Source organism: Streptomyces cyanogenus (genome assembly GCF_017526105.1).
Classification (GTDB): Bacteria; Actinomycetota; Actinomycetes; order Streptomycetales; family Streptomycetaceae; genus Streptomyces; species Streptomyces cyanogenus.
This window is the reverse complement of the sequence record NZ_CP071839.1, coordinates 4388164-4444508: the sequence shown is the minus strand read 5'-3', so window position 1 is coordinate 4444508 and position 56345 is coordinate 4388164. Positions and strand designations below refer to the sequence as shown.

Sequence of the window (56345 nt, the reverse complement as noted above, 5' to 3'; positions counted from 1 at the left end):
GCGGAGAGGATCGGGCCGCCGATGCCGCGGTCCTTGGCGATCTTCGCGGCACGCAGGGCGTCGATGATGACACCCGCGGAGTTCGGGGAGTCCCAGACCTCGAGCTTGTACTCCAGGTTCAGCGGGACGTCACCGAAGGCGCGGCCCTCAAGGCGGACGTAGGCCCACTTGCGGTCGTCCAGCCAGGCCACGTAGTCGGACGGGCCGATGTGGACGTTCTTCTCGCCGAGGTCCCGGTCGGGGATCTGGGAGGTCACGGCCTGCGTCTTGGAGATCTTCTTGGACTCCAGGCGCTCGCGCTCGAGCATGTTCTTGAAGTCCATGTTGCCGCCGACGTTCAGCTGCATCGTGCGGTCCAGGATGACACCGCGGTCCTCGAACAGCTTCGCCATGACGCGGTGCGTGATGGTGGCGCCGACCTGGGACTTGATGTCGTCACCGACGATCGGAACACCGGCCTCGGTGAACTTGTCCGCCCACTCCTTGGTGCCGGCGATGAAGACCGGGAGGGCGTTGACGAAGGCGACCTTGGCGTCGATGGCGCACTGGGCGTAGAACTTCGCCGCGTCCTCGGAACCGACGGGCAGGTAGCAGACCAGGACGTCGACCTGCTTGTCCTTGAGGACCTGGACGACGTCGACCGGCTCCTCGGCGGACTCCTCGATGGTGGCGCGGTAGTACTTGCCGAGGCCGTCGAGGGTGTGGCCGCGCTGGACGGTGACACCGGTGCTGGGCACGTCGCAGATCTTGATGGTGTTGTTCTCGGAGGCGCCGATGGCGTCGGCGAGGTCGAGACCGACCTTCTTGGCGTCGACGTCGAACGCGGCGACGAACTCGACGTCGCGCACGTGGTAGTCACCGAACTGCACGTGCATCAGGCCGGGGACCTTGGACGCCGGGTCGGCGTCCTTGTAGTACTCGACTCCCTGCACCAGCGACGCGGCGCAGTTGCCCACGCCGACGATGGCTACGCGAACCGAACCCATTCCGGTTGCTCCCTGTGTGTACGAGTGAGGCCCTGACTGGGTCTCACGTGGCGGTGTCGTCGGGCGTATCCGTCCGGGGGGTGTCCCCGGTACGGGGCAGGCCGCCCGTCGATCCATTGGTGGTGTCCTGCTGAGCGGACCCCCCGGACGCGGAACCCTTCAGATCCCGCCCGGCCCGCTCGCTCTCGATGAGCTCGTTCAGCCAGCGCACTTCGCGCTCCACGGACTCCATCCCGTGGCGCTGGAGCTCAAGTGTGTAGTCGTCGAGGCGCTCCCGGGTGCGCGCCAGGGAGGCGCGCATCTTCTCCAGGCGCTCCTCCAGGCGACTGCGCCGGCCCTCCAGGACGCGCATGCGCACATCGCGCGAGGTCTGCCCGAAGAAGGCGAACCGTGCGGCGAAGTGTTCGTCCTCGTACGCGTCGGGGCCGGTCTGCGAGAGCAGCTCCTCGAAGTGCTCCTTGCCTTCCGCGGTCAGCCGATAAACGATCTTGGCGCGGCGTCCGGCGAGGGGAGCGGCGAGGGCGTCGTCGTGGGTGTTTCCGGGCTCCTCGACCAGCCAGCCGTTGGCGACCAGCGTCTTGAGGCAGGGGTACAGCGTTCCGTAGCTGAACGCACGGAACACACCGAGTGACGTGTTGAGTCGTTTGCGCAGCTCGTAGCCGTGCATCGGGGACTCCCGGAGCAGGCCGAGCACGGCGAACTCGAGGATGCCGGAGCGCCGGCTCATCGTCGCCTCCTCCCGGTCCCGCAGGTCGGTCCCGCTGGTCTCGCAGTGCCTGTCAGCGACTTTATCTCGCGCTGATGTATCGACTCGATACATCACGACGATAGAACGGCCTACCGCAGGCGACAAGGGGGACGATGGTGAACGGGATCACATCACCGATTCGCAGGAGGCAACTTGCCTGTTTTGGGGTGAACTTCCCGGATCGGCAGGTTTTGAGGATGCGTAGTCTGTGCGGCATGCACACCACCGGGAACCGCGTGATGCCTGGGGAGCGTCGTCGCCCCCGGTGCAGTACGGGTGAATGCAGTACCGACCACATCCGTACTTCGGGGGGACCGGAAACCAGCCGCCGTTCCAGGCGCGCACGGGTGCGCCTGCCCGAGGAGTAATCGTTCGATGAGCGAGCACCGTCGCAAACCGCCGCAGCCGCAGGGAGGCGGACGTGCCGCGGCCCGACGCGGCCCGTCCGGCTCGTCCTCCGGCCGCCGTGCGGCACCGCGAGGCGCCACCGGGTCTCCTGCCGACTCCTATGGGTCCCCTTCCTACGGGTCGGAGGCCACTGGTCCGGGAGACGAGGAGCGTCCCTACGGGAGCCGTGCCGAGGCCCGCCGTGCAGCACAGAAGGGCGGCCGACGCAGAGCCGCCGACAACACGGCCCCCGGAGGCCGGCGCGGCGGCCCGGGCGGGCCGACCGGCCCCGGACGCGGCCGGGGCCGCGCGACGACGGCACCCGGCAAGAAGCGGTTCATCGACTACCCCAGGGCCTACAAGGACGGCTGGCGACGCTGGGTACCGTCCTGGAAGCTGGTCAGCGGGCTGTTCATCGGCCTCGTCGGCAGCCTGGTGGTGATGGTCGGCGTCGGTTACGCGATGGTGTCCATCCCGAACGAGAACGACGCGGCCAAGTCGCAGAACAACGTCTACTACTGGGCCGACGGCACCCAGATGGTGGCCACGGGCACCGGCATCAACCGGCAGAACGTGACCATCGACAAGATCCCCGAGGCCATGCAGTGGGCTGTGATCTCGGCGGAGAACAAGAGCTTCTACCAGGACTCGGGTGTCGACCCGATGGGTATCGCCCGAGCCCTGGCCAACATGGCCCGAGGCGGCCAGACGCAGGGTGGCTCGACGATCACGCAGCAGTTCGTGAAGAACACCTACCTGAGCCAGGACCAGACGCTCACCCGCAAGTTCAAGGAGATGTTCATCTCCATCAAGGTGGGCACGAAGCTCGACAAGAAGCAGATCCTGCAGGGCTATCTGAACACCTCGTACTACGGTCGCGGCGCCTACGGCATCCAGGCGGCGGCCCAGACGTACTACGGCGTGGACGCGGTCGATCTCAAGCCGAGCCAGTGCGCCTTCCTGGCGGCGTTGCTGAAGGGCCCGACGTACTACGACCCGGCCGGCAACGCCGACCTCGACCCGTCGGCGGACGCGAAGAGCAACCAGAAGCGCTCCCAGGAGCGCTGGTCCTGGATTCTCGGCGAGATGCACAAGGACAAGCACCTCAGCGACGCCGACTACCAGAAAGCCATCAAGGCGTATCCCAAGCCCCAGGGCCGCAAGGCGACCAAGGGCATGACCGGCCAGATCAGCTACCTGGCCGACACGGCGAAGAAGTACGTCCTCGCCCACTCCGACATCACGGAGGCGCAGTTCGACAAGGGCGGCTACCAGATCTACACGACCTTCCAGAAGGACAAGGTCAACGAGCTGTCCAAGGCCGTCAAGAACGTCCAGAAGGAGCGTCTCGACCCGAAGCACCGGGACCGGGACAAGTACGTCCAGTTCGGTGCGGCCTCGGTGAAGCCCGCGAACGGAGCGATCGTGGCGCTGTACGGCGGCGACGGCTACGAGAACGGGCACTTCACCAACAACGCGGACACCTCCGGTGTCCCCGTGGGTTCGACCTGGAAGCCGTTCGTGCTCGCTGCCGCCATGCAGTACGGCACGTACAAGTCCGAGGGGGAGGGCGTTTCCCCGCTGAGCAAGTACAACGGCAACGACCATCTCAAGGTCTACAAGCCGGATGGTTCGTACTACCTCAACAAGGACAACACGCCCTTCTACCAGAACAACGAGGGCCCCAAGCCCTGGGGTTACATCACCCTCCGCAAGGCGATGGAGCAGTCCGTCAACACGCCGTTCGTCCAACTCGGTGTCGATGTGGGGATGACGCACGTCCGGGACGTGGCCAAGGCGGCCGGCATTCTCGACCAGAGCATGTCGCAGAACCTCAACCCGTCCTTCGCCATCGGTACGTCGACGCCCAGCGCGATCCGCATGGCCGACGCCTATGCGACGTTCGCCGCCTCGGGCAAGCAGGTCGACCCGTACTCCGTGACCGCCGTAAAGATCAACGGCGTGGACGCGCCCAGCTTCGTCAAGCCGAAGCCCGCCCCTGAGCAGGCGCTGGACGCGAACATCGCCAACAACGTCACGGATGTCCTGGAAAACGTCATCCAGAACGGTACGGGTCAGAAGGCCAGGGCCCTCGGCCGTACGGCTGCGGGCAAGACCGGTACCACCGACGAGAACAAGTCGGCCTGGTTCGTCGGCTACACCCGGCAGCTGTCGACCTCGGTCACGATGTTCCGCGAGAACCCCAAGGACCACAAGCTGCTGTCCATGAACGGCACGGCGGGTGTGGACTCCATCCACGGTGGTGACATCCCGACGCTGGTGTGGACCGAGTACATGAAGGCCGCGCTCAAGGGCAGCAACGACCTGGGCTTCCCGCCCGCCACCGAGATCGGCAAGATTCAGGACGAGGCAGGCGCCCCTTCCCCGACCCCCAGCGTCACCATCACGCCGAGCCAGACGCCGAGCGACACCCCGAGCCCGACGCCCAGCAAGACGACCACCTCGCCGTCTCCCTCACCGAGCCAGTCCTGCCAGTTCGGCGGCTGGGACCCGAACTGCAACGGGAACGGGAACGGCAACGGCAATGGCACCGGAGGCACGGACACGGGCGGCGTCGACGGAGGCGGAGGTACGTCACCGTCGCCGACAGTCACCGACACCTCCGGGACCGGCAGCACCCGAGGAAACGGCAACGGAGGCTTCTTCGGAGGCCAGACGGGCTAGCCCGGTGATCTGACCGGTTGGCGGCCATATCGCCCGCCGAGGGTGTTTCACGTGAAACATGGGCCGCCGCACCTACCAGGTGCGGCGGCCCTCGGCGTTTTCCCAGGCGCGTACGGCAGGATGTGCCCCATGCCCAGTGCAGAGATGACGCCCGCGCGCAGGCCCGAGCCCGAGCCCGAGCGGCCCGCCGAGGCAGAAGCGGTGCAGCCGACCAGGGAGGACGAGGTCGCCGCCGCCGGCAGTGAGCTGATCGGCGGCCCCCTGGGGCGGTACGCCCTGCTCGGAACCTCCTGGTGGACCCCCGTACGGGTCGTCGCGCTCGTGGCGATCGGCATGTTCGCCCTCGGGCTGGTCCAGAAGGCACCCTGCTATCACAGCGCCTGGTTCTTCGGCGCGAGCAGCCAGTACACGCATGCTTGTTACTCGGACATCCCGCACCTGTACCAGGGCCGCGGATTCGCCGACCACCTCGTGCCGTACTTCGACAAGCTCCCCGGCGACATGGACTACCTCGAATACCCGGTGCTGACCGGCGTGTTCATGGAGGTGGCCTCCTGGCTGACGCCGCACAGCGGCAGCATCCAGCACCAGGAGCAGTGGTACTGGTTCGTCAACGCCGGGATGCTGATGGTGTGCGCCGCCGTCATCGCCGTCTGCGTGGCCCGCACCCATCGTCGACGCCCCTGGGACGGCCTGCTGGTCGCCCTGGCGCCGGCCTTCGCGCTGACCGCGACCATCAACTGGGACCTGCTGGCGGTGGCGCTGACGGCCGCCGCGATGCTGATGTGGGCGCGAGGCCGGGCCGTCGCCTTCGGTGTCCTCCTGGGGCTCGCCACGGCCGCCAAGCTGTACCCGGTCGTGCTGCTCGGGCCCCTGCTGGTCCTGTGCTGGCGGGCCGGCAAGTGGCGGGAGTACTTCAAGGCCGTGGCCGGCGCGGTGGTCGCCTGGCTCGTGGTCAACCTGCCCGTGATGCTCGCGCACGACGCGACGGGCTTCCACATCCGCGAGGGCTGGGCCAAGTTCTACACCTTCAGCCAGGAGCGCGGTGTCGACTTCGGCTCCTTCTGGCTGATCTGGGCGCAGAACTCCAGCCACCCGCCCACCACGAACTTCGTCAACAACGCGGCCATCGTGCTGGTGGTGCTGTGCTTCCTCGGCATCGTCGCGCTGACGTTCACCGCCCCGCGCCGGCCGCGCTTCGCCCAGCTGGCCTTCCTGATGGTGGCCGCCTTCATCCTCACGAACAAGGTCTACTCCCCGCAGTACGTCCTGTGGCTGGTGCCGCTGGCGGTTCTCGCCCGGCCCAAGTGGCGGGACTTCCTGATCTGGCAGGCGTGCGAGGTGGCGTACTTCCTGGGCATCTGGATGTACCTCGCCTACACGACCAGCGGAGAAGCCCACAAGGGCCTGCCGACGCAGGGCTACCACTGGACGATCGTGGTGCACCTGGTGGGCACGCTGTACCTGTGCGTCGTCGTCGTACGGGACATCCTCATGCCGGAGCGGGACGTGGTGCGCCGGTCCGGCGACGACGATCCCTCGGGCGGGGTGCTCGACGGCGCGGAGGACGCGTTCGTGCTCGGTGCGGCGGCCCATCCGCCGCGGCACGCCGCGTACTTCGAGCAGCCTCAGGTGGACTGGGGCCGGCCCGAAGAACTCCCCCACGAGGAACGTTCGCTCTGAGCGAACGCACGCAAGACCGCCTCGGCGTGCGGCACGGCCGGCCGGCCGTCGCACCGCAGCCGGTGCATGCAGAAGGCCGTACCCGGGCCGGGCGCTCCGGATACGGCCTTCTCGGTGTTCTGGCGGCTCAGCGGTCCACGAGGCGGTCGAACTGGGTCGTGGTGTGCCGCAGATGGGCCACCAGCTCGTCGCCGACCTTGGGTTCGGGGGCGTCCGAGGGCACGAACAGGATCGACACCTGCATGTGCGGCGGCTCGGCGAACCAGCGCTGCTTGCCGCCCCAGACGAACGGGGAAAGGTTCCGGTTGACCGTGGCCAGCCCGGCGCGTGCGACGCCCTTGGCGCGCGGCATGACGCCGTGCAGGGCCTTCGGGGCCTCCAGGCCCACCCCGTGCGACGTCCCGCCCGCCACGACCACCAGGAAGCCGTCCGAGGCCGCCTTCTGCTGCCGGTAGCCGAACCGGTCGCCCTTCGCCACGCGCGTGACGTCCAGGACGGCACCGCGGTACTCCGTGGCGTCGTGGTCCCCCAGCCACAGCCGCGTGCCGATGCGCGCGCGGAACCGGGTCTGCGGGAACTGCTGCTGGAGCCGGGCCAGATCGTCCGCCTTGAGGTGGCTGACGAACATCGTGTGCAGCGGCAGCCGTGCCGCGCGCAGCCGGTCCATCCAGCCGATGACCTCCTCGACGGCGTCCGAGCCGTCGGTGCGGTCCAGCGGCAGGTGGATGGCGAAGCCCTCCAGCCGGACGTTCTCTATGGCCTGGTGCAGCTGCGGCAGGTCCTGCTCGCTGATGCCGTGCCGCTTCATCGAGGACATCACCTCGATCACCACACGGGCGCCCACGAGGCCGTACACGCCGTCGATGGACGATACCGAGCGGACGACCCGGTCGGGCAGCGGGACCGGCTCCTCGCCGCGCCGGTAGGGCGTCAGGACCAGCAGGTCACCGCTGAAGAAGTCCTTGATGCGTGCGGCCTCGTAGGTGGTGCCGACGGCGAGCAGGTCGGCACCGAGCCGCGTGGCCTCCTCCGACAGCCGTTCGTGCCCGAAGCCGTAGCCGTTGCCCTTGCAGACCGGGACGAGTCCCGGGAACTGCTCCTGCACGTGCTTGTGGTGCGCCCGCCAGCGCGCGGTGTCGACGTAGAGCGTGAGCGCCATGGCCGGACCCGGAACCTTTCTCGTGGCTGCGGTGGATCAGAGGTGTGTGAACTGTGAGGGCTATGGAATCAAACGCCCGCGTGGCTCAGCGGCGTGACATGTAGATGTCGAGCGCCTTGTGGAGCAGCTTGTTCAGCGGGAAGTCCCACTCGCCGAGGTACTCGGCGGCTTGGCCGCCGGTGCCGACCTTGAACTGGATCAGGCCGAAGAGGTGGTCGGTCTCGTCCAGCGAGTCGGAGATACCGCGCAGGTCGTAGACGGTGGCGCCGAGCGCGTAGGCGTCGCGCAGCATCCGCCACTGCATCGCGTTCGACGGGCGGACCTCGCGGCCGATGTTGTCGGAGGCGCCGTACGAGTACCAGACGTGCCCGCCGACGATCAGCATCGTCGCCGCGGACAGGTTCACGCCGTTGTGGCGGGCGAAGTACAGCCGCATGCGGTTGGGGTCCTCGGTGTTGAGGGCCGTCCACATGCGCTGGAAGTACGACAGCGGGCGGGGCCGGAAGTGGTCACGGACGGCCGTGATCTCGTACAGCCGCTGCCACTCGGGCAGGTCCTGGTAGCCGCCCTGGACGACCTCGACGCCGGCCTTCTCGGCCTTCTTGATGTTGCGGCGCCACAGCTGGTTGAAGTTCTTGTGGACCTCTTCCAGGGAACGGTTCGCCAGCGGGACCTGGTAGACGTAGCGGGGCTGCACGTCGCCGAAGCCGGCACCGCCGTCCTCGCCCTGCTGCCAGCCCATGCGGCGCAGCTTGTCGGCCACCTCGAAGGCGCGCGGCTCGATGAAGTCGGCCTCCAGGTCGCGCAGCCGCTTGATGTCCGGGTCCTGGATGCCCCTCTTGATGGTGTCCGCGTTCCAGCGGCGGATGATCACCGGCGGGCCCATCTTCACGGAGAAGGCACCCTGCTGCTTCAGGTGCGCCAGCATCGGCTGGATCCAGTCGTCCAGGTTCGGCGCGTACCAGTTGATGACCGGGCCCTCGGGGAGGTAGGCGAGGTAGCGCTTGATCTTGGGCAGCTGGCGGTAGAGGACCAGGCCCACGCCGACCAGCTGGCCGCTCCTGTCGAACCAGCCGAGGTTCTCCGAGCGCCACTCCGCCTTCACATCTGCCCATGCCGGGACCTGCATGTGGCTCGCCGCCGGCAGGCTCTGGATAAAGGCCAGATGCTGCTCGCGACTGATGGTCCTCAGGGTCAGGCTCATTCGGGGCGCTCCTCGGGCTGGTGTGTCCCCATGGGTACAGGGGCTCCGGCTCTCGCGCCGAAGCCTACTGCGCCTTGCGAGCGCCCCGACTGGGCGTAGGGGCCTCAACCGCGGTGAAGTCAGCCGATGAGGCCCCCGAAGAGGCCGCCGTGGGCCATGCCGATCAGGAAACCGATCCCCGCGGCACCGAGCCCCAGGATCAGGAAGAACCGCTGGCGCGTGGTCACCGAGATCCACTGTCCGTAGACGCCCGTGGCCAGTGCCACCAGGCCCGTCCACGAGGTCAGCAGGTGGAGGCTGTGGAAGAAGGACGTGATGAAGGACAGCAGGCCCAGGGCGAACGTCACCGCCATCAGGGCGTCCTGCAGCGGATGGGGCTTGCCGTCCGTGGCGAAGAGGGATCCGGCGGTGTTGGGCTGCAATGCCTGTGCCATGGGCACCTCCTGCGGAAGGCGGCGCATGGTAGCGCCGCACACACCCGATGTGTACAGATTGTCGGCCCCCGGGACCGGATTTCAACCGGAAGCGGGTGTGCGGGTAGTCTGTACCGTCTGCACTGGTGTCTGCCCCGACCCGACCGGGTCACACTGCCCGGCTCCCCTGAGGGAGTCCGATTGTCAGTGGCGGCCGATACCGTTGCGTACGCATCACAACCCTCCTGCCACGGAACGACCGTGGCCGCTGAGTCCAAAGGAGGTGGGTTCCACATGCGTCACTACGAGGTGATGGTCATCCTCGACCCCGATCTCGAGGAGCGCGCTGTCTCCCCGCTGATCGAGAACTTCCTGTCCGTCGTCCGTGACGGCGGCGGCAAGGTTGAGAAGGTCGACACCTGGGGCCGTCGTCGTCTCGCCTACGAGATCAAGAAGAAGCCCGAGGGCATCTACTCGGTCATCGACCTGCAGGCCGAGCCTGCGGTCGTCAAGGAGCTCGACCGCCAGATGAACCTGAACGAGTCGGTCCTCCGGACCAAGGTCCTCCGCCCCGAGACCCACTGAGCTTCCCCGCTCAGCTGATCTCGGGATTCGAGTAGCAGCAACAAGCAGCCAGAGCAGCAAACCCGCCGAGAGGTTCCCCCATGGCAGGCGAGACCGTCATCACGGTCATCGGCAATCTTGTCGACGACCCCGAGCTGCGCTTCACCCCGTCCGGTGCGGCGGTCGCGAAGTTCCGCGTCGCGTCCACTCCCCGCACCTTCGACCGCCAGACGAACGAGTGGAAGGACGGCGAGAGCCTGTTCCTGACCTGCTCCGTCTGGCGCCAGGCGGCGGAGAACGTCGCCGAGTCGCTCCAGCGAGGCATGCGCGTCATCGTGCAGGGCCGGCTGAAGCAGCGGTCCTACGAGGACCGCGAGGGCGTCAAGCGCACGGTCTACGAGCTGGACGTCGAGGAAGTCGGCCCCAGCCTGCGCAACGCCACGGCCAAGGTCACCAAGACCGCCGGTGGCGCTCGCGGTGGCCAGGGCGGTTACGGCGGCGGTGGCGGCCAGGGTGGCGGCGGCTGGGGCGGAAGCCCCGGTGGCGGCCAGCAGGGCGGCGGCGCTCCGGCCGACGACCCGTGGGCGACCGGCGCTCCCGCCGGTGGCAACCAGGGTGGCGGCGGCTGGGGCGGAGGCTCCGGCGGCGGTGGCGGCTACTCGGACGAACCCCCCTTCTAAGCCTTCGGATCAGGCCTCCGGGCTGGTCCGGGTCGAAGGCGGGTCGTACCCCAACTTCTTGATCACACAGGAGACACACCATGGCGAAGCCGCCTGTGCGCAAGCCGAAGAAGAAGGTCTGCGCTTTCTGCAAGGACAAGGTCACGTACGTGGACTACAAGGACACGAACATGCTGCGGAAGTTCATTTCCGACCGCGGCAAGATCCGTGCCCGCCGCGTGACCGGCAACTGCACGCAGCACCAGCGTGACGTCGCCACGGCCGTCAAGAACAGCCGTGAGATGGCGCTGCTGCCCTACACGTCCACCGCGCGCTAAGGGAAGGGTGACCGACTAATGAAGATCATCCTCACCCACGAGGTCTCCGGCCTCGGTGCCGCGGGCGACGTCGTCGACGTCAAGGACGGTTACGCTCGCAACTACCTGATCCCGCGGAAGTTCGCTATCCGCTGGACCAAGGGTGGCGAGAAGGACGTCGAGCAGATCCGTCGTGCTCGCAAGATCCACGAGATCCAGACCATCGAGCAGGCCAACCAGGTCAAGGCCCAGCTCGAGGGCGTGAAGGTCCGTCTGGCCGTCCGCTCCGGCGACTCCGGCCGTCTCTTCGGTTCCGTCACCCCGGCCGACATCGCGTCCGCGATCAAGGCTTCCGGTGGCCCCGAGGTCGACAAGCGCCGCATCGAGCTGGCCGCTCCGATCAAGACCCTGGGCGCCCACGAGACGTCCGTGCGTCTGCACCCCGAGGTTGCCGCCAAGGTCAACATCGAGGTCGTCGCGGCCTGATCGCCGCGTGATCGCTGTGCTCGCTTGAGCCGGTGACAGGGGCCGCACCCTTCAGGGGTGCGGCCCCTTCCCATGACCCCGGCGGCATGTTTCACGTGAAACGGTCAGCGGGTCGCACCCGTCACGATCCAGTGCCCCGAGCCGGCCCGCCCCCAGAGGGTCAGCATGCGGATCGCCATCATCAGCGTCATCGCTGCCCACAGCGCGGTGAGCCCGCCGCCCAGGACGGGGACGAGCAGGGCCACCGGAGCGAACACCGCCAGGGTGGCGACCATGGCCCAGGCAAGATAGGGACCGTCCCCCGCGCCCATCAGGACGCCGTCCAGGACGAACACGACCCCGCAGACGGGCTGCGAGAGCGCCACGAGCAGCAGGGCCGGGAGCGCGGTGTCCTTCACTCCGGAGTCGCTGGTGAACAGCGGCAGGAAGACCGGCCGTGCGGCCACCACGAGCAGACCCAGTACGGCACCGGTCGCGATGCCCCACTGGATCATGCGCCGGCAAGCCTGTCGTGCCCCCTGGGCATCGTCCGCGCCGAGATAGCGGCCGATGATGGCCTGCCCCGCGATGGCTATCGCGTCGAGTGCGAAGGACAGCAGGCTCCACAAGGACAGGACGATCTGGTGGGCGGCGATGTCGGCGTCACCGAGGCGTGCCGCGACCGCTGTGGCGATCATGAGGATCGCCCGCAGGCAGAGCGTGCGCACCAGGAGGGGAACACCGGCATGCGCCGAGGCCCGGATACCGGTGGCATCGGGCCGGAGGGAGGCACCGTGCCGACGGGCTCCGCGGACGACGACGGTCAGATAGACGACCGCCATGCCGCACTGGGCGATGACCGTGCCCCAGGCCGAACCGGCGATGCCGAGCCCGGCACCGTAGACCAGCCCGGCGTTGAGCGCGGCATTGGCGACGAAACCGGCGACGGCGACGTAGAGCGGGGTCCTAGTGTCCTGCAGGCCACGCAGTACTCCGGTCGCGGCCAGGACGATGAGCATGGCGGGGATGCCCAGGGCGGAGACGCGCAGATACGTGGTGGCGTAGGGGGCCGCGGTGGTGGAGGCGCCGAAGAGATCTACGATGCCGGGGGCCAAGGGCAGGACGACGGCGATGACGGCGAGGCCGAGCAGTAGCGCCAGCCAGATGCCGTCCATGCCCTGGCGGATGGCCGCCGGGAGATCACCGGCGCCGACACGGCGGGCGACGGCGGCCGTGGTGGCGTACGCGAGGAAGACGAAGACACTCACGGAGGTGGTCAGCAGCGCCGAGGCGACACCGAGACCGGCGAGCTGAGCGGTCCCGAGATGGCCGACGATCGCACTGTCCGCCATGACGAAGAGAGGCTCGGCGACCAGGGCGCCGAAGGCCGGGACGGCCAGCGCGACGATTTCTCGGTCGTGCTGCCGCCGGGTGGTCTTCGGGATCTCTGGAGCCTGTGTCATGAGCATCAATGTAATCGTCCACAGGTAAGAGATGCAATCGGCTACTGATCCTTACCAGTCATCTCGGCGCGTGTCCTTTCGGGTGCCATTCCAAGCGATCTTGGCCCGACTGGGGAAGTTTTTTCTCTGCACAGCCGGTGGATCGTAAAGGAGCAGGTCAGAGGCTTGTTGACGGCTGGACCGAGGGCTTGTTCACAGGGCTTTCCACCGGGTCGTGCACAGGTTTCGCCGAGTTCTCCACAGCATCCGGGCGGTCGTCCACATGGCCTGTGGATAACCAGATTGGCTGACGGTGCCGACGGGCCTACGGTTGTCCGGCGCCCACTCCTTCCTCCGGCCCGGCAAGCGTGCTTCTTCCGGCCGGGGAATCGTCACAAATCCGACGCGCCAGAAGCGGAGTTGGGCCTCTCAGTTGTCAGTGTCGTGCCGTACAAAAGAGGACACGGCGAGGTCCGCCGTGCGGACGGGAGGAGGTGGCTCGGTGAGCATTTCCGAGCCCTTGGACGATCCGTGGGCCGACAGCGGGCCCAGCGATCGTCTGCCGGCCTCCCGTCGGCGCGGTGACGGCGGCCGGGGTCGTGACGAGCAGCACGACCGGGGCCGGGACAACGGGGCCTGGGACGGCGGAGGGTCGTCCTTCGAGCGGGTCCCGCCGCAGGACCTGGACGCCGAGCAGTCGGTCCTGGGCGGCATGCTGCTGTCCAAGGACGCCATCGCCGACGTCGTCGAGATCCTCAAGGGCCACGACTTCTACAAGCCCGCGCACGAGACGATCTACCAGGCCATCCTGGACGTCTACGCCAAGGGCGAGCCGGCCGACCCGATCACCATCGCCGCAGAACTCACCAAGCGCGGCGAGATCAACAAGGTCGGCGGCGCCGCGTATCTGCACAGCCTCGTCCAGACCGTGCCGACGGCGGCCAACGCCGAGTACTACGCGGAGATCGTCCACGAGCGGGCCGTCCTGCGCCGCCTGGTCGAAGCCGGTACCCGCATCACGCAGATGGGATACGCGGCCGACGGAGACGTGGACGAGATCGTCAACCGCGCCCAGGCCGAGATCTACGCCGTCACCGAGCAGCGCACCAGTGAGGACTACCTCCCGCTGGGCGACATCATGGAAGGTGCGCTCGACGAGATCGAGGCGATCGGCTCGCGCAGCGGCGAGATGACCGGCGTGCCCACCGGGTTCACCGACTTCGACTCGCTGACGAACGGCCTCCACCCGGGTCAGATGATCGTCATCGCGGCTCGTCCCGCCATGGGTAAGTCGACCCTCGCCCTGGACTTCGCGCGGGCCGCCTCCATCAAGAACAACCTCCCGAGCGTCATCTTCTCGCTCGAAATGGGCCGCAACGAGATCGCGATGCGTCTGCTGTCCGCCGAGGCCCGGGTCGCGCTGCACCACATGCGGTCCGGCACGATGACGGACGAGGACTGGACGCGGCTCGCCCGCCGGATGCCCGACGTGTCGGCCGCGCCGCTCTACATCGACGACTCCCCGAACCTGTCGATGATGGAGATCCGGGCCAAGTGCCGGCGCCTCAAGCAGCGCAACGACCTGAAGCTGGTCGTCATCGACTACCTCCAGCTGATGCAGTCCGGCGGCTCCAAGCGCGCCGAGAGCCGTCAGCAGGAGGTCTCGGACATGTCCCGAAACCTCAAGCTGCTCGCGAAGGAGCTGGAGATCCCGGTCATCGCGCTCTCCCAGCTCAACCGTGGCCCCGAGCAGCGCACCGACAAGAAGCCGATGGTCTCCGACCTGCGTGAGTCCGGCTCCATCGAGCAGGACGCCGACATGGTCATCCTGCTGCACCGCGAGGACGCCTATGAGAAGGAGTCCCCGCGCGCGGGCGAGGCCGACCTGATCGTCGCCAAGCACCGAAACGGTCCGACGGCCACCATCACGGTCGCGTTCCAGGGCCACTACTCCCGTTTCGTGGACATGGCCCAGACCTGACCCGCCGGGCACGGCCGAGCTGCCCGGCATATGGATTCGACGCCTGCCTCCGTACCAGATGGACTGGGCCCATGACGACAACTCAGGAAGCGCTGCTCCCCGGCACCCGTCGTGCCCTCCTGCACCGGATCGCCGTCGCACAGACCGAAGGACGGGCTCCGTCACTGGTCGCCGCCGTCGTACGGGACGGGCAGACCGTGTGGCACGGGGCGCGGACCTCGGTGGCCGGGCACGGACCGGACGAGAACGTGCAGTACCGGATCGGGTCCATCACCAAGACCTTCACCGCCGTCCTGGTGATGCGGCTTCGTGACGAGGGCGTGCTCGATCTCGGCGATCCGCTGGAGAAGCACCTGCCGGGCACCGGCGCGGGGGAGGCGACGATCGCGGAACTGCTCGCGCACACCGCGGGGTTGGCGGCAGAATCACCCGCGCCCTGGTGGGAACGGACGCCCGGATCCCTGAGGCCCGAGCTGAGCGACGTACTCGGAGAACAGCCCCTGCTGCATCCCGTCGGCCGGCGGCACCACTACTCCAATCCCGGCTACACCGTGCTCGGTGCCCTGGTGGAGGAGCTGCGCGGCGCCGCCTGGGAGGAGGTGCTGCGCCAGGAGATCCTGGAGCCGCTCGGCCTGCACCGGACGACCGTGCAGCCGGTCTCCCCGCACGCGGGAGGCTGGGCCGTGCATCCGTGGGCCGATGCGATGCTGCCCGAGCCGCTGGAGGACCTGGGCCGGATGGCGCCGGCCGGCCAGCTCTGGTCGACCACCGGGGACCTCGCGCGGTTCGCCGCGTTTCTGGCCCGAGGGGACGACCGGGTCCTGAGTGCCGAGTCGGTACGGGAGATGCGCACCCCGGCGGCGCCCGCCGAGACCGCCGACGTGCTGGACGGGGTCACCTATGGCCTGGGCATGCAGATCCAGCGCCGTGACGGCCGGCTGCTCGTCGGGCACTCCGGTTCACTGCCCGGCTTTCTGGCGAACCTGACCATCAGCGTGGAGGACGACGTGGCGGCGGTGGTGCTTGCCAACTGCACCAGCGGGCCGCTGCTGGGTGCCGTCGGAGCCGACCTCGTCCGCATCGTCGCGGAGGCGGAGCCACGCATCCCGGAGCCCTGGCGTCCACTGCGCGAGGTCGATCCGACGGTGCTGGAGCTGGTGGGGCAGTGGTACTGGGGCACGTACGGCTACGGCCTGCGCGCGACCACCGACGGCCTTCTCGCCCTGGCACCGCTGACCGGCGGCGGCCGTCGGGCCCGTTTCCGGGCGAACGGTGACGGCACCTGGACGGGCCTGGAGGGTTATTACGCCGGTGAGCTGCTGCGGCCCGTCCGGCGCCCGGACGGGTCAGTGAGCCACCTCGATCTCGGTTCGTTCGTTTTCACCCGGCAGCCGTACGACCCCGAGGCCCCGGTGCCCGGCGGCGTGGACCCGGAGGGATGGCGGGGCATCGGCTAGTCCACGGCTGCCCAGGGGTGCGTTTCACGTGAAACACACCCCTGCCCGGCGCTCCGGGTGCGCGGCGCCTCCGGTATGTCGTGGGTGCGGTAGACCGGAGGCCCGGGGTGCGGTCAGAGGCGCAGCTTGAAGCCTTCGTGGGAGGCGGTGAAGCCCAGCCGCTCATAGAAGCGGTGAGCGTCGGTGCGCGTCTTGTCGGACGTCAGCTGCACCATCCGGCAGTCGAGCGCCCGTGCCGTGTCGATCGTCCACTCGATCAGCCGGCTGCCCAGTCCGCTGCCGCGCTCGTCGGCGTGGATCCGCACGGCCTCGATGAGTGCGCGGGTGGCCCCCTTCTGGGAGAGCCCCGGGATGATCGTGAGCTGGAGGGTCCCGATCACGCGGCCTCCGCGCACGGCGACGACGACATGCTGGTTCGGGTCGGCGGCGAGGCGCTTGAATGCCGTCTCGTAGGGCGTCAGGTCGTCGGGGGACTCGCGCTGGGCACCAAGCGGATCGTCGGCGAGCATGGCGACGATCGCCGGCAGGTCGTCGGCGGTCGCGGCCCGAATTTCAAGATCGTCCATGCGTCGCACCCTATGCGGGCACGTTCAGGGACTCCACCACTCGGACCAGCGGGGCAAGTTCAGGGTTCTGGGCGGCGTCGTCCAGGGCCTCGCGCAGCGCGGCGTCGTTGGTGGGCCGTGCCTCTTCCAGCAGTCGCAGGCCCGCAGGCGTGACGTTGGTGTAGATGCCGCGCCGGTCGGTGGGGCACAGGTAGCGCTCCAGCAGGCCGCGGTCCTCCAGCCGGGTCACCAGGCGGGTGGTGGCGCTCTGGCTGAGCACGACCGCGTCGGCGACCTGCTTCATCTGCAGATGCCCGCCCTCGCCGTCGTGCTGCCTGCTGAGCACGTCCAGCAGCGAGTACTCGCGCACGCTCAGGTCGTGCTTGGCCTGCAGTGCGCGCTCGATGTGTGCCTCGATCCTTCCGTGCAGCGCAGAAAGGGCGCACCAGCCCTGGGCGAGAGCGGTGAGCGCGGGGTCTGTCGCTGTCATGGGGTCTCCTCCGTCCCGAGGGGCTGCATCACAAGGGTAGAGCACCACCGCAATAGTCGGCGCTTGCCATTAACCCGCGTCTGCAACTATTGTGAACGAACGCAAAGCGCTCCTGCAATCGTCTGGGAAGGGTGTACCCCCCTATGCCTCTCGCGCTTCTGGCCCTCGCGATCGGGGCCTTCGGAATCGGAACGACCGAGTTCGTGATCATGGGCTTGCTGCCCGAGGTCGCGGGTGACTTCGGGGTCTCCATCCCCACGGCGGGCCTGCTCGTGACCGGCTACGCGCTCGGCGTGGTCATCGGTGCCCCGCTGATGACCGTGCTCGGCACCAAGGTCCCGCGCAAGCGGATGCTGATGCTGCTGATGGGCCTCTTCATCATCGGGAACCTGGTCTCCGCAGTGGCCCCGGCCTTCGCGGTCATGCTGATCGGACGAGTGATCGCCTCGCTCGCTCACGGTGCCTTCTTCGGCATCGGCTCCGTCGTCGCGGCCGAGCTGGTCGCGCCCGAGAAGAAGGCCGGCGCCATCGCCATGATGTTCACCGGACTGACCGTCGCCAATGTCGTCGGCGTCCCGCTGGGCACGTTCGTCGGCCAGAGCGCCGGCTGGCGTGTCACCTTCGGCATCGTCGCAGCCCTCGGCGTCATCGGTCTCGCCGGTATCGCCAAGCTCGTGCCCGAGCTGCCGCGGCCGGAGGGCGTACACCTGCGGCACGAGCTGGCCGCCTTCAAGAACGCCCAGGTCCTGCTCGCCATGGCGATGACCGTTCTCGGCTTCGGCGGTGTCTTCGCGGCCATCACCTACATCGCGCCGATGATGACCCACATCGCCGGATTCGCCGACGGCTCGGTCACCTGGCTGCTGGTCCTGTTCGGCCTCGGTATGGTCGGCGGCAACCTCATCGGCGGCAAGTTCGCCGACCGCGCCCTGATGCCGATGCTGTACGTGTCCCTGGGCGCCCTGGCCGTCGTCCTGGCCCTCTTCACGCTCACTGCCCACAACAAGATCGCCGCCGCGGTGACCATCGCCCTGATCGGCGCCCTGGGCTTCGCCACCGTGCCGCCGCTGCAGAAGCGCGTCCTCGACCAGGCGCACGGCGCTCCGACCCTCGCCTCGGCCGTGAACATCGGCGCCTTCAACCTGGGCAACGCCCTGTCCGCCTGGCTCGGCGGCCTCGTGATCGCGGCCGGCTTCGGCTACACGTCCCCCAACTGGGTCGGCGCCGCCCTCGCCGCCGCCGCCCTGGTCCTCGCCTTCCTCTCGGCCGCCCTGGAGCGTCGCGACGGTGCGCACCGCGTCGTGGCCGCCTCCGGGACGCCGGCAGGGCAGCGGACGCCCGTCCACCACTGAGCGGGCGCCTCACCACCGGTACTGCACAGACGTCCGTGTCCGGGGCCTCCCGGTACGGAAAGCACCCACCACAGCACCACCTGAGGAGACAGCTCCATGAGCCCCACCGCCGTCACCCCGCTCACCACCGAGGACGCCGAACTTCTCGTCGCCACGGCCCGCCGGGCGGCCGAGGACGCCGGAGTCACCGTCAGCGTCACCGTCCTGGACGCCGGCGGCCACCTGCTCGCTTTCCGCCGGGACGACCGGGCCGTGCTGATCTCCGGCGAGACCAGCACCCGCAAGGCCTACACGGCCCTTCAGCTGAACGCCCCGACCGCCGATCTCGTCGACGCCGTCCAGCCCGGCGGTCTCTTCCACACGCTGCCCACGGCCCTCGACCGGCCCCTGCTGTTCATCGCGGGCGGTGTCCCGGTCCACCGAGACGGCCGGCTGATCGGTGCGATCGGTGTCGGTGGCGGTATGCCGGAGCAGGACCACGGCTTCGCCACCGCGGCCGTGCAGGCGCTCGCCTGAGCCCCAGCCCGGACCTCACGACGCCGGCCCCGCCGCTCGCAGCGGCGGGGCCGGCGTGCGTCACGGGAGGGTTCAGCCCGCGGCGACCGTGAGCGGTGCGAACCGCCGGGTCCAGTCACCCGGCAGGTCCGTGATGCCGTAGGTCATCACCGAGTTGAAGGCGACGGAGGCCAGCCCCCGCTTCTTCGCCCAGGTCAGCAGTTCTTCATGGCGCACGTCGATGTCGGTGCGCAGGGGCCGGTCCGTGTGGGCCGCCAGCGAGGTGATGAGTGCCTTGGCGGTCTCCGTGTCCCGGGCGATCAGCGGCCCGACGACATGGGTGTCCATGTTGGGCCACGCGGCCGTGTAACCGATGAGCCGGCCGTTCTCCTCGGCCACCCGCAGCTGATCGGCGAAGGCGGGCAGCCGGGTGATGAGGGGTGTCCGGTCGGTGCCGAACACTTCCTCGTCGAGGCGCAGGATCGAGGGCAGGTCCTCCGCGGTGGCGGCGCGCGTGACGACCGAGGACTTCGGCCCGCCCGGTGTGAAGCGGCCCATGAGCATCTCAGCCTGCCCCGTCACCTTGAAGCCCAGCTCCTCGTAGAGAGGCCGGCCGTACGGCGTGGCGTGCAGGGTCAGCGGGGTGGTCGCCATGGCCGACAGGACATGCCGCATCAGGCGGCGTCCGACGCCACGGCGGGCGTGGCGTTCGGCCACCAGCACCATGCCGATGGCGCCGAGATCCGGCCGCTGCCATGCGCCGTACTCCGTGACCACACATGCGGCGACGAGACCGCCCTCGGGGTCATCGATACCGAAGCCTTTCCCGGCCGAGAGGAGGAGGCCCCACTTGTGTTCCTCGCGTGGCCACCCCCGGTCTTCGGACAGGTCTGCGCACGCGGTGAGATCGCGAAGCGTCAGGCGGCGGATGGGCAGAGCGGCGAGGGAAGGAGTTGGCACGCAGGTCAGGCTGTCCGACCGGCACCCCCGCCGTCCACCCGTTTCGGTACAGACACAGGTGCTTTTGGCCATCTCCTGGCCAGGTGGACAACCCCTGGACAGCTGTGGGTGTTTCACGTGAAACATCGGCAGCCGACTAGCCTCGGGGCCATGGCGAGACTTCATCTCTTCGATCTCGACGGCACGTTGCTCCACGGCACCACCGCACCGGTGGAGATTTCCCGCCAGTTGGGGCTGGAGGCCGAGACGGTGGCCCTGGACCGTGCGATCGCGGAGGGACGGATCGGCCCGCCGGAATACGCGGCCCAGGTGTACGACCTGTGGGCGGATCTGACCGAGGCGCATGTGCGAGCCGCGTTCGAGGCGGCTCCCTGGCTGGCCCGGAGCGCGAGGTCTGGGCGCAGATCCGAAGCGCGGGCGAATACTGCGCGGTGGTATCCCTCTCGCCCTCCTTCTTCGTGGAACTCCTCCTCGACTGGGGTGCCCACGCGGCGCACGGTTCCCGTTTCCCGGCCGTGCCGTTCACCCAGCCTGTCGACCCGTCCGGGGTACTCAGCGCCGCGGCCAAGGTGACCATCGCGGACCGGCTCTGCACGGAGTTCGGCGTGTCCCGGGCCGACTGCGTCGCGTACGGCGACTCGTCGTCGGACAGGGAGCTGTTTGCCGTCGTACCGGTTTCCGTGGCGGTCAATGCCGATGCCCACCTGACCGGCCTCGCGACCCACTCCTATACGGGGCGGGACCTGTGGGACGCCTACGCATTGGTCGGCCCGGCCCGATAGCGCCGCCGGCGTGATCCGCACCGGCATCGACAGGCTTCGAGACATCGGGACCCGGTCGAGCCGCATACGGCACGACTCGATGGAGGACCTCCTCGTCGGCGTCGGTAGATCGCGCCTACCCCAGGTCGGGAGCGTGCATGGCGCGTACCCCCTCGATGTTCCCGTCCAGATAGTGACGAAGGGACAGCGGGACGAGATGCACGGAGGCGATGCCGACACGGGTGAACGGCACGCGGACGATCTCGTACTCACCGGCCGGCTCGTCCACTTCGGGACCGTGACGCAGGGACGGGTCCATGGACTCCAGCCGGCAGACGAAGAAGTGCTGAACCTTCACCCCGGTGGCGCCGCCGTCGTCACCGATGTGCTCCACCGTGTCCACGAAGCATGGCACCACATCTGTGATCTTGGCGCCGAGTTCTTCGTACACCTCCCGGTGCAGGGCGTCCACGACGGTCGAGTCCCCGGGTTCGACTCCGCCACCGGGGGTGACCCAGTAGGGATCGACGCCGGGCTTGGTGCGCTTGATCAGAATCAGGTCGTCACCGTCCAGGAGAACAGCACGGGCGGTGCGCTTGACCACGGGTCGGACGGTCATGGGAGAAATGTGGCCCGGCTGGTTCCACGTGAAACATCGCAAAGCGCCATGACATGAACGCAGGGCGTGCATGCCGCGGGGGTTCCAGCCCAAGCCGTGGCGGCGCGCAGAAGCCACTCGTGGGCCCGTGCGACAGGAGGCAGGGCGAGCATGCCGGTCCCGCACGACCGGGGGCGCACAGGTAACGGGGCAGTGCCGCCAGTCCGGCACCGGCGGTCGCACAGGAGAGCCCCGTCGAGCGCTTGGACGGCTTGGCGCAAGCAACGATCGCGGAGGCGTTTACCCGGCGGACTCGTCCAGGGCGCGCAGTACGTCGGCCACCAGGTCCTCGGGGTCCTCCGCGCCGACGGACATGCGGATGAAGCCCTCCGGGACGGCGTCCCCGCCCCAGCGGCGGCGGCGCTCGGCGGTGGACCGTACCCCGCCGAAGCTCGTCGCGTCCTCCACCAGGTGCAGGGCCGCGAGAAAACGCTCGGCACGCGCGCGCGTGGGCAGCGTGAAGGAGACGACGCAGCCGTAGCGGCGCATCTGCTGCGAGGCGATCTTGTGCGAGGGGTCGTCGGCCAGGCCCGGGTAACGCAGGTCGGAGACCTCGGGACGCTGTCGCAGTGCCTGCGCGACGGCGAGGGCGGTGGCGTTCTGCCGGTCGACGCGCAGGTGGAGGGTGGCGATGGACCGGTGCGCGAGCCAGGCCTCCATGGGCCCGGAGATCGCGCCGACGATCTTGCGCCAGCGGCGTACGGCGGCCATGGTCTCGGCGTCGCGGCCGGTGACGTAGCCCAGCAGGACATCGCCGTGCCCGGTGAGCTGCTTGGTGCCGCTGGCCACGGAGAAGTCGGCGCCCAGCTCCAGCGGACGCTGCCCGAGCGGGGTGGCGAGGGTGTTGTCGACGGCCACCAGGGCGCCCCGCGCGTGGGCGGCCTCCGCAAGCCGCCGGATGTCGCACACGTCGAGCCCGGGGTTCGACGGGGACTCGATCCACAGCAGCCGCGCTCCGTCGAGCACCTCCAGCTGCGCGTCACCGCCGGTCGGCGCGGTGCGCACCTCGATGCCGTACGCCTCCAGCTGGGCGCCGACCAGCGGCAGCACCTGGTAGCCGTCGGACGGCAGCACGACCGCGTCCCCCGCGCGCAGCTGCGAGAACAGCACGGCGGAGATCGCCGCCATGCCGGAGGCGAAGACCAGCGTCTCGGCGTCCTCCCGCCCGGGCGCCTCCAGCTCGCTGACGGCCCGCTCCAGCAGCGTCCAGGTCGGGTTGTCGTCGCGGCCGTACGAGTACGGGCCCGTCACCTCGCCGGGCAGGTGGAAGTGGGCGGCGAACACCGGCCCGGGCAGGGTCGGCTCGTGCTTGACCGGCTCGGGCAGCCCCGCCCTCACCACGCGCGTGCCGTCGCCGGGGCGGCTCTCGTCCTTCGTGGCGTCGCTCATGCGGCCCGTCCTTCCAGTTCTTCCCGTACGGCGGCGAGCAGACCGGTGCTCGCCGCCTCCACCATCTCAAGACACTCCTCGAAGCCGTCCCTGTCCCCGTAGTACGGGTCCGGTACGTCGAGGTCGTCGCCGGCGGCGGGGTCGAAGGAGCGGAGCAGCCGGATCTTGCGCGCGTCCTCCTCGGTGGGCGCCAGGCGGCGCAGCGCTCGGAGGTGGCCGGTGTCGAGGGCGATCACGAGGTCGAGGCGGGCGAACCACGACGGCAGGAACTGGCGGGCCGTGTGCTCGCTGTCGTAGCCGTGCTCCTCCAGGACCGAGACGGTGCGCGGATCGGCCGGATCGCCCTCGTGCCAGCCGCCCGTGCCGGCGCTGTCGGCCGCCACCAGGTCCTCCAGTCCGGCCTCCGCCACGCGCGCGCGGAAGACGGACTCGGCCATCGGGGAGCGGCAGATGTTGCCGGTGCACACGAAACAGACGCGGTAGGTCACGACGTGCTCAGTCCTCGTCGGGCAGGACGACGTGCAGCGCCCAGGAGACGACGGAGATGATCAGACCGCCGAGCACGGCCGTCCAGAATCCCTCCACATGGAAACTCAGATTGAGCTGACTGCACACCCAGGAGGTCAGTAGCAGCATCAGGGCGTTCACGACCAGGGTGATCAGACCCAGCGTCAGGATGAACAGCGGGAAGGTGAGCACCTTCACGATCGGCTTGACCAGCCAGTTGACCAAGCCGAAGATCAACGCGACGACGATCAGCGTGCCGGCCTTCTTGGCGGTGCTGTCACCGGTCAGGGTGATCTTGTCGAGCAGCCATACCGCGACCGCCAGGGCGCCCGCGTTGGCGATCGTCTTGACTAGGAAATTCTTCATGTGTCTGATCGTGGCAGACCCCGCGGGACAACGAGCAGTGAGGCGAGGACGGCAGCGGCGATGAAGGCTTTCCGGCTGGACGAACTGGAGGCGGAACGCGCCGCCAACGAGGGTGCCTACCTGCAGTTCCTGCGCGAGCGGAACATGTCGGTCGGCCTGTACGCGCTGAATGCGGGCGAGCACGACCCGCAGAAGCCGCACGGCCAGGACGAGGTGTACTTCGTGGTCAGCGGCCGGGCCTCGATCACGGTCGGTCTGGAGACGACCCAGGTGGCACGGGGAAGCGTCGTGTACGTGCCCGCGGGAGTCGCCCACAAGTTCCACCACATCAGCGAGGACCTCAGGGTGCTCGTGGTGTTCTCTCCGCCCGAGGCGTGAGACCGCGGCTCAGGGTTCCCTAGGGGACAGGTCAGGGGACGGCAAGGGATGCGAGGCCCCCGCGACGGCCCTCCGCGGCCCTAGCATCGAATGCGGAACATCGACACGTACGAGACGCAAAGGACGAGGCGATGCGAGAGATCTTCGCGGGGCTGCCGTGGTGGGTGAAGTGGGTCGCGGTGCCGATCATCGCCCTGGTCGTGTTCGGCGGCCTGATAGCGAGCGTGGTCCACTTCGTCATCGGCCTGCTGTTCAAGGCGCTGGTCTTCGTCGCCCTGGTGGGCGGACTCATCTACGTCGTGCGCAGGTTCATGGGGAGCTCGGCGTCCCGCAGCGACTGGTGAGGCGCCCGGTGGCAGGTCACCCATGACGGGATGACCGGTTCCCTCGGGGGAGGGAAGTTTCCCCGGGAGCCGTCTGTGCGCGGTGGCGGACGGTTAGAGTCCGGAACTCCCCACGGGGTCCGGCCCCGTGGGTGGCGCAGACCCCCTCCGTGCTTGTCCGCACGGGCTGCCCCCCTCGCGCTTCGGGAGTGACCCTTGGCCACGGTTGACACCGCACCGGCAGAACCCCACGCACCCCCCGCCCCACCGCGCTCCTGCGCGTCCCCGGTCCAGCGGGCCGTCCCCGTGGCCGTTCCCGGCCAGCCTCACGCCGCGGACGTCTCCGGTGCCCCGCAGCCCGCGGACCGATCCGGACCACCGCCCCGCGTCACCCGCCCGGGGCCGCCGGCGACCTCCGAGCCACCCGGCACGCTCATCGGATCCGTCCAGCGCGCCATGCGCCTGCTGGAGACGGTCGCCGCTCACGCCTACGGCGCCCCCGCCAAACAACTCGCCCGCGAGACCGGCCTCGCGCTGCCCACGACGTACCACCTGCTGCGCACCCTGGTGCACGAGGGTTATCTGCGCCGGGAGAAGGGGCTGTTCTTCCTCGGTGACGCGGCGGAGCGGCTGGGCTGCAGCGGAGCGCAGCAGAAACGTCGCAGCACGGTGGCGGACACGCTCGCGCACTGGCGCGATTCCATCGGTGTACCGATGTACTACGCGATGTACCGGGACGGCGAGATCGAGGTCATGTGCGTCTCCGCCTCCCGTCAGGCGCCCGCGGTGGAAGAGTGGGCGGACTTCCGCGAGACCGGCCACGCACACGCCATCGGCCAGTGCCTGCTCTCCCAGTTGGACGAGGACGCGCGGCGCGACCATCTCGCCCGGTATCCCGTGCAGCCGGTCACGCCGTACACCGTGCGGGACAACGACGCGCTGCTACGGCGGCTGGCCCGGACGCGGCGCATGGAACCGGTGGTCGAGCGTCAGGAGTACGCGGTCGGGACGGTCTGTGCGGCGGTCCCGTTCACGGCCGGGGCCACCGCGGCCACCCTGGCCATCTCGCTCCCCGCACACCAGGCCGACCGGCTGTTGCCCGCGGCCCATCGGCTCCAGGCGGAGATCGGGCGGCATCTGGGAGCGCTCGCCCTCTCTATCAGTATCTGAAAACTCACTCCTTGTGATCTCTTGTGCACGTTCAGCAAGATTTGACCACGGTCAGAGGGATCAATCCCGGCCAGTCGATGTCATATGACGGGGTAGGCGATGCGCGAGTCCGTACAGGCAGAAGTCATGATGAGCTTTCTCGTGTCGGAGGAGCTCTCCTTCCGCATCCCAGTGGAGTTGCGCTACGAGACCAGTGATCCCTATGCCGTGCGGCTGACCTTTCACCTGCCCGGTGATGCCCCGGTGACCTGGGCCTTCGGCCGGGAGCTGCTGATCGACGGGGTCGGCCGCCCGTGCGGGGAGGGGGACGTGCACATCGCCCCCACCGATGCCGAGGTGCTGGGCGAGGTGCTGATCCGGCTTCAGGTCGGCGGCGACCAGGCCCTGTTCCGCTCCTCGGCGCCACCGCTCGTGGCCTTCCTCGACCGCACGGACAAGCTCGTCCCTCTCGGTCAGGAGGGTGCGCTGGCCGACTTCGACGCGCATCTCGACGAGGCGCTGGACCGCATTCTGGCCGAGGAGCAGAGCGCCGGCTGAAGCGTCATCGGCACGGGACGGCGGGCGCTCCCGCCGTGCCGCACGGAACTGTGCAGGAACGCTTCTGCAGGGGACTCCCCGACGGAACCGAGGGGTACCGCCCGCGGTTGCCCGCGCCGCCCCAGGCCCTCCGTCCTCACCGCTTCCGGCGTCGGCCCCGGCCGCCCCGTGCCGGCGCGGGCTGGGCCCCTGCGGGTCCCGCGGCGTCCGGGCCGGACCGGTCCGCCGACACGACGAGGGCGGCCAGGGCGGTGGTGACCGGGACGGAGGCGACCAGACCGATCGAGCCCACCAGCGTGCGCACGATCTCCTCGGCCACCAGCTCGCTGTTGGCCACGGTCCCGACGCTGCTCTGAGCGATCGAGAACAGCAGCAGCAACGGCAGTGCCGCACCGGCGTAGGCGAGGACGAGGGTGTTGACCACGGAGGCGATGTGGTCGCGGCCGATGCGTATGCCCGCCCGGTACAGGCCGCGCCAGCCCATCGACGGATTCGCCTCGTGCAGCTCCCAGACGGCCGAGGTCTGAGTCACGGTCACGTCGTCCAGGACGCCGAGCGAACCGATGATGACGCCGGCCAGCAGCAGACCGCTCATGTCGATCGACGGATACAGGCCGTGGATCAGGCCGGTGTTGTCGTCGGTGTTGCCGGTCAGCGCCGCCCAGCCGATGAAGAGCGAGCCCAGCACACCGATCAGCGACAGCGAGATCAGCGTGCCGAGCACGGCCACCGACGTACGCGCCGACAGGCCGTGGCACATGTACAGGGCGATCAGCATGATGGCGCTCGACCCCACCACGGCCACCACCAGCGGGTTCGCCCCCTCCAGGATCGCCGGCAGGATGAACAGCGTCAGCACCAGGAAGCTCACGGCCAGGGCGACCAGCGCCATGACACCCCGCAGCCGGCCCACCACGACGACGGCCACCGCGAAGATGCCCGCGAGCAGAGCCATGGGGAACTTGCGGTCCACATCGGTCACCGAATACTGCAGCTCCCTGGGGGCCGAGGGCTCGTAGGCGACCACGACCTTCTCGCCCTGGTGCAGCTGCCGTGTCTGGTCCGGCTGCACGATCTCGGTGAACGTACGGCCCTTGTCCTTGCCGGTGTCGACGCGGACGGTCGCCTTCTTGCAGGTGCCGTCGGCCTGTTGCTGCGCCGACGTGCCCTCGGCGGTGGAGGGGTCGCCGGTCGGGGCGCCACCGGAGGCGTTCACCGACTTGCAGCCGACCTCGACGACCCGGGTGACCGTGGCCTGCTGGGCCTGCCGGTCGAAACCGACACCCGTGCGCTTGTGGGAGGGGGCCGTCCCCGGCCAGAGCACCACGAGACCGACCAGGACCGCCGCCGTGAAGGGCACCAGGATCGCCGCGATGACCTTGCGCAGGTGCTTGGACACGGGGGCGGCGGGTCCGTGGCTGTGACTGTGGCCGTGCGCGTGGCCGTTGCCGTGCGCGTGACCCTGGCCGTTCGAGTGACTGGTGCCGTTCGGGTGGCCGTGCGCAGGAGCGGCAACACGGCTGCCTTCACGGACTCCGCTGCCGTGTGCGACGCCCTCGTCCGTGCCGTCTCGGCGGTGCGGCTCGGGCGGCTGATAGGGGTACTGCTCCATCCTGGTCACCGCCCGATCATCGCAAGAACGGTGGGGGCCCACTGTTCACCGCGCCACACATGACGCTAGCGTGGAGGCACCTTTGCACACGCGGGAGCTCGGAGCACCGGGCTGAGAGGGCGCTGACCTCCGTACACGCGATGTTTCACGTGGAACAACCGATGTTCCACAGGAAGCGTCGACAGACGGACACCGCTGCGTCGACCGCCGAACCTGTTACCGGGTAATGCCGGCGTAGGGAGTAGGTCTCATGACCAACAAGGACGCACGCACGCCTGCCTCCGTTCAGAGCGAGACGTCGCAGGAGGCCGGGAAGTCCATCGGCTGGCACAAGGCGTATGTCGAGGGCTCGCGCTCCGACCTGCGCGTGCCGGTTCGTCAGGTGCACCTCACCAACGGGCAGTCGGTCACGTTGTACGACACATCAGGCCCGTACACCGATCCGCTCGTCGACACGGACGTCCGCCGGGGCCTGCCGCCGCTGCGGGAGAACTGGATCATCGCCCGCGGGGACACCGAGGAGTACGCGGGCCGTCCGGTCCGTCCCGAGGACGACGGGATCAAGCACACCTCGCCGCGTGGCGGGCTGCGCAACCTGGACGCGGTGTTCCCGGGACGCCCGCGCCAGCCGCGCCGCGGTCGCGACGGCCAGGCGGTGACGCAGCTCGCGTACGCGCGCCGCGGCGAGATCACGCCCGAGATGGAGTACGTGGCCATCCGGGAGAACGTCTCCCCCGAGGTGGTCCGCGAGGAGATCGCGGCGGGCCGGGCCGTGCTGCCGGCCAACGTCAACCACCCGGAGATCGAGCCGATGATCATCGGCAAGCGGTTCCTGGTGAAGGTGAACGCCAACATCGGCAACTCCGCGGTGACGTCCTCCATCGAGGAGGAGGTCGAGAAGATGACCTGGGCGACCCGCTGGGGCGCCGACACGGTCATGGACCTGTCCACCGGCCGCAACATCCACACCACCCGCGAGTGGGTCCTGCGCAACTCCCCCGTCCCCATCGGCACGGTGCCGCTCTACCAGGCCCTGGAGAAGGTCGACGGCAAGGCCGAGGAACTGACCTGGGAGATCTACAAGGACACCGTCATCGAGCAGGCCGAGCAGGGCGTGGACTACATGACCGTCCACGCGGGCGTCCGGCTGGCGTACGTCCCGCTCACCGCCAACCGCAAGACCGGCATCGTCTCCCGCGGCGGCTCGATCATGGCCGCGTGGTGCCTGGCGCACCACAAGGAATCGTTCCTGTACGAGAACTTCGAGGAGCTGTGCGAGATCCTCGCCGCCTACGACGTCACGTACTCGCTGGGCGACGGCCTGCGGCCGGGGTCGATCGCGGACGCCAACGACGAGGCACAGTTCGCGGAGTTGCGGACGCTCGGGGAACTCAACCGGATCGCCAAGCGTTTCAACGTACAGACCATGATCGAGGGCCCGGGACACGTCCCGATGCACAAGATCAAGGAGAACATCGACCTTCAGCAGGAGATCTGTGATGAAGCTCCGTTCTATACGCTCGGCCCGCTGACCACGGACGTCGCGCCGGCGTACGACCACATCACCTCCGGCATCGGTGCCGCGATGATCGCCTGGTGGGGCACGGCGATGCTCTGCTACGTCACGCCCAAGGAGCACCTGGGCCTGCCCAACCGGGACGACGTCAAGACCGGCGTCATCACCTACAAGATCGCCGCACACGCGGCGGACCTCGCCAAGGGCCACCCCGGTGCGCAGGAGTGGGACGACGCACTGTCCGACGCCCGCTTCGAGTTCCGGTGGGAGGACCAGTTCAACCTCGCCCTGGACCCTGACACGGCACGGGAGTTCCACGACGAGACGCTGCCGGCCGAGCCCGCCAAGACGGCTCACTTCTGCTCCATGTGCGGCCCGAAGTTCTGCAGCATGAAGATCTCGCAGGACATCCGGCGTGAGCACGGTGGCAGTCGTACCGAGATCGAGGAGGGCATGGCCCAGAAGTCGAAGGAGTTCGCCGAGGCGGGGAACCGGGTGTACCTGCCGATCGCGGACTGAGACCGGGTGCCAGGAGGCCGCGTCTCCGCGCCGCCGTCAGGCGGGGCGCGAGGCGCGGACTCCGCGTCGGCACGGGTCAGGGACCAGGACGATTGCCCGGTGGTGCGCTTGGCCTCGATGGCGCACCGTGTTCCTGACCGTGTTCCCGCGTGTGGAGCAGCGACAAGCCGGGTCACTCGGGCTGGTGCTCGGGGCCGCCGAAGTCCGGGCTCGTGTAGTCCGGGCTGGTGAAGCTGGGGCGGCCGGAGCCGGTGCCGTCGTCGGGGCTGCTGAAGCCGGGGCGGTCGTAGCCCAGGCGCGGTATGCGGCCGGTCGGTGCCGGCGGAGCCGGGTGGCGCACGGTGGTCGTGCCGGGCTCGGCGAGTGCCTCCTGGAGAAAGGGCAGGATGCCGCGCTCCAGCAGGGCGTCCCGCCACGCCTCCCGGGCCCTGGCCAGCTCCTCGTGGGCCGCGTCCCGGGCCTGGTCGTCCGCCGGGTTGCTGTTGCGCAGGGCGGTGAGCAGCAGTCCCACGGCGGCGACGAGGATCGCCGCCGCGGTGATGGCGCCGAACACCCAGCCGGTGGTGAGCAGGGTCCGGGCGAGGGTGTGCCCGGGGTCCAGCATCTTCAGGATGTAGCCGACGAGCAGGAAGATCACCGCGGCGGTTCCGGAGAGGACCGGAGCCAGGACGGCGATGACCGCGATGGCGCCCGCGCCGGTGCTCTCTGCGGCTTCGCCGAGGGTGGTGGCCAGACCCGTGCCCGAACCGTCGTCCGCCACATCGGAGTTGTCGGCGGTGGGCGGGACGGACAGCGCGGGGTGGCGCAGTTCGTCGCGGAGATTGACGTAGTGCTGGTACTCGGCCGCCGCGGCTGCCGTGATCAGGGCGGAGGCGCTGAGGGCCATGGTGCGCAGTTGTTCGAGGTTGAGGCGCTGGCCGACGGCGGTCAGTTCCGGTCGGTGCGGTGCGGAGCGCAGCGCCTCATCGAGGAGCCGCTCGAATTCCTGGCGGTCCTCGCTCTGCAGGTGCTGCGGAACGCTGTTCATGTGCATCCCCCGATGCTCCGTAGGGCTTGGGGCTCGCACGCCGGCGAGCCGTCGGGCAGAAACGGAGGGGAGCCTGCTACGGATAAGCCGATGGTAGAGCCGTGACGGCGCGCGTTGACAGGGGATTGCCGGAAATTGCGTCCTTGCCTGCGCGTACGCGGGCAGGGAACGCCCGCCCGTCGAACGGTCAGATATCCAGGGGAAGTTGCTGGACCAGCAGCTTTCCGGCCATGGTGACGCCGCCGTCCATGGCGATGGCCAGCCCGTCGGCGTAGATGTGCGGTCCCTCGACGACCGGGCCGGTGCTCTCCTCGCCGTCCTCGGAGCCGACCTCGCCGAGGAGGTAGGGAATGGGGCTGTGCCCGTGAACGACCCGGGTGCCGCCGTACGTATCGAGGAGGGAGCGCACGGCATCGGCGCCGCCCTCGTCCCGGAAGGAGAAGCGCTTGGTGAACTTGCGGAACAGGTCCCAGACCTCGTCGGCGTCGTTGCGGGTCAGCGTCTCGCGGACGGTGTCGTTGACCGCCTCGATGGAGTCGCCGTAGTCGAGGTAGGCGGTGGTGTCGGAGTGGAGCAGTAGATAGCCGTCGACCTCCTCCACGGCGTCGAGGCGGGCCATCCACTGCAGGTGGTGGTCCTGGAGGCGGTCCATGTCGGTCTTCTGGCCGCCGTTGAGCAGCCAGGCCGCCTGGAAGGTGGCGGTGCCCGCACCGGAGTTCACGGGGGTGTCGCCGAACCGTTTGGCGCCGAGCAGCAGCAGCTCGTGGTTGCCCATCAGGGCCTTGCAGTAGCCGCCGGCCGCCGCGGCCTCGGCGGACAGCCGCATGACCAGGTCGATGACGCCGATGCCGTCCGGGCCGCGGTCGGTGAAGTCGCCGAGGAACCACAGCCGGGCGGTGCCGGCGCACCACTGGCCCGAGGCGTCGATCAGCCCCTGCTCCTGCAGGGCGGCCACCAGCTCGTCCAGGTAGCCGTGGACGTCACCGACGACGTAGAGGGGCCCGGGTCCGGGCGCGGGCTGCGGCGCCGGGGCGGCGGCGGGGGCGGGCTCGACGGGGACCTGCAGGGTGTCGCCGCGGTTGATGACGGGCAGGTCGCGCTGGGTGGGTGTGTAGCCCTCGGGGTACGCCTCGTCGGAGGGCGGGACGACGTCGCCGGGGTGGATGCCGCGGACGTACGGACCGGTCTCATGGACGTACGCGGGCACCCGGAAGTCGCGCAGCGTCGCCGTCCGCTCCGCCTCGGGTCCCTGACCGGCCCCCTGAGTCATCAGACCCCTCCACCATCGCGCCGCATCTGCACCGCTTCGGACTGCCTGGTCGCAGCGGTCCGCGGTGTCGTGGGCCCATCATAGGAATGCGCGTCGCGCCGTGTGATGACCCAGGGGTGGTGAATCGGAACAAGACTCCGGTTCACCGCGGCTTTCGCCCCGTTTGGGCAGATGTTCGACCGGCTGTCGGCCGATCGGGGCGCCGACCGCCCGATGTCACGTCCTGCCGGCCTCTGTCGACGGGTTGCCTCCCGGTGTCCTCGCCGCGCCGGCCGGGCTTCGAGCCGGCAGGCGCGGCAGCCCGCGCTAGGCGTCGTCCGGTGTGCGCGGGGGGCTGACCGTCGTGCGCGGAGACCGCCGCTGGGAGGAGGTGCGCACGATCAGCTCCGTCGGTATCACCTGCTCGACCGTGTGGTCGGACTCGACGCCCTCGATGGCGTCGATGAGGAGCTGGACGACGGCGGTGCCGATGCGGCGCGGCTTCAGGGAGAGCGTGCTGATGGGCGGCTCGGTGCTGGCGTACACGGTGGACTCGCTGCAGCAGACCAGCAGCAGGTCGTCGGGGACGCGCAGGCCGTAGCGGCGGGCTGCGGCGAGCAGGTCGGTGCCGTTGGGGTCGAACAGGCCGTAGACCGCGTCGGGCCGGTCGGGGCGGGCGAGCAGCCGGTCGGCGGCGACGGCGCCGGCGCACGGGTCGTGCGCCGGGTAGGCCTCGTAGACCGGGTCCTGCCCGACGCGTTCGCACCAGCGCAGGTAGGCGGTGGTCGACAGGTGGGTGTAGGTGTCCGTCGTGGTGCCCGTGAGCAGGCCGATGCGGCGGGCGCCGGCGTCGGCGAGGTGGTCGAGGATGCCGAGGACGGCGGCCTCGTGGTCGTTGTCGACCCAGGCGGTGACGGGCAGGGAGCCGGCCGGGCGGCCGTCGGAGACGACCGGCAGGCCCTGCCGGACGAGTTCGCTGACCACCGGGTCCTGGTCGGAGGGGTCGATGACGACCGTGCCGTCCAGGGCGACGTTGGACCAGACGTCATGGCGGGAGGTCGCGGGCAGGATGACGAGGGCGTAGCCGCGGGCGAGCGCGGCCGAGGTGGCGGCCCGGGCCATCTCGGCGAAGTACGCGAACTCCGTGAAGGTGAAAGGTTCATCCCCGTACGTCGTCACGGTCAGGCCGATCAGTCCCGACTTGCCGGTACGGAGGGTGCGGGCGGCGGCCGAGGGCCGGTACCCCAGTCGGTCGGCGACCTCGCGGACATGGCGCCGGGTGGCATCCGGGAGCCGGCCCTTGCCGTTGAGGGCGTCGGACACGGTCGTGATGGAGACCCCGGCGGCGGCAACGTCTCTGATGCCCGCCCGGCCCGGCCGGCTGCCTCGACGTGAGGTTTCCGCGCGGCTCACCTGGTGCTTCCCTGCTGCTGTCATGGCGAGCCGATAGTAGGGCTCATGAGGTGGGGTAGTGCGGACGCATATGCACGCATTGACAGGCACGTTTCTGCATGGTCATTGGACGTCAACTGCCTTGGAAATCAAGGTAGTTGAACGATCCAATGGTAAGACGTTACCTGTCGACGCGGATGGGCCTGCCAAGTGCCCGATGTCTCGATGAGGTCTCAACTCACCCTCACGAGGGACGCGCGCCACGGCGCAAGCCACGGGCGCATAGATATATGTACGGCGCGCCCCCCGAAACGTACGCCTTCGTGCGGCGATGCCCCTGATGCCGGTGGTGGGCGTGGGATTCACCACTCCCCGGGACGGTGCCCGCGCTTCCGGGTGTCCCGCACCTGTACGCAGCGGGGCCGAATCCTCTTAAGGTGAGGAGTATTGGAAGCCGGTGGTGTCGACGGGCCGCCGGTGGTCGCGAGGAGGACTGCGGTGAGCGAGACGAGCCCCAAGCTGCGCGCCGAGCTGGAGGGTATCCCCACCTACAAGCCGGGCAAGCCGGCCGCGACCGGCGGCCCGGTCGCCTACAAGCTGTCCTCCAACGAGAACCCGTACCCGCCGCTGCCCGGTGTGCTGGAGAGCGTGACCGCGGCGGCCTGCGACTTCAACCGCTACCCGGACATGGCCTGCACCGGGCTGATGAACGAGCTGTCCGACCGCTTCGGTGTGCCGCTCTCCCACCTGGCGACCGGCACCGGTTCGGTGGGTGTCGCCCAGCAGCTCATCCAGGCCACCAGCGGTCCCGGCGACGAGGTGATCTACGCCTGGCGGTCGTTCGAGGCGTACCCGATCATCACGCAGATCAGCGGCGCCCGCTCGGTGCAGGTGCCGCTGACGCCGGGTGACGTGCACGATCTGGACGCGATGGCGGACGCGATCACCGACCGGACGCGGCTGATCTTCGTCTGCAACCCCAACAACCCGACCGGCACGGTGGTGCGGCGGGCCGAGCTGGAGCGGTTCCTCGACCGGGTGCCCGGTGATGTGCTGGTGGTGCTGGACGAGGCCTACCGGGAGTTCATCCGCGACCCCGAGGTGCCCGACGGTGTCGAGCTGTACCGTCAGCGCCCCAACGTCTGCGTCCTGCGGACCTTCTCCAAGGCGTACGGGCTGGCCGGGCTGCGCGTCGGTTTCGCGATCGCGCACGAGCCGGTGGCGGCGGCGTTGCGCAAGACGGCGGTGCCGTTCGGGGTGAGCCAGCTGGCGCAGGAGGCGGCGATCGCCTCTCTGCGGGCCGAGGACGCGTTGCTGGGCCGGGTCGGCTCGCTGGTGTGCGAGCGCACGCGCGTGGTCGACGCGCTGCGGGCCCAGGGCTGGACGGTGCCGGAGACGCAGGCCAACTTCGTGTGGCTGCGGCTGGGGGAGCGTACGGTCCCGTTCGTACAGGCCTGTGAGGAGCACGGTGTGGTGATCCGGCCGTTCCCGGGGGAGGGTGTGCGGGTCACGGTCGGCGAGGCCGAGGCGAACGACATCTTCCTGAAGGTGGCCGAGGGATTCCGCAAGGAGATCTAGCTCGGCAGCAGCTCTACTCCTCGATCAGCTCCACTCGGACGGGGTCGCCGTCCCGTACGGTCGACAGGAGGCCGGCGTCCCCGTCCACGCTGCCGAGGATGTTGCACGGGCTCGCGAGGCGGCACTCCACGCCTTGCGAGATCGGCGTGGGGCCGTAGGGGAGGGCGAGTGCGTCGCCGTCCGTCCAGAAGGCCACCGTGCCTGGTTCCACGACCTGCCGGGCGTCCGTTTCACGTGAAACAGAGACGCCTGTGTCGAAATACACCTCCTCCCCCCAGGTGCGCGCGGTCGCAGCGAGGGGCAGTGCCCTGGCGAGGGCCTGGGTGGTCGGGGTGTCTGCGTCGAGGGTCGCGGTGAGGTGCCCCGCGGGCCAGGAGATGCGTATCTGCATGGCGCGCAATTCAACAAGATGTTGAAGTCGCTGCCAAGGTCTTGACGGGAAGGCGAAGGGGGACCCCCCTTCCGCGGCCGAAAATCAGTGCGTCATAATGGCTTGTGAATGTGAACGCGTTCACAAGCTCGGTCCCGTTTGCTCCGTATGTGTGCAGCAAAAGGGGCAAACCGCCGCTGTACCACGGCGTAGTAAGGAGAGTGACGACGTGGACCTGGCTTTGGCGCCGGAGACACTGGCGCGCTGGCAGTTCGGCATCACCACCGTCTACCACTTCTTGTTCGTTCCACTGACGATCTCCCTGGCCGCCCTCACGGCCGGGCTGCAGACGGCCTGGGTGCGCACGGAGAAGGAGAAGTACCTCAGGGCGACGAAGTTCTGGGGCAAGCTCTTCCTGATCAACATCGCGATGGGCGTGGTCACCGGCATCGTGCAGGAGTTCCAGTTCGGCATGAACTGGTCGGACTACTCGCGCTTCGTCGGTGACATCTTCGGTGCCCCGCTCGCGTTCGAGGCGTTGATCGCGTTCTTCTTCGAGTCCACCTTCATCGGTCTGTGGATCTTCGGCTGGGACAAGCTGCCCAAGAAGATCCACCTGGCCTGCATCTGGATGGTCTCGATCGGCACGATCCTGTCGGCGTACTTCATCCTCGCGGCCAACTCCTGGATGCAGCACCCGGTCGGCTACAAGATCGACAAGGTGAAGGGGCGGGCCGAGCTGACCGACTTCTGGGCCGTACTGACCCAGAACACCGCCCTCAGCCAGGCCTTCCACACCCTCTCCGCGGCCTTCCTGACCGGTGGCGCCTTCATGGTGGGCATCTCCGCCTACCACCTGGCCCGCAGGAAGCACATACGCGAGATGAAGACCTCGCTGCGGCTCGGCCTGATCACCGTGGTCATCGCCGGTCTGCTCACCGCGGTCAGCGGCGACACCCTCGGCAAGGTGATGTTCAAGCAGCAGCCGATGAAGATGGCCGCCGCCGAGGCGCTGTGGGACGGCCAGAAGCCGGCGCCGTTCTCGATCTTCGCCTACGGCGATGTGGACAAGGGCCACAACACCGTGGCCATCGAGATCCCGGGCGTACTGTCCTTCCTCGCCAACGACGACTTCACCTCGTACGTGCCCGGCATCAACGACGTCGACAAGGCCGAGCAGCAGAAGTTCGGGCCCGGCGACTACCGGCCCAACATCCCGGTCGCCTTCTGGGGCTTCCGCTGGATGATCGGCTTCGGCATGGCCTCCTTCGCCATCGGCCTGGCCGGGCTCTGGCTGACCCGCAGGAAGTTCATGCTGCCGCAGCACCTGCGGGTCGGTGACGACGAGGTGCCACACCTGGTGCTGTTCAAGAACAAGGCGCTCAGCCCGAAGCTCACCCCCTGGTACTGGCGCATCGCGACGTGGACCCTGGCCTTCCCGCTGATCGCCAACTCCTGGGGCTGGATCTTCACCGAGATGGGCCGGCAGCCGTGGGTCGTCTACGGCGTCCTGCGGACCCGGGACGCGGTCTCCCCCGGTGTCTCCCAGGGCGAGGTCCTCACCTCGATGACCGTGTTCACCGCGCTGTACGCGATCCTCGCCGTGGTCGAGGTCAAGCTGCTCGCGAAGTACGTCAAGGCCGGCCCGCCCGAGCTGACCGAGGCCGACCTCAATCCGCCCACGAAGATCGGCGGCGACACCAGTGACGCCGACAAGCCGATGGCCTTCTCGTACTAGGCCGAGGGAACAGCCATGGAACTTCACGACGTCTGGTTCGTCCTGATCGCCGTCCTGTGGACCGGCTACTTCTTCCTGGAGGGCTTCGACTTCGGAGTCGGCATCCTCACCAGACTGCTGGCCCGGAACCGGCCTGAGCGCCGGGTGCTGATCAACACGATCGGTCCGGTCTGGGACGGCAACGAGGTGTGGCTGCTCACCGCGGGCGGTGCGACCTTCGCCGCGTTCCCGGAGTGGTACGCGACCCTCTTCTCCGGCTTCTACCTGCCGTTCCTCCTCATCCTGGTCTGCCTGATCGTCCGGGGTGTCGCCTTCGAGTACCGGGCCAAGCGTCCGGAGGAGACCTGGCAGCGCAACTGGGAGACGGCGATCTTCTGGACCTCGCTGATCCCGGCGTTCCTGTGGGGCATGGCCTTCGGGAACATCGTGCGGGGCGTGAAGATCGACCGGCACTTCGAGTACGTCGGCAGCCTCGGGGACCTGCTCAACCCCTACGCGCTGCTCGGTGGTCTGGTGACACTCACCCTGTTCACCTTCCACGGGGCGGTGTTCACCGCGCTCAAGACCGTCGGGGACATCCGGGTACGGGCACGGAAACTGGCCCGGTGGGTCGGCCTGGTCGCGGCCGTCGTGGCGCTCGCCTTCCTGCTGTGGACGCAGGCCGACAGCGGTGACGCCGCGAGCCTGGCCGCCCTGATCGTGGCCGTCGTCGCCCTGGTGGCCGCCCTCGTGGCCAACCAACTCGGGCGTGAGGGCTGGGCGTTCACACTGTCCGGCGCCACCATCGTGGCCGCCGTGGCGATGCTCTTCCTGTCGCTCTTCCCGAACGTCATGCCGTCCACGCTGAACGGGGACTGGAGTCTGACGGTCACCAACGCTTCGTCGAGCCCGTACACCCTGAAGATCATGACGTGGTTGGCGGTGATCGCCACACCGATCGTCCTGCTCTACCAGGGCTGGACCTACTGGGTCTTCCGCAAGCGGATCGGCACGCAGCACATCGCCGCCGACGCCGCCGGCACCGCGCACTGAGTCCGCCGAGGGGGTGTTTCACGTGAAACACCCCCTGTGGACGGAAGGGCATGTTTCACGTGAAACCAATCGATCCACGCCTTCTGCGGTACGCCCGCGCCACTCGGCTCTTCCTCGTGGCGGTGGTCGGGCTGGGCGCCGTCGGTGCCGGGCTGGTCATCGCTCAGGCGATGCTCGTCGCGGAGATCGTCGTCGGAGCGTTCCAGCACGGGCAGTCGGCCGCTGAACTGCGCACTCCCCTGCTGATGTTGGCTGCCGTGGCTGTGGGGCGAGCGGTCGTCGCGTGGCTCACCGAGCTTGCGGCCCACCGTGCGAGTGCGGCCGTGAAGTCCGAACTGCGCGGGCGGCTGCTCGACCGGGCGGCGGCGCTCGGTCCGGGGTGGCTGAGTGGTCAGCGGACCGGCTCGCTGGTCACCCTGGCCACGCGCGGGGTCGACGCCCTGGACGACTACTTCGCGCGCTACCTGCCGCAGCTGGGGCTCGCCGTGGTCGTGCCGGTCGCGGTGCTGGCGCGGATCGTCACCGAGGACTGGGTGTCGGCAGCGATCATCATTGGGACCCTGCCGCTGATTCCGGTCTTCATGATGCTGATCGGCTGGGCGACCCAGTCCCGGATGGACCGGCAGTGGCGGCTGCTGTCTCGGTTGTCGGGTCACTTCCTGGACGTCGTCGAGGGACTGCCCACGCTGAAGGTGTTCGGCCGGGCCAAGGCGCAGGCCGCGTCCATCCGGCGGATCACCGGAGAGTACCGCCAGGCCACGCTGCGGACCCTGCGGATCGCCTTCCTCTCCTCCTTCGCGCTGGAGCTGCTGGCCACGCTGTCCGTGGCGCTGGTCGCCGTGACGATCGGGATGCGGCTCGTGCACGGCGAGATGGACCTGTACATCGGGCTGGTCATCCTGGTGCTGGCGCCCGAGGCCTATCTGCCGCTGCGGCAGGTGGGGGCGCAGTACCACGCGGCGGCGGAGGGGCTGGCCGCCGCGGAGGAGATCTTCTCCGTGCTGGAGACGCCGGTGCCGGTGTCGGGCACCGAGGCGGTGCCTGCGGGTGCCGTGGCCTTCGAGGGTGTCACCGTTCGCTATCCGGGGCGGGCTTCGGATGCGGTGACCGGTGTGTCGTTCACCGTGGAGCCCGGGGAGACAGTGGCGCTGGTCGGGCCGAGCGGGGCGGGCAAGTCCACGCTGCTGAACGTGCTGCTGGGATTCGTACGGCCCACCGAGGGGCGGGTGCGGATCGGGGGCGCGGACCTCGCCGGGCTCGACCTGGCGCAGTGGCGGTCTCGGATCGCGTGGGTGCCGCAGCGACCGCATCTGTACGCCGGGACCGTCGCGGAGAACGTGCGGCTGGCCCGGCCGGAGGCCGACGACGGTGCCGTGTGCCGGGCTCTGCGGGACGCGGGGGCGTGGGAGTTCGTGGCGGGGTTGCCGGAGGGTGTCGACACCGTGCTCGGGGAGGACGGGGCGGGGCTGTCGGCGGGGCAGCGGCAGAGGCTCGCTCTGGCTCGGGCGTTTCTCGCGGACCGGCCTGTGCTGGTGCTGGATGAGCCGACGGCTGCGTTGGACGGGAGGACCGAGGGGGAGGTCGTGGATGCGGTGCGCAGGCTTGCTGTGGGGCGCACCGTGTTGATCGTCGTGCACCGGCCGGCGTTGCTGGCGGTGGCCGACAGGGTGGTACGGCTGAGAGGTGCCGAGCTTGGGCGGCGCCGGGTCTCCGGCGGACCTGCCAGTGAGCTCCGCCCCCTGGATCCCGGCCTTCGCGCACCCGCCACCCGGCTCGGTGAGCTGGAGAATGAACCGACGGCATCCGGGCTCGGTGGGCCGGAGCGGGCCGGGCTCGGGGGGCTCGGCGGTGTGGTGGGCCATGCGCGGGGTGGGGGACTGGAGCGTGTGCCGGGGCAGGGGGAGGCCCGGCGGGGGCGGCGTGTGCCGGCGCGGGTCCGGGGGGACGGGCGGCGGTGGGCGGGGCGGCTGGCCGGGGCCTTGGCGCTGGGAAGTCTGGCGGTCGGGAGTGCTGTCGGGCTGATGGCGACCTCCGGGTGGCTCATCTCGCGGGCCTCGCAGCAGCCGCCGGTGCTTTATCTGATGGTGGCGGTGACCGCGACCCGGGCCTTCGGGATCGGGCGGGCCGTGTTCCGGTATGCCGAGCGGCTGGTGTCGCACGACGCCGTCCTGCGGATGCTGGCCGACACCCGGGTGGCGGTGTACCGGCGCCTGGAACGCCTGGCTCCCGCGGGGCTGCGCGGTGCCCGGCGCGGTGATCTGCTCACCCGGCTGGTCGCGGACGTGGACGCCTTCCAGGACTACTGGCTGCGCTGGCTGCTGCCCGCCGGAGTCGCCCTCACCGTCTCCGCCGCCTCCGTCGGCTTCACGGCCTGGCTGCTGCCCGAGGCCGGCGCCGCCCTCGCGGGGGGCCTGCTGGCGGCGGGCGCAGGCGTCCCCCTGCTGACCGCGACCGTGGCCCGGCGGACCGAGCGGCGGCTGGCGCCCGCCCGGGGCGTGCTCGCGACCCGGGTGGCCGATCTGCTCACCGGCACGGCCGAGTTGACCGTCGCCGGTGCGCTGCCGGGCCGTACGGACGCGGCCCGGCGGGCCGACGGCGCCCTCACCGGGATCGCCGCGCGGGGCGCGGCCGTCACCGGGCTCGGTGACGGGCTGACCGCGCTGGTCTCCGGGCTGACCGTCACGGCCACCGCGGCGTTCGGCGCCCAGGCGGTGGCGGCCGGGCGGCTGGGCGGCGTGGCGATGGCCGTGGTGGTCCTGACCCCGCTGGCCGCCTTCGAGGCCGTACTCGGGCTGCCGCTCGCCGTGCGGTACCGGCAGCGGGTGCGGCGCAGCGCGGAGCGCGTGTACGAGGTTCTGGACGCACCCGATCCCGTACGCGAACCGGAGTCGCCCCGGCAGGCGCCCGCCTCACCGTTCCCGGTGGTCGTCAAGGGTGTGGTCGCCCGGTACGAGGGGCAGCGCCGGGAGGCGCTGGCCGGGCTGGACCTGACGCTGGAGCAGGGGCGCCGGGTCGCGGTGGTGGGGGCGTCCGGTGCCGGCAAGACGACCCTCGCTCAGGTGCTGCTGCGGTTCCTCGACCCGGAGGCGGGTTCGTACACGCTCGCCGGTGTGGACGCGTGCGCGCTGGCCGGTGACGACGTACGGCGGTTCGTCGGGCTGTGCGCGCAGGACGCGCATCTCTTCGACAGTTCGGTGCGCGAGAACCTGCTGCTGGCCAGGAAGGACGCGACCGAGGCCGATCTGCGGGAAGCGCTGGCCCGGGCCCGGCTGCTCGACTGGGTGGACTCGCTGCCCGACGGCCTGGACACGCTCGTGGGCGAGCACGGGGCGCGGCTGTCCGGCGGCCAGCGGCAGCGGCTGGCGCTGGCCCGCGCGCTGCTGGCCGGTTTCCCGGTGCTGGTGCTGGACGAGCCCGCCGAGCACCTGGACCTGCCGACGGCCGACGCGCTGACCGCCGATTTGCTGGCCGCCACCGAGGGCCGTACGACGGTGCTGATCACCCACCGGATGGCCGGGCTGGACGCGGTGGACGAGGTGATCGTGCTCGACGCCGGCCGGGTCGTGCAGCGGGGACCGTACGCGGCACTGATCGCCGAGGACGGTCCGCTGCGGGAGATGGCACACCGGGAGGCCGAGGCGGAGCCGCTGCCGGCGGCGGGCTGAGGCACCGCGCGCCGCTCCCCGCTACCGCACCCGGTTCGCCAGCAGTTGCTCGATCACCACCGCGACACCGTCGTCGTTGTTGGCGACCGTGCGGCCCGACGCGGCGGCGATGGCGTCCGGGTGGGCGTTGCCCATCGCGTAGGACTGGCCGGCCCAGGTCAGCATCTCGATGTCGTTGGGCATGTCCCCGAAGGCCACGACCTCCTCGGGCGAGATGCCGCGCTCGGCGCAGCACAGGGCGAGGGTGCTGGCCTTGGAGACGCCGAGGCCGCTCAGTTCCAGCAGGGCGCTGGGGCTGGAGCGGGTGACGTTGGCGTGGTCGGCGACGGCGGGCCGGGCGATGGCGAGGAAGGCGTCGGGGTCGAGCGAGGGGTGGTAGGCGAGGATCTTGAGCACGGGCTGGTCGGCGTCGGGGCCGTCGGGCGCGAGCAGTTCCTCGGCCGGCAGGAGGTTGTCCGGTATCTCCATGTGCAGCTTGGGATAGTCCGGCTCCTGGTGGAAGCCGTACGTCTGCTCGACCGCGAACACCGTGCCGGGTGCCGCGTCGCGCAGCAGCCGTACGGCCTTCAGCGCGTTCTCCCGGCACAGTTCGCGGACCTTCACGAACCGGTGGGCGCCGGGGCCGCCGTGCAGGTCGACCACGGCGGCGCCGTTGCCGCAGATCGCCAGGCCGTGGCCGTGGACGTGGTCGCTGACCACGTCCATCCAGCGGGCCGGGCGGCCGGTGACGAAGAAGACCTCGACTCCGGCCTCCTCGGCGGCGGCCAGGGCGGCGACGGTCCGTGGGGAGACCGACTTGTCGTCGCGCAGCAGAGTGCCGTCGAGGTCGGTGGCGATCAGCCGCGCGGGGGTGGCGGCGGCTGGGGTCCCGGGCTGTCTGGTCGCTGAGATCACCCGGTCATTCTCGCGCATATGCGCGCACGGCCGTGCGGGACTGCGCGCAGATGAGACACAGATGACGTCCGAGGCGGTCAACCCGCCTCGGGACGACCGGTCCGACCCGACCGAGCCGGTCGGCCGTTCAGTCCAGCTGGGCGAGGGCCTCCATGGCGATCCGCTCGAAGACCTTCTCGTCCGCGGCGAAGTCGGAGTCCGGGATGGGCCAGTGGATCACGATCTCGGTGAAGCCCAGCTCCTGGTGGCGGCCGGCGAAGTCCACGAAGGCGTCCAGGGACGCGAGCGGCCGGTTCCGGTCCGGGGTGAAGCCGGTGAGCAGGACCTTGTCCAGTCCGGCGACGTCCCGCCCGGCGGTCTCGCACGCCTCGGCCAGCTTGTCGATCTGCCCGCGCAGGGCCGCGACGGACTGCTCCGGCGTGCCGTTCTCGTACAGCTTCGGGTCGCCGGTGGTCACCCACGCCTGGCCGTACCGTGCGGCGAGCCTCAGGCCGCGCGGGCCGGTGGCCGCCACGGCGAACGGCAGCCGGGGGCGCTGCACACAGCCCGGGATGTTGCGGGCCTCGTGCGCCGAGTAGAACCGGCCCTCGTACGACACCGCGTCCTCGGTGAGCAGCCGGTCCAGCAGGGACACGAACTCGGCGAACCGGTCGGCGCGCTCGCGCGGGGTCCACGGCTCCTGGCCGAGGGCGGTGGCGTCGAACCCGGTGCCGCCCGCGCCGACGCCGAGGGTGATCCGGCCGCCGGAGACGTCGTCCAGGGAGATCAGCTCCTTGGCGAGGGTCACCGGGTGGCGGAAGTTCGGCGACGTGACCAGCGTGCCGAGGCGCAGCCGGTCGGTGGCCGCCGCGGCCGCCGTCAGCGTCGGGATCGCGCCGAACCAGGGGCCGTCACGGAAGCTGCGCCAGGACAGGTGGTCGTAGGTGTACGCCGTGTGGAAGCCGAGCTGCTCGGCGCGCACCCAGGCCGCGCGGGCGCCCTCGTGCCAACGGCGGTACGGCAGGATCACGGTGCTCAGACGCAGACTCATGCGTCCGAGCGTAAGCGGCGGCGCCGGCAACCGACGAACCGGTCACCGTACGCAGCCGTACGGCCACGCGCGGGCCGGGGAGCAGGGCCGCACGCCTCAGCGGGCGCCGGGAAAACGCAGGTAGCGCGGGGGCACGGCCGCCGTCAGCCAGACTCCGTTGGCGCTGACGTGGAAGACGTGACCGTCGTGGTGCATGGCACCGGCGTCGACGGCCAGCACCACGGGCCGGCCCCGGCGGGCGCCGACGCGGGTGGCGGTCTCCCGGTCGGCGGAGAGGTGGACGGCGTGCCGGGTCATGGGCCGCAGACCCTGTGCGCGGATGGCGTCCAGGTGCGCGGCGACCGTGCCGTGGTAGAGGTACGCCGGTGGGGTCGCCGGCGGCAGACCGAGGTCCACCTCGATGCTGTGGCCCTGGCTGGCGCGGATCCTGCGGCCCTCGATCGCGAAGCGCTGTTTGTCGTTCGCGACGACGACGTGATCCAGCTCCTCGCGGCTGAACCGGAACCCGTGGGCCGCGGCCGCGGCGATCAGCGCGTCGATCTCCACCCAGCCGCCCGCGTCCGGGCTGAGCCCGATGCGTTCGGGCTGGTGGCGCAGGTGTCTGGAGAGGTATTTCGACACCCTCACGGTGCGGCGGTCGTCCATGGCTCCAGCGTGCGGCAGAGACGCGGATCACGCAGGTTGTTTTTCTCCGGAGGTTTGATCCACAGCCAAGTGCGGTTATCCACAGGGGAATTGGCGAAGTTGTGGACAACCTGCGGGCGCGGGCCACCGGGAAGCACTCCTCACAGCCTCGGCTCCACCCGGGCGATCCGCCGCAACAGCCCCGGCGCGACACGGGACAGCAGACGGGCTGCCCTGGCCTCCGGGGTCACCGGGACCACCGCCTTGTTGCCGATCACCGCGTCCAGCACGGCGGTCGCCACCTTCTCCGGTGGGTAGTTGCGCAGTCCGTACAGGCGGGCGGAGCGCTGCCGGCGGCGCTCTTGCTCCGCCTCGTCCACGCCGGTGAAGCGGGCCGTGGAGGTGATGTCGGTGTTGACGAAGCCCGGGCAGACCGCGGTGACGCCGATGCCCTGGGAGGCCAGTTCGGCGCGCAGGCACTCGGAGAGCATCAGCACGGCCGCCTTGGAGGTGCTGTAGGCGGGCAGCGCGCGCGAGGGCTGGTAGGCCGCCGCCGACGCGATGTTGACGATGTGGCCGCCCTGGCCGCGCTCGGCCATGCGCGCCCCGAAGAGCCGGCAGCCGTGGATGACCCCCCACAGGTTGACGTCCAGCACCTTGCGCCAGTCGTCGGCCGTCGTGGCGAAGAAGGAGCCCGACAGACCGATGCCCGCGTTGTTGACCAGCACGTCGAGCACGCCGTGCTCGTGGTGGACCTTCTCCGCGAGTTTCTCCATGGCCTGCTCGTCGGAGACGTCGGCCGGTTCGGACCAGGCGCCGGCCGCGCCGGCCAGCCGGGCCAGTTCCGCGGTGCGCGCCGCGGCCTCGGCGTCGCGGTCGACGGCGATCACGCGCGCGCCGGCCTCCGCGAAGGCGAACGCGGTGGCCCGGCCGATTCCACTGCCCGCGCCGGTGACCAGCACCAGCTGTCCGGCGAACCGGTCGGCATGACGGCCGGTGGCGGCCGGAGCGGGACGCCCGCCGGCCACCGATGTCACGAACTCCTCGATCCAGGCGGCGACCTGGTCGGGACGGGTGCGCGGGACCCAGTGCCTGGCCGGGAGCGTGCGGCGGGTCAGCTGCGGCACCCACCGGTCCAGGTCGTCGTAGAGCCGCTCGGAGAGGAACGCGTCCCCCTGGGGCGTGATGAGCTGCACGGGCGCGTGTGCGTACGCGTCGGGGCGCGGTCTGCGCAGCCGGGCGCGGACGTTGTCCCGGTACAGCCAGGCGCCGTGGGCCGCGTCGGAGGGGAGGGAACCGGTCGGGTAGTCGCCGCCGGGGACCCGCTCGACCCGCTCCAGCATCTTCGGCCAGCGCTTGCCGAGCGGGCCGCGCCAGGCCAGCTCCGGCAGGACCGGAGTGTGCAGCAGGTAGACGTACCAGGACTTGGCGCCCTGGCCGAGGAGCTGGCCCACCCGGCGGGGCGTCGGGCGCTTCACGCGCGCGCCGATCCAGTGCCCGAAGTGGTCGAGGGACGGTCCCGAGATCGAGGTGAAGGAGGCGATACGGCCCTCCGTGCGGGCCACCGTGACGAACTCCCAGGCCTGCACAGAGCCCCAGTCGTGCCCGACGAGGTGCACCGGCCGGTCCGGGCTGACCGCGTCCACGACGGCCAGGAAGTCGTCCGTGAGCTTCGCGAGCGTGAAGCCGCCGCGCAGCGGCCGGGGCGCCGTGGAGCGGCCGTGGCCCCGGACGTCGTACAGGACCACGTGGAAACGGTCCGCGAGCCGCGCGGCGACCTCCGACCAGACCTCCTTGCTGTCCGGGTAGCCGTGCACCAGCACCACCGTCGGCTGTTCCGGGTCGCCCAGCTCGGCCACGCACAGCTCGACCCCGCCGGTCCGCACCCGGCGCTCACGCGCGTCTCGCAGTGTCACTTCTCCTCCGCCCAGCGCCGCGTGTGCGGCAGATCGTCGTCCAGCCAGAACGCGCTCTCCTCGGGGTCCCGGGAGTCGGTGACCACCAGGATCTCCTCGAACTTGGCGCCCGTGCCGCGGAAGCCGAGGTGCGGCTCGACCGCCCACAGGCCCGGCTGCGGCGGATGGTCCGAGAAACGGTACGGCGACCACAGCGGCGACCAGCCCTCGCGGTGGCCGCGCAGCGCGTCGGCGGCGAGCCCCTTGAGGGCCTGCGTGCCGAACCCGAACAGGTGCGGGGAGAAGCGGCGCTGCTTCACCCGGTCCACCTTGTGGGCGATCACCCCGAAGGGGTAGGCGCGGTGCCGGTTGGCGTAGCCCTGGCGGACCATGAGCCGGTCCACCTCCCGGTAGATCTCCCGCAGCGGGCGCCGCTCGCGCACCTCGCGCAGGATCAGCTCGCGGTGGGCCTCCAGGTCGGCCGTCAGCCGGTCCTGCACGGGGTTCACGCCCAGCGAGCCCGAGTAGCCGATGTCCGCCGTGTACCCCTCGTAGACCGGGGCCATGTCGAGGATGAACGGCATTCCCGGCGCCAGTGCGCGGTCGGTCGGGAAGAACTGCAGCGGGAGGCGGAAGCCCACGAACGCCGTGCGGTCCCCGAACCAGGCGAAGGGGAGGTGGAACCAGTCCCGCACCCCGCGCTCGCGCAGCCACGCGCGCTGCATCCGCGCCGCCTCGCGCTCGGTCACGCCCGGTTCGAGGCGGGCCGCGACCGCCTCCGCGCACTCGTAGGCAAGGCGCTGCACCCGCCGGAACCCCCGCAGCTCCGCGGAGAGTTCGCTGCCCACTGCCGTCGTCATACTGCTCCGTCCGTCGAGCAGGCTACTGGTCCGTAACGTGACACAGGCGAATCTGGCAGTTGTTAGAGGCGGCGTCAATAGGCGGGATCAAGGGCTGTGGACGACGGCGGCCCGGCGCCCCCGGCCCCACCCCTGGGTGGGCGTCCCCTAAGGCCCCGTAATACCTGGGGCGGATGGGCAAACGGCTCTGAGGTCTGACGACGGACGTGGTCCGGATCACTACCGTCGAGGACGTGACTGTGATCGCGACCGAAAGCCTGAGCAAGCGGTTCCCCCGGGTGACCGCGCTCGACCGGCTGTCCGTGGACATCGGACCCGGTGTGACCGGACTCGTCGGGGCCAACGGCGCCGGCAAGTCCACCCTGATCAAGATCCTGCTGGGGCTGTCCCCCGCCACGGAGGGCCGCGCCGAGGTACTCGGCCTTGACGTCGCCGGCAAGGGCGCCGCCATCCGCGAGCGCGTGGGATACATGCCGGAGCACGACTGCCTGCCGCCGGACGTCTCGGCCACCGAGTTCGTCGTCCACATGGCACGCATGTCCGGCCTGCCGCCCGCCGCCGCCCGCGAGCGCACCGCCGACACCCTGCGCCACGTCGGTCTGTACGAGGAGCGTTACCGCCCCATCGGCGGCTACTCGACCGGCATGAAGCAGCGGGTGAAGCTCGCCCAGGCGCTGGTGCACGACCCGCAGCTGGTCTTCCTGGACGAGCCGACCAACGGCCTCGACCCGGTCGGCCGCGACGAGATGCTCGGCCTGATCCGCCGCATCCACACCGACTTCGGCATCTCCGTGCTGGTCACCTCGCACCTGCTGGGCGAACTGGAGCGCACCTGCGACCACGTCGTCGTCATCGACGGCGGCAAGCTGCTGCGCTCCAGCTCCACCACCGACTTCACCCAGACCACGACCACCCTCGCGATCGAGGTCACCGACAGCGACACCCACCCGGACGGCACCCGCGCGGTCCGCGAGGCGCTCCACGCGCGCGGGGTCGACACGCACGCGGAGGCCGGCGGCCTGCCCGGCGCCGGACACATCCTGCTGCTGACCGCCACGGGCGACGAGACCTACGACCTCGTCCGCGACGTGGTCGCCGACCTCGGCCTCGGCCTGGTCCGCATGGAACAGCGCCGGCACCACATCTCCGAGGTGTTCACCAGCAGCGACGAACAGCGGAAGGAGGCCGTCGGTCATGGCGGTTGAGCAGCCCACGTACGCGGCGGCGCCCGCCGGCGACCAGACCCGCATCCACGACATCGGTTACCGCGGCTACGACGGCCCGCGCCTCGGCCGCGCCTACGCCCGCCGCTCGCTGTACTCGCAGTCCCTGCGCGGCGCCTACGGCCTCGGCCGCTCGGTGAAGTCCAAGGTGCTGCCCATGCTGCTGTTCGCGGTGATGTGCGTGCCCGCCGCCATCATGGTCGCGGTCGCCGTCGCCACCAAGGCGCACGAACTGCCGGTGCCCTACACCCGGTACGCGATCATCATGCAGGCCGTGATCAGCCTGTACGTCGCCTCGCAGGCACCCCAGGCGGTCTCCCGCGACCTGCGCTTCAAGACCGTGCCGCTGTACTTCTCGCGGCCCATCGAGACCGCCGACTACGTCCGCGCCAAGTTCGCGGCGCTCGCCTCGGCGCTCTTCGTCCTCACCGGCGCCCCGCTGCTCGTGATGTACGCGGGCGCGCTGCTGTCCAAGATGGGCTTTGCCCACCAGACCAAGGAATTCGCCCAGGGACTGGTCGCCGTGGCCCTGCTCTCGCTGCTCTTCGCCGGAATCGGCCTGGTCATCGCCGCGTTCACCCCGCGCCGCGGCTTCGGCATCGCCGCCGTGATCGCCGTACTGACCATCTCCTACGGCGCGGTGTCCACCCTCCAGGCCATCGCCTACACCCAGGACAGCACCGGCGCCATCCCGTGGATCGGCCTGTTCTCGCCGATCACGCTGATCGACGGCGTGCAGTCCGCCTTCCTCGGCGGCAACTCCACCTTCCCCGGCGGGGCCGGCCCGTCCGGCGGCGAGGGCGCGGTCTACGTCCTGTTCGTCCTCGGCCTGATCGCCGCCTGCTACGGCCTCCTGATCCGCCGCTACCGGAAGGTGGGACTGTGACCACGACCAGCCCGTCCCCCGCCACCACCCTTCCAAGGAATGGGCTGCGCCCATGAGCACTCTCACTCTCGACCACGTCTCCCGCTGGTTCGGCAACGTGGTCGCCGTCAACGACATCAGCATGACCATCGGCCCCGGCGTCACCGGCCTGCTCGGCCCCAACGGCGCCGGAAAGTCCACCCTCATCAACATGATGGGCGGCTTCCTCGCCCCCTCCACCGGCACGGTCACCCTCGACGGCCGGCCGGCGTGGCGCAACGAGACCATCTACCGGCACATCGGCATCGTCCCCGAGCGGGAGGCGATGTACGACTTCCTCACCGGCCGCGAGTTCGTCGTCGCCAACGCCGAGCTGCACGGCCTCGGCGACAAGGCCGCCCAGCGCGCCCTCGCCACGGTCGAGATGGAGTACGCACAGGACCGGAAGATCTCCACGTACTCCAAGGGCATGCGGCAGCGCGTGAAGATGGCGAGCGCCCTCGTGCACGACCCGTCGCTGCTGCTGCTCGACGAGCCGTTCAACGGCATGGACCCGCGCCAGCGCATGCAACTGATGGACCTGCTGCGCAGGATGGGCGACGAGGGCCGCACGGTGCTGTTCTCCTCGCACATCCTGGAGGAGGTCGAGCAACTCGCCCGGCACATCGAGGTCGTCGTCGCCGGACGGCACGCCGCCAGTGGCGACTTCCGCCGGATCCGCCGCCTGATGACCGACCGCCCGCACCGCTACCTGGTGCGGTCCAGCGACGACCGGGCCCTCGCGGCCGCGCTGATCGCCGACCCCTCCACGGCCGGTATCGAGGTCGACCACGCCGAGGGCGCGCTGCGCATCCAGGCCGTCGACTTCGGCCGCTTCACCGCCCTGCTGCCGAAGGTCGCCCGCGACCACGGCATCCGGCTCCACACGGTCTCGCCGTCCGACGAGTCCCTGGAGTCCGTCTTCTCGTATCTGGTCGCGGCGTAGGAGGCCGAAGATGTACGACCCCACTGTCGCCCGGCTGACCTACCGGGCCCTGCTCGGCCGCCGTCGGGCCCTCATCCTCGGCGCGCTGCCGCTGCTGCTCATCGTGATCTCCGTGGCCGTGCGCGGCCTGACCGGAGCCGACGACCAGACGGCCGCCGACGTCCTCGGCGGCTTCGCCCTCGCCACCATGGTGCCGATCATCGGGGTCATCGCGGGCACGGGCGCCATCGGCCCGGAGATCGACGACGGCTCCGTGGTCTACCTGCTGTCCAAGCCGCTCAAGCGGCCCACGATCATCTTCACCAAGCTGATCGTCGCCATCGCCGTGACCATGGTCTTCTCCGCGGTGCCGACCCTGATCGCGGGCCTGATCCTGAACGGCAACGGCCAGCAGATCGCGGTCGCCTACACGGTCGCCGCGCTGGTCTCCTCCATCGCCTACTCGGCGCTCTTCCTGCTGCTCGGCACGGTCTCCCGGCACGCGGTGGTGTTCGGGCTCGTCTACGCCCTGGTCTGGGAGGCGCTGTTCGGCTCCCTGGTGCCGGGCGCGCGCACGCTGAGCGTCCAGCAGTGGTCGCTGGCCGTCGCCCACAAGATGGCCGGCGGTGACCTGGTGACCTCCGAGGTGGGCCTGCCGACGGCCACCGTGCTGCTGGTGGCGGTCACCGTGCTGGCCACCTGGTACGCCGGGCAGAAGCTGCGCTCGCTGACGCTGGCGGGCGAGGAGTAGTCCCCCGGACCGCGGCGACCTGACGGGGACTTCACCCCGCCCCGGGCACTGGGCAGAACGGACGTACGGCTGGGAGGCCGCGGATGGCTGAGGAGACGCCGCAGCAGGACGGACAGGGGCGGACCGGCGAGGACGCATGGGGCGACGTCGTCCTGGACGAGGCGTTCGTCCGGGCGGCCCCGGCCTCCGAGCCGTCCGCCCGGGCCCGGATGCTCGCCGCACGCCGGCGGGCCGAGGCGCCCGAGCCGCAGCCCTGGCGTTCCGAGGAGCCGCCGGCCGGCTGGTTCTTCGGCAGGGCACGGCGCCGCAGGTGGCGGCGCCGGTAGCGGCCGTTTGTTCGCTTTTATTCGGTGGCGCCCAACTCGACGGCGAGGCAGAGTGGTTGTGCACCATCCGCCGGGATCGTCCCGGCGTCACCGACTGGGAGCGGAGGTGGGCGATGTCCATGCACGGCAGTGCGCCCAGCTCCCGACAGGGCAGCCCGAGGCCGGCTCCGGAGTGATTCCCTACCGCTCCGTGGAGCCACGGAAGCTGCCCGGGGCGGTCGCTTCGAGCACGCGATGTCGCTCTCGCGTGGACCGCCCACCCGGAGGATTGGCCGAGTGGTAAGGCACCGGCTTGCGCTGTGCACCGGCTTGTTCCGGCACAAGCGAGTCGTGGTCGGGCCTGGAGAGCCCGCGCACGTTCGATCCGTGCATCCTCCGCCGTACGTTGCTGCCCCGCGGCGCTACGCACCGCGTGCGTCGGCGATCCTGTCCAGTTCCCGCATCGCCTCCGCGTGGGCGCTCAGGGTGCGGTGGACCGTGCCCGTCGTGACGAGGATCGCGCCGGCGAGGGAGACCGGGACGGACAGGCCGAGAAGGGCCAGCACCTCCGGCCAGTCGCGTTCGTTCGCGCAGTAGTCGCCCTTGTACACGCCCTCGTTGGCGGTGCCGCGGTCGGTGAAGAGACGGGACTCGCACTGGGCGGGGTACTGGTCGTCCGGCTTGCGATCCGCCTCGTACGGGGTGAGCAGCAGGACGGCGCACCAGGCCCACAGCAGCCCCGCCACGGCCAGCAGACCGATGCCCCAGGCCCGTATCCGGCTCGCGCGGTCGCGGAAGTCGAGGTCGTAGTCACGTGATCGCATGGCCGCCGAATGTAGCAACCGCGCGGGGACGGCCACCGCGGACGGCCGGGGCGCTCAGCCCAGCAACCGCTCCAGCACCACCGCGATGCCGTCCTCCTCGTGGGACGCCGTGACCTCGTCGGCCACCGCCTTCAGTTCCTCGTGGGCGTTGGCCATGGCCACGCCGCGGGAGGCCCAGGCGAACATCGGGATGTCGTTGGGCATGTCGCCGAAGGCGATCGTGTCGGCGGCCTTCAGGCCCAGCCGGCGGGCCGCCAGGGACAGGCCCGTGGCCTTGGACAGGCCGAGCGGCAGCAGCTCGACGATGCCGGCGCCCGCCATGGCGACCGTGACGAAGCCGCCTGCCGTCCGCCGGGCCGCGTCCGCCAGCTCGTCGTCGCTCAGCGTCGGATGCTGGATGTAGATCTTGTTGAGGGGTGCCGTCCACAGGTCGGAGGCGTCCGTGAACGGGGTCGCGGGCAGCTTGCCGGTGACCGCGTACCCCGGGCCCACCAGCACCTCGCCGTCCAGGCCGTCCCGGCTGGCCGCCAGGTACAGCGGCCCCACCTCGGCCTCGATCTTGGCCAGGGCTACGCCCGCCAGCTGCCGGTCCAGGGTGACCGAGGTGAGCAGGCGGTGCGCGCCGGCGTCGTAGACCTGGGCGCCCTGGCCGCAGACGGCCAGGCCCTCGTAGCCGAGGTCGTCCAGGATGTGCCGGGTCCACGGGACGGCGCGGCCGGTGACGACGATGTGCGAGGCGCCCGCCGCGGTGGCCGCGGCGAGCGCGTCACGGGTGCGCCGGGAGATCGACTCGTCGGAGCGCAGCAGCGTTCCGTCGAGGTCGGTGGCGATGAGTCCGTAGGGGAAACTCACCGGGACACCGGCTCCAGGACCTCCCTGCCGCCCAGGTACGGGCGCAGCACCTCGGGGACCCGGACGGAGCCGTCGGCCTGCTGGTGGTTCTCCAGGATCGCCACGATCGTGCGGGGTACGGCGCACAGCGTGCCGTTGAGGGTGGCGAGCGGCTTGACCTGCTTGCCGTCACGGACCCGGATGGACAGCCGTCGGGACTGGAACTCGGTGCAGTCCGAGGTCGAGGTCAGCTCGCGGTACTTGCCCTGGGTCGGGATCCACGCCTCGCAGTCGAACTTGCGGGCGGCCGAGGAACCGAGGTCGGCGGAGGCGACGTCGATGACGCGGAACGGCAGCTCCAGCGAGGTCAGCCACTGCTTCTCCCACTCCAGCAGGCGCTGGTGCTCGGCCTGGGAGTCCTCGGGCGCGACGTACGAGAACATCTCGACCTTGTCGAACTGGTGCACGCGGAAGATGCCCCGGGTGTCCTTGCCGTGCGAGCCGGCCTCGCGGCGGAAGCACGGGGAGAAGCCCGCGTACCGCAGCGGCAGCCGGTCGGCGTCGATGATCTCGTCCATGTGGTAGGCCGCCAGCGGGACCTCGGAGGTGCCGACCAGGTACAGGTCGTCCTTGTCGAGGTGGTAGACGTCCTGGGCGGCCTGGCCGAGGAAGCCGGTGCCGGCCATGGACTGCGGGCGGACCAGCGCCGGGGTGAGCATCGGCGTGAAGCCGGCGGCGGTGGCCTGGGCGATCGCCGCGTTCACCAGGGCCAGCTCCAGCAGGGCGCCGACGCCCGTGAGGAAGTAGAAACGGGAGCCGGAGACCTTGGCACCGCGCTCGACGTCGATGGCACCGAGCAGCTGGCCCAGCTCCAGGTGGTCCTTGGGCTCGAAGCCCTCGGCACCGAAGTCGCGGATCGTGCCGTGCGTCTCCAGCGTGACGAAGTCCTCCTCGCCGCCGACGGGTACGTCGGGGTGGACGAGGTTGCCGAGCCGGAGCAGCAGCTCCTGGGTCTCGGCGTCGGCCGCGTCGCGCTCGGCGTCGGCGGCCTTGACGTCGGCCTTCAGCTGCTCGGCGCGCTTGAGCAGCCCGGCCTTCTCGTCGCCGGTGGCCTTGGGGATCTGCTTGCCGAGCTGCTTCTGCTCGGCGCGCAGCTCGTCGAAGCGGACGCCGGAGGACCTGCGCCGCTCGTCGGCAGACAGGAGGGCGTCGACGAGCGCGACGTCCTCTCCACGGGCGCGCTGGGACGCGCGCACACGGTCGGGGTCCTCACGAAGCAGGCGAAGGTCAATCACGAGGCCAAGGCTACCGGTGCATGGTCGCGGCTCACGAATCACTATTCCGGGGAGTTCGGATTCGCGGCTTACGGTCCGTTATGCGTTAATTGCCGAGAGTGTCGTCCCGTCAAGCCGTACGTCCCCGGTGTGCGTCAAGGGAAAAGTGTCTCACTCCCTGGGACGGAGCACGTCCGAGGCGCCCGGTTGACCCGATTTCCTTGTGCGGAACGGGATTTGGCGACCCGGTTGTCCACAGGAATCCACACCCTGCGAAGAGTTATCCACAGGCTGTGTGGAAGGTCTGTGGATTTCGGAATTGATCACTCCGGAAAGCGCGACGGCGCTGAGGAATTGCCGGGCCAAACCCCTTCGACACCCACGTTCGGGTGGAAAACGGTCGCCCCAAAAGATGAACCAAAGGAAACGGGTGGACGAAGGGCGACCCAGGGATGGGTGGACCCGGTCGCGGCTTCCAGGCCGATTTGTCGACCCTGTGACCCTGCCCTGTCGACTTGTCCCCAGGTCGAGAAGGCCACCTGTGGATAACTCCTGTGGATAACGTTCGTATGCAGGTACGACCGGGTGCGCGCGAGGGGCTAGAACCGGCCGTCCTGGCAGCGCGCCACCCAGTCCGCCGCCGCCATGAACTCCTCGTCCGACGTCCCGGGCGGCGTCGGCCCGGCCTCGCCCGGTGCGATGTCGGCACGGGGATAGGAACCGAGATAGCGCACCTGGAGGCAGATCCGCCGCAGTCCCGTCAGCGCCTCCGCCATCCGCCGGTCGGCGATATGGCCCTCGGCGTCGATGCAGAAGCAGTAGTTGCCGATGCCGGCACCGGTCGGCCGGGACTGGAGCAGCATCAGGTTGATGCCCCGCGAGGCGAATTCGCCGAGCAGGTCGCGCAGTGCGCCGGGGTGGTCGTCGCGCTGCCACAGCACCACCGAGGTCTTGTCGGCACCGGTGGGCGCGGCCGGCCGGGCCGGCCGGCCGACCAGCACGAACCGGGTCTGTGCGTTCTCCGCGTCGTGGATCCCGGTCTCCAGCGCCTCCAAGCCGTACCGGGCGGCGGCGAACTCGCCGGCGAAGGCGGCGTCGTAGCGGCCCTCCTGGACCAGGCGGGCGGCGTCCGCGTTGGAGGCGGCCGACTCCCAGAGGGCCTCCGGGAGGTTGGCGCGCAGCCAGTTGCGCACCTGGGGCTGGGCCGCCGGGTGGGCGGAGACCGTCTTGATGTCCGTGAGCTTCGTACCGGGGCGGACCAGCAGTGCGAAGGTGATCGACAGCAGCACCTCGCGGTAGATCATCAGCGGTTCGCCGGCGACCAGCTCGTCCAGGGTGGTGGTGATGCCGCCCTCGACGGAGTTCTCGATCGGCACGAACGCGGCCTCGGCCTCGCCGGCCCGCACCGCGTCCAGCGCGGACTGCACCGACACGTACGGGATCAGCTCACGGGTGGCCGCCTCCGGAAGCGTGCGCAGAGCGACCTCGGTGAAGGTGCCCTCCGGGCCGAGATAGGCATAGCTGGCTGGCATGTCCCTCACCCTAATGGCCGTGGGGAGGCCCGTCGCACGTGTCTCGTGAATGCCACCCGACCGGGTGGTTTGAACCCGGTTCACCCCTCCAGCAGCCGCTGTCCCACGTACTCGCCCTTCGCCGCCCCGCCCGGCACCGCGAACAGGCCGCTGGCCTCGTGCCGGATGTACTTCGACAGCGCGTCGCCCCGGTCGAGCTTGCGCTGCACCGGTACGAAGCCGCGCAGCGGGTCCGCCTGCCAGCAGATGAAGAGGAGACCGGCGTCGGGCGTGCCGTCCGCGTCGATGCCGTCGTGGTAGGAGAACGGGCGCCGCAGCATGGCCGCGCCGCCGTTCTCGTCGGGCCGGGTGATCCGGGCGTGGGCGTTCAGCGGGACGACGTAGTCGCCGTTCGCGTCGGTCTTCTCCAGGTCCATCGGGGTGGTCTCGTCGCCGCCGGACAGCGGCGCACCGTCGGCCTTGCGGCGCCCGATGACCTGCTCCTGCGCGGCGAGCGACAGCTTCTCCCAGTCGTCCAGGAGCATGCGGATCCGTCGTACGACGGCGTACGAGCCGTTCGCCATCCAGGCGGGCTCGCCCGAGACGGGCACGAAGATCCGCCGGTCGAAGTCGGCGTCGGCGGGCTTCGGATTGCGGGTGCCGTCGAGCTGGCCCATGAGGTTGCGGGCCGTCATGGGGTGGGCGGTGGCGCCCG

52 protein-coding genes, 1 tRNA gene and 1 pseudogene (2 of these 54 only partly in view) are annotated in these 56345 nt (G+C 70.0%); 26 read left to right on the top strand and 28 right to left on the bottom strand.

Annotation, left to right across the window (positions count from 1 at the left end; all coding sequences use genetic code 11):
* Together S1361_RS20030 and S1361_RS20025 are read right to left on the bottom strand one after the other, a co-directional pair.
* Positions 1 to 986, bottom strand: partial view of an inositol-3-phosphate synthase gene (locus tag S1361_RS20030; RefSeq protein WP_181792762.1) — the 5' portion only. The gene continues 97 nt to the left of window position 1, outside the view; the window shows 986 of its 1083 coding nt (coding positions 1-986); the start codon lies at positions 984 to 986; its stop codon lies off the left edge, out of view.
* Between the two features lie 43 nt (positions 987 to 1029).
* Positions 1030 to 1713 (bottom strand): PadR family transcriptional regulator, encoded by a 684-nt coding sequence (locus S1361_RS20025; protein ID WP_208033184.1) that lies wholly within the window; start codon positions 1711 to 1713, stop codon positions 1030 to 1032.
* A 396-nt stretch (positions 1714 to 2109) separates the two neighbouring features.
* Here S1361_RS20025 and S1361_RS20020 point away from each other — a divergent pair, with 396 nt between their 5' ends.
* Together S1361_RS20020 and S1361_RS20015 are read left to right on the top strand one after the other, a co-directional pair.
* Complete coding sequence (locus S1361_RS20020; protein WP_208033183.1) at positions 2110 to 4806, top strand: transglycosylase domain-containing protein; 2697 nt, start codon at positions 2110 to 2112, stop codon at positions 4804 to 4806.
* Between the two features lie 129 nt (positions 4807 to 4935).
* A complete protein-coding gene (locus S1361_RS20015) occupies positions 4936 to 6489 on the top strand; it encodes a glycosyltransferase family 87 protein (RefSeq protein ID WP_208033182.1) in 1554 nt (517 codons plus the stop codon).
* 127 nt (positions 6490 to 6616) lie between these two features.
* Here the strand turns inward: S1361_RS20015 and S1361_RS20010 are convergent, their stop codons facing one another.
* The 3 genes from S1361_RS20010 to S1361_RS20000 all read right to left on the bottom strand — a co-directional run bounded on the left by S1361_RS20010 (position 6617) and on the right by S1361_RS20000 (position 9286).
* Entirely contained in the window at positions 6617 to 7648 is a 1032-nt protein-coding gene (locus S1361_RS20010; RefSeq protein WP_058081152.1) for an alanine racemase, read from the bottom strand.
* Between the two features lie 85 nt (positions 7649 to 7733).
* Positions 7734 to 8852, bottom strand: coding sequence for a lipid II:glycine glycyltransferase FemX (locus tag S1361_RS20005; RefSeq protein WP_208033181.1), 1119 nt, complete (start codon positions 8850 to 8852; stop codon positions 7734 to 7736).
* A 119-nt stretch (positions 8853 to 8971) separates the two neighbouring features.
* Positions 8972 to 9286 carry a hypothetical protein gene (locus tag S1361_RS20000; RefSeq protein WP_208033180.1) on the bottom strand — a complete coding sequence of 105 codons (315 nt, stop codon included), beginning with the start codon at positions 9284 to 9286 and terminating at the stop codon, positions 8972 to 8974.
* Between the two features lie 273 nt (positions 9287 to 9559).
* Here S1361_RS20000 and rpsF point away from each other — a divergent pair, with 273 nt between their 5' ends.
* The 4 genes from rpsF to rplI all read left to right on the top strand — a co-directional run bounded on the left by rpsF (position 9560) and on the right by rplI (position 11291).
* Positions 9560 to 9850 carry a 30S ribosomal protein S6 gene (gene rpsF / locus S1361_RS19995; protein WP_014673750.1) on the top strand — a complete coding sequence of 97 codons (291 nt, stop codon included), beginning with the start codon at positions 9560 to 9562 and terminating at the stop codon, positions 9848 to 9850.
* An 80-nt stretch (positions 9851 to 9930) separates the two neighbouring features.
* Entirely contained in the window at positions 9931 to 10509 is a 579-nt protein-coding gene (locus tag S1361_RS19990) for a single-stranded DNA-binding protein (RefSeq protein WP_208033179.1), read from the top strand.
* Positions 10510 to 10589: 80 nt separating this feature from the next.
* Positions 10590 to 10826, top strand: coding sequence for a 30S ribosomal protein S18 (gene rpsR / locus S1361_RS19985; protein WP_003949403.1), 237 nt, complete (start codon positions 10590 to 10592; stop codon positions 10824 to 10826).
* A gap of 18 nt (positions 10827 to 10844) precedes the next feature.
* Complete coding sequence (gene rplI, locus S1361_RS19980; protein ID WP_059250016.1) at positions 10845 to 11291, top strand: 50S ribosomal protein L9; 447 nt, start codon at positions 10845 to 10847, stop codon at positions 11289 to 11291.
* 104 nt (positions 11292 to 11395) lie between these two features.
* On the opposite strand, the gene S1361_RS19975 is transcribed toward rplI, so the two are convergent.
* Positions 11396 to 12733 (bottom strand): MATE family efflux transporter, encoded by a 1338-nt coding sequence (locus S1361_RS19975; protein WP_208033178.1) that lies wholly within the window; start codon positions 12731 to 12733, stop codon positions 11396 to 11398.
* Positions 12734 to 13214: 481 nt separating this feature from the next.
* Here S1361_RS19975 and dnaB point away from each other — a divergent pair, with 481 nt between their 5' ends.
* Positions 13215 to 14693 (top strand): replicative DNA helicase, encoded by a 1479-nt coding sequence (gene dnaB / locus S1361_RS19970; protein ID WP_208033177.1) that lies wholly within the window; start codon positions 13215 to 13217, stop codon positions 14691 to 14693.
* A 71-nt stretch (positions 14694 to 14764) separates the two neighbouring features.
* Complete coding sequence (locus S1361_RS19965) at positions 14765 to 16150, top strand: serine hydrolase domain-containing protein (protein WP_208033176.1); 1386 nt, start codon at positions 14765 to 14767, stop codon at positions 16148 to 16150.
* A gap of 113 nt (positions 16151 to 16263) precedes the next feature.
* Here S1361_RS19965 and S1361_RS19960 read toward each other — a convergent pair whose 3' ends face one another.
* Positions 16264 to 16716 (bottom strand): GNAT family N-acetyltransferase, encoded by a 453-nt coding sequence (locus S1361_RS19960; RefSeq protein ID WP_208033175.1) that lies wholly within the window; start codon positions 16714 to 16716, stop codon positions 16264 to 16266.
* 10 nt (positions 16717 to 16726) lie between these two features.
* Entirely contained in the window at positions 16727 to 17185 is a 459-nt protein-coding gene (locus tag S1361_RS19955; protein ID WP_208033174.1) for a MarR family winged helix-turn-helix transcriptional regulator, read from the bottom strand.
* 143 nt (positions 17186 to 17328) lie between these two features.
* Between S1361_RS19955 and S1361_RS19950 the strand changes: the two genes are divergently transcribed.
* Together S1361_RS19950 and S1361_RS19945 are read left to right on the top strand one after the other, a co-directional pair.
* Positions 17329 to 18537 carry an MFS transporter gene (locus tag S1361_RS19950; RefSeq protein ID WP_208033173.1) on the top strand — a complete coding sequence of 403 codons (1209 nt, stop codon included), beginning with the start codon at positions 17329 to 17331 and terminating at the stop codon, positions 18535 to 18537.
* Positions 18538 to 18633: 96 nt separating this feature from the next.
* Complete coding sequence (locus tag S1361_RS19945) at positions 18634 to 19053, top strand: GlcG/HbpS family heme-binding protein (protein ID WP_208033172.1); 420 nt, start codon at positions 18634 to 18636, stop codon at positions 19051 to 19053.
* A 72-nt stretch (positions 19054 to 19125) separates the two neighbouring features.
* On the opposite strand, the gene S1361_RS19940 is transcribed toward S1361_RS19945, so the two are convergent.
* The gene (locus tag S1361_RS19940; protein ID WP_208033171.1) at positions 19126 to 19992 is read right to left on the bottom strand and encodes a GNAT family N-acetyltransferase; all 867 of its coding nucleotides are present in this window, start codon (positions 19990 to 19992) and stop codon (positions 19126 to 19128) included.
* A gap of 150 nt (positions 19993 to 20142) precedes the next feature.
* Here S1361_RS19940 and S1361_RS19935 point away from each other — a divergent pair.
* Positions 20143 to 20774 (top strand): annotated as a pseudogene (locus tag S1361_RS19935) (HAD family hydrolase).
* Positions 20775 to 20889: 115 nt separating this feature from the next.
* On the opposite strand, the gene S1361_RS19930 reads toward S1361_RS19935, so the two are convergent.
* From S1361_RS19930 to S1361_RS19915, 4 genes are all read right to left on the bottom strand, one after another.
* Positions 20890 to 21372, bottom strand: a complete 483-nt coding sequence (locus tag S1361_RS19930; RefSeq protein ID WP_208033170.1) for an NUDIX hydrolase — start codon at positions 21370 to 21372, stop codon at positions 20890 to 20892.
* Positions 21373 to 21651: 279 nt separating this feature from the next.
* Positions 21652 to 22800, bottom strand: coding sequence for a cystathionine gamma-lyase (locus S1361_RS19925; RefSeq protein WP_208033169.1), 1149 nt, complete (start codon positions 22798 to 22800; stop codon positions 21652 to 21654).
* On the bottom strand, positions 22797 to 23288 hold the full coding sequence (locus S1361_RS19920) for a low molecular weight protein-tyrosine-phosphatase (RefSeq protein ID WP_208033168.1): 492 nt from the start codon (positions 23286 to 23288) through the stop codon (positions 22797 to 22799). Before S1361_RS19920 ends, S1361_RS19925 begins: the two co-directional genes overlap by 4 nt.
* A gap of 7 nt (positions 23289 to 23295) precedes the next feature.
* Positions 23296 to 23673 (bottom strand): phage holin family protein, encoded by a 378-nt coding sequence (locus tag S1361_RS19915; RefSeq protein WP_208033167.1) that lies wholly within the window; start codon positions 23671 to 23673, stop codon positions 23296 to 23298.
* Positions 23674 to 23733: 60 nt separating this feature from the next.
* Here S1361_RS19915 and S1361_RS19910 point away from each other — a divergent pair, with 60 nt between their 5' ends.
* From S1361_RS19910 to S1361_RS19895, 4 genes are all read left to right on the top strand, one after another.
* Positions 23734 to 24051, top strand: a complete 318-nt coding sequence (locus S1361_RS19910; RefSeq protein ID WP_208033166.1) for a cupin domain-containing protein — start codon at positions 23734 to 23736, stop codon at positions 24049 to 24051.
* A 131-nt stretch (positions 24052 to 24182) separates the two neighbouring features.
* A complete protein-coding gene (locus tag S1361_RS19905) occupies positions 24183 to 24395 on the top strand; it encodes a DUF5326 family protein (protein ID WP_208033165.1) in 213 nt (70 codons plus the stop codon).
* A 414-nt stretch (positions 24396 to 24809) separates the two neighbouring features.
* Positions 24810 to 25544 carry an IclR family transcriptional regulator gene (locus S1361_RS19900; protein WP_425088039.1) on the top strand — a complete coding sequence of 245 codons (735 nt, stop codon included), beginning with the start codon at positions 24810 to 24812 and terminating at the stop codon, positions 25542 to 25544.
* 99 nt (positions 25545 to 25643) lie between these two features.
* Entirely contained in the window at positions 25644 to 26081 is a 438-nt protein-coding gene (locus tag S1361_RS19895; RefSeq protein ID WP_190046215.1) for an SsgA family sporulation/cell division regulator, read from the top strand.
* 136 nt (positions 26082 to 26217) lie between these two features.
* Here S1361_RS19895 and S1361_RS19890 read toward each other — a convergent pair whose 3' ends face one another.
* Entirely contained in the window at positions 26218 to 27693 is a 1476-nt protein-coding gene (locus S1361_RS19890; RefSeq protein WP_208036686.1) for a YibE/F family protein, read from the bottom strand.
* A 250-nt stretch (positions 27694 to 27943) separates the two neighbouring features.
* Here S1361_RS19890 and thiC point away from each other — a divergent pair, with 250 nt between their 5' ends.
* A complete protein-coding gene (gene thiC, locus S1361_RS19885) occupies positions 27944 to 29728 on the top strand; it encodes a phosphomethylpyrimidine synthase ThiC (RefSeq protein WP_243769232.1) in 1785 nt (594 codons plus the stop codon).
* 172 nt (positions 29729 to 29900) lie between these two features.
* On the opposite strand, the gene S1361_RS19880 is transcribed toward thiC, so the two are convergent.
* The 3 genes from S1361_RS19880 to S1361_RS19870 form a co-directional block, all read right to left on the bottom strand.
* Positions 29901 to 30761 (bottom strand): hypothetical protein, encoded by an 861-nt coding sequence (locus tag S1361_RS19880; protein ID WP_208033163.1) that lies wholly within the window; start codon positions 30759 to 30761, stop codon positions 29901 to 29903.
* A 181-nt stretch (positions 30762 to 30942) separates the two neighbouring features.
* Positions 30943 to 32025 (bottom strand): metallophosphoesterase, encoded by a 1083-nt coding sequence (locus S1361_RS19875; RefSeq protein WP_208033162.1) that lies wholly within the window; start codon positions 32023 to 32025, stop codon positions 30943 to 30945.
* A gap of 306 nt (positions 32026 to 32331) precedes the next feature.
* Entirely contained in the window at positions 32332 to 33441 is a 1110-nt protein-coding gene (locus S1361_RS19870) for a LacI family DNA-binding transcriptional regulator (RefSeq protein WP_208033161.1), read from the bottom strand.
* A gap of 453 nt (positions 33442 to 33894) precedes the next feature.
* On the opposite strand from S1361_RS19870, the gene hisC reads away from it, so the two are divergent.
* Entirely contained in the window at positions 33895 to 34974 is a 1080-nt protein-coding gene (hisC, locus tag S1361_RS19865) for a histidinol-phosphate transaminase (protein ID WP_208033160.1), read from the top strand.
* Positions 34975 to 34987: 13 nt separating this feature from the next.
* Here hisC and S1361_RS19860 read toward each other — a convergent pair whose 3' ends face one another.
* A complete protein-coding gene (locus S1361_RS19860; protein ID WP_208033159.1) occupies positions 34988 to 35365 on the bottom strand; it encodes a cyclophilin-like fold protein in 378 nt (125 codons plus the stop codon).
* Positions 35366 to 35573: 208 nt separating this feature from the next.
* Between S1361_RS19860 and S1361_RS19855 the strand changes: the two genes are divergently transcribed.
* From S1361_RS19855 to cydD, 3 genes are read left to right on the top strand one after another with little or no spacing between them, the layout of a single operon-like run.
* The gene (locus tag S1361_RS19855; RefSeq protein WP_208033158.1) at positions 35574 to 37082 is read left to right on the top strand and encodes a cytochrome ubiquinol oxidase subunit I; all 1509 of its coding nucleotides are present in this window, start codon (positions 35574 to 35576) and stop codon (positions 37080 to 37082) included.
* A gap of 15 nt (positions 37083 to 37097) precedes the next feature.
* Positions 37098 to 38114: a cytochrome d ubiquinol oxidase subunit II gene (gene cydB / locus S1361_RS19850; RefSeq protein ID WP_208033157.1), complete on the top strand. Its 1017-nt coding sequence runs from the start codon at positions 37098 to 37100 to the stop codon at positions 38112 to 38114.
* A 59-nt stretch (positions 38115 to 38173) separates the two neighbouring features.
* Positions 38174 to 41779: a thiol reductant ABC exporter subunit CydD gene (cydD, locus tag S1361_RS19845; protein WP_208033156.1), complete on the top strand. Its 3606-nt coding sequence runs from the start codon at positions 38174 to 38176 to the stop codon at positions 41777 to 41779.
* Positions 41780 to 41800: 21 nt separating this feature from the next.
* Here the strand turns inward: cydD and S1361_RS19840 are convergent, their stop codons facing one another.
* The 5 genes from S1361_RS19840 to S1361_RS19820 form a co-directional block, all read right to left on the bottom strand.
* Entirely contained in the window at positions 41801 to 42691 is an 891-nt protein-coding gene (locus S1361_RS19840) for a Cof-type HAD-IIB family hydrolase (protein ID WP_208033155.1), read from the bottom strand.
* Positions 42692 to 42800: 109 nt separating this feature from the next.
* The gene (locus S1361_RS19835) at positions 42801 to 43703 is read right to left on the bottom strand and encodes an LLM class flavin-dependent oxidoreductase (protein WP_208033154.1); all 903 of its coding nucleotides are present in this window, start codon (positions 43701 to 43703) and stop codon (positions 42801 to 42803) included.
* Positions 43704 to 43799: 96 nt separating this feature from the next.
* On the bottom strand, positions 43800 to 44348 hold the full coding sequence (locus tag S1361_RS19830) for an RNA 2'-phosphotransferase (protein WP_208033153.1): 549 nt from the start codon (positions 44346 to 44348) through the stop codon (positions 43800 to 43802).
* A 140-nt stretch (positions 44349 to 44488) separates the two neighbouring features.
* Complete coding sequence (locus S1361_RS19825) at positions 44489 to 46243, bottom strand: SDR family oxidoreductase (RefSeq protein ID WP_208033152.1); 1755 nt, start codon at positions 46241 to 46243, stop codon at positions 44489 to 44491.
* Positions 46240 to 47082: a M24 family metallopeptidase gene (locus S1361_RS19820; RefSeq protein WP_208033151.1), complete on the bottom strand. Its 843-nt coding sequence runs from the start codon at positions 47080 to 47082 to the stop codon at positions 46240 to 46242. Before S1361_RS19820 ends, S1361_RS19825 begins: the two co-directional genes overlap by 4 nt.
* Before the next feature lie 239 nt (positions 47083 to 47321).
* Here S1361_RS19820 and S1361_RS19815 point away from each other — a divergent pair, with 239 nt between their 5' ends.
* From S1361_RS19815 to S1361_RS19790, 6 genes are all read left to right on the top strand, one after another.
* A complete protein-coding gene (locus S1361_RS19815; RefSeq protein WP_208036684.1) occupies positions 47322 to 48287 on the top strand; it encodes an ABC transporter ATP-binding protein in 966 nt (321 codons plus the stop codon).
* Positions 48277 to 49191: an ABC transporter permease subunit gene (locus S1361_RS19810; RefSeq protein ID WP_208033150.1), complete on the top strand. Its 915-nt coding sequence runs from the start codon at positions 48277 to 48279 to the stop codon at positions 49189 to 49191. The genes S1361_RS19815 and S1361_RS19810 overlap by 11 nt, the downstream gene beginning before the upstream one ends.
* A gap of 52 nt (positions 49192 to 49243) precedes the next feature.
* Complete coding sequence (locus tag S1361_RS19805) at positions 49244 to 50155, top strand: ABC transporter ATP-binding protein (RefSeq protein WP_208033149.1); 912 nt, start codon at positions 49244 to 49246, stop codon at positions 50153 to 50155.
* Between the two features lie 10 nt (positions 50156 to 50165).
* Positions 50166 to 50885, top strand: a complete 720-nt coding sequence (locus S1361_RS19800) for an ABC transporter permease (RefSeq protein WP_208033148.1) — start codon at positions 50166 to 50168, stop codon at positions 50883 to 50885.
* A gap of 83 nt (positions 50886 to 50968) precedes the next feature.
* On the top strand, positions 50969 to 51211 hold the full coding sequence (locus tag S1361_RS19795) for an SGM_3592 family protein (RefSeq protein WP_208033147.1): 243 nt from the start codon (positions 50969 to 50971) through the stop codon (positions 51209 to 51211).
* 262 nt (positions 51212 to 51473) lie between these two features.
* A tRNA-OTHER gene (locus S1361_RS19790) sits at positions 51474 to 51589 on the top strand.
* A gap of 23 nt (positions 51590 to 51612) precedes the next feature.
* Here the strand turns inward: S1361_RS19790 and S1361_RS19785 are convergent.
* From S1361_RS19785 to efeB, 5 genes are all read right to left on the bottom strand, one after another.
* Complete coding sequence (locus S1361_RS19785) at positions 51613 to 52014, bottom strand: hypothetical protein (RefSeq protein ID WP_208033146.1); 402 nt, start codon at positions 52012 to 52014, stop codon at positions 51613 to 51615.
* A 54-nt stretch (positions 52015 to 52068) separates the two neighbouring features.
* Complete coding sequence (locus S1361_RS19780; protein WP_208033145.1) at positions 52069 to 52866, bottom strand: HAD family hydrolase; 798 nt, start codon at positions 52864 to 52866, stop codon at positions 52069 to 52071.
* A complete protein-coding gene (gene serS, locus S1361_RS19775) occupies positions 52863 to 54140 on the bottom strand; it encodes a serine--tRNA ligase (protein WP_208033144.1) in 1278 nt (425 codons plus the stop codon). The genes S1361_RS19780 and serS overlap by 4 nt, the downstream gene beginning before the upstream one ends.
* Before the next feature lie 578 nt (positions 54141 to 54718).
* On the bottom strand, positions 54719 to 55651 hold the full coding sequence (pheA, locus tag S1361_RS19770) for a prephenate dehydratase (protein ID WP_208033143.1): 933 nt from the start codon (positions 55649 to 55651) through the stop codon (positions 54719 to 54721).
* Positions 55652 to 55731: 80 nt separating this feature from the next.
* Positions 55732 to 56345 carry the end of an iron uptake transporter deferrochelatase/peroxidase subunit gene (efeB, locus tag S1361_RS19765; RefSeq protein ID WP_208033142.1) on the bottom strand. 673 nt of this gene lie beyond the right edge of the window, so only the last 614 of its 1287 coding nucleotides appear in the window; its start codon lies beyond the right edge, outside the window; its stop codon occupies positions 55732 to 55734.

Coding starts and splice junctions, on each gene's coding strand:
- S1361_RS20025 (WP_208033184.1), bottom strand. CDS start 1,713: ATGAGCCGGCGCTCCGGCATCCTCGAGTTCGCCGTGCTCGGCCTGCTC.
- S1361_RS20020 (WP_208033183.1), top strand. CDS start 2,110: ATGAGCGAGCACCGTCGCAAACCGCCGCAGCCGCAGGGAGGCGGACGT.
- S1361_RS20015 (WP_208033182.1), top strand. CDS start 4,936: ATGCCCAGTGCAGAGATGACGCCCGCGCGCAGGCCCGAGCCCGAGCCC.
- S1361_RS20010 (WP_058081152.1), bottom strand. CDS start 7,648: ATGGCGCTCACGCTCTACGTCGACACCGCGCGCTGGCGGGCGCACCAC.
- S1361_RS20005 (WP_208033181.1), bottom strand. CDS start 8,852: ATGAGCCTGACCCTGAGGACCATCAGTCGCGAGCAGCATCTGGCCTTT.
- S1361_RS20000 (WP_208033180.1), bottom strand. CDS start 9,286: ATGGCACAGGCATTGCAGCCCAACACCGCCGGATCCCTCTTCGCCACG.
- rpsF (WP_014673750.1), top strand. CDS start 9,560: ATGCGTCACTACGAGGTGATGGTCATCCTCGACCCCGATCTCGAGGAG.
- S1361_RS19990 (WP_208033179.1), top strand. CDS start 9,931: ATGGCAGGCGAGACCGTCATCACGGTCATCGGCAATCTTGTCGACGAC.
- rpsR (WP_003949403.1), top strand. CDS start 10,590: ATGGCGAAGCCGCCTGTGCGCAAGCCGAAGAAGAAGGTCTGCGCTTTC.
- rplI (WP_059250016.1), top strand. CDS start 10,845: ATGAAGATCATCCTCACCCACGAGGTCTCCGGCCTCGGTGCCGCGGGC.
- S1361_RS19975 (WP_208033178.1), bottom strand. CDS start 12,733: ATGACACAGGCTCCAGAGATCCCGAAGACCACCCGGCGGCAGCACGAC.
- S1361_RS19965 (WP_208033176.1), top strand. CDS start 14,765: ATGACGACAACTCAGGAAGCGCTGCTCCCCGGCACCCGTCGTGCCCTC.
- S1361_RS19960 (WP_208033175.1), bottom strand. CDS start 16,716: ATGGACGATCTTGAAATTCGGGCCGCGACCGCCGACGACCTGCCGGCG.
- S1361_RS19955 (WP_208033174.1), bottom strand. CDS start 17,185: ATGACAGCGACAGACCCCGCGCTCACCGCTCTCGCCCAGGGCTGGTGC.
- S1361_RS19950 (WP_208033173.1), top strand. CDS start 17,329: ATGCCTCTCGCGCTTCTGGCCCTCGCGATCGGGGCCTTCGGAATCGGA.
- S1361_RS19945 (WP_208033172.1), top strand. CDS start 18,634: ATGAGCCCCACCGCCGTCACCCCGCTCACCACCGAGGACGCCGAACTT.
- S1361_RS19930 (WP_208033170.1), bottom strand. CDS start 21,372: ATGACCGTCCGACCCGTGGTCAAGCGCACCGCCCGTGCTGTTCTCCTG.
- S1361_RS19925 (WP_208033169.1), bottom strand. CDS start 22,800: ATGAGCGACGCCACGAAGGACGAGAGCCGCCCCGGCGACGGCACGCGC.
- S1361_RS19915 (WP_208033167.1), bottom strand. CDS start 23,673: ATGAAGAATTTCCTAGTCAAGACGATCGCCAACGCGGGCGCCCTGGCG.
- S1361_RS19910 (WP_208033166.1), top strand. CDS start 23,734: ATGAAGGCTTTCCGGCTGGACGAACTGGAGGCGGAACGCGCCGCCAAC.
- S1361_RS19905 (WP_208033165.1), top strand. CDS start 24,183: ATGCGAGAGATCTTCGCGGGGCTGCCGTGGTGGGTGAAGTGGGTCGCG.
- S1361_RS19895 (WP_190046215.1), top strand. CDS start 25,644: ATGCGCGAGTCCGTACAGGCAGAAGTCATGATGAGCTTTCTCGTGTCG.
- S1361_RS19890 (WP_208036686.1), bottom strand. CDS start 27,693: ATGGAGCAGTACCCCTATCAGCCGCCCGAGCCGCACCGCCGAGACGGC.
- thiC (WP_243769232.1), top strand. CDS start 27,944: ATGACCAACAAGGACGCACGCACGCCTGCCTCCGTTCAGAGCGAGACG.
- S1361_RS19880 (WP_208033163.1), bottom strand. CDS start 30,761: ATGCACATGAACAGCGTTCCGCAGCACCTGCAGAGCGAGGACCGCCAG.
- S1361_RS19875 (WP_208033162.1), bottom strand. CDS start 32,025: ATGACTCAGGGGGCCGGTCAGGGACCCGAGGCGGAGCGGACGGCGACG.
- S1361_RS19870 (WP_208033161.1), bottom strand. CDS start 33,441: ATGACAGCAGCAGGGAAGCACCAGGTGAGCCGCGCGGAAACCTCACGT.
- S1361_RS19860 (WP_208033159.1), bottom strand. CDS start 35,365: ATGCAGATACGCATCTCCTGGCCCGCGGGGCACCTCACCGCGACCCTC.
- cydB (WP_208033157.1), top strand. CDS start 37,098: ATGGAACTTCACGACGTCTGGTTCGTCCTGATCGCCGTCCTGTGGACC.
- S1361_RS19840 (WP_208033155.1), bottom strand. CDS start 42,691: ATGCGCGAGAATGACCGGGTGATCTCAGCGACCAGACAGCCCGGGACC.
- S1361_RS19835 (WP_208033154.1), bottom strand. CDS start 43,703: ATGAGTCTGCGTCTGAGCACCGTGATCCTGCCGTACCGCCGTTGGCAC.
- S1361_RS19830 (WP_208033153.1), bottom strand. CDS start 44,348: ATGGACGACCGCCGCACCGTGAGGGTGTCGAAATACCTCTCCAGACAC.
- S1361_RS19820 (WP_208033151.1), bottom strand. CDS start 47,082: ATGACGACGGCAGTGGGCAGCGAACTCTCCGCGGAGCTGCGGGGGTTC.
- S1361_RS19810 (WP_208033150.1), top strand. CDS start 48,277: ATGGCGGTTGAGCAGCCCACGTACGCGGCGGCGCCCGCCGGCGACCAG.
- S1361_RS19805 (WP_208033149.1), top strand. CDS start 49,244: ATGAGCACTCTCACTCTCGACCACGTCTCCCGCTGGTTCGGCAACGTG.
- S1361_RS19800 (WP_208033148.1), top strand. CDS start 50,166: ATGTACGACCCCACTGTCGCCCGGCTGACCTACCGGGCCCTGCTCGGC.
- S1361_RS19795 (WP_208033147.1), top strand. CDS start 50,969: ATGGCTGAGGAGACGCCGCAGCAGGACGGACAGGGGCGGACCGGCGAG.
- S1361_RS19785 (WP_208033146.1), bottom strand. CDS start 52,014: ATGCGATCACGTGACTACGACCTCGACTTCCGCGACCGCGCGAGCCGG.
- pheA (WP_208033143.1), bottom strand. CDS start 55,651: ATGCCAGCCAGCTATGCCTATCTCGGCCCGGAGGGCACCTTCACCGAG.